53 protein-coding genes and 1 other RNA gene (2 of these 54 only partly in view) are annotated in these 55174 nt (G+C 72.0%); 31 read left to right on the forward strand and 23 right to left on the reverse strand.

Annotation, left to right across the window (positions count from 1 at the left end; genetic code table 11):
• Positions 1-82: the final stretch of a lamin tail domain-containing protein gene (locus tag ACIRR8_RS00485; RefSeq protein ID WP_404057395.1), read on the forward strand. It extends 398 nt beyond the left edge of the window; only the last 82 of its 480 coding nucleotides appear in the window; its start codon lies beyond the left edge, outside the window; it ends in the stop codon at positions 80-82.
• Positions 83-188: 106 nt separating this feature from the next.
• Positions 189-1043, forward strand: coding sequence for a PhzF family phenazine biosynthesis protein (locus ACIRR8_RS00490; protein WP_404057397.1), 855 nt, complete (start codon positions 189-191; stop codon positions 1041-1043).
• 65 nt (positions 1044-1108) lie between these two features.
• On the opposite strand, the gene ACIRR8_RS00495 is transcribed toward ACIRR8_RS00490, so the two are convergent.
• A complete protein-coding gene (locus tag ACIRR8_RS00495; protein ID WP_404057399.1) occupies positions 1109-2221 on the reverse strand; it encodes a hypothetical protein in 1113 nt (370 codons plus the stop codon).
• 271 nt (positions 2222-2492) lie between these two features.
• On the opposite strand from ACIRR8_RS00495, the gene ACIRR8_RS00500 reads away from it, so the two are divergent.
• The 3 genes from ACIRR8_RS00500 (at position 2493) to ACIRR8_RS00510 (ending at position 4550) form a co-directional block, all read left to right on the forward strand.
• Complete coding sequence (locus ACIRR8_RS00500) at positions 2493-3047, forward strand: GNAT family N-acetyltransferase (RefSeq protein ID WP_404057401.1); 555 nt, start codon at positions 2493-2495, stop codon at positions 3045-3047.
• A gap of 76 nt (positions 3048-3123) precedes the next feature.
• Positions 3124-4026: a glycosyltransferase family 2 protein gene (locus tag ACIRR8_RS00505; RefSeq protein ID WP_404057403.1), complete on the forward strand. Its 903-nt coding sequence runs from the start codon at positions 3124-3126 to the stop codon at positions 4024-4026.
• A 119-nt stretch (positions 4027-4145) separates the two neighbouring features.
• Positions 4146-4550, forward strand: a complete 405-nt coding sequence (locus tag ACIRR8_RS00510) for a hypothetical protein (protein ID WP_404057405.1) — start codon at positions 4146-4148, stop codon at positions 4548-4550.
• Positions 4551-4583: 33 nt separating this feature from the next.
• On the opposite strand, the gene rnpB is transcribed toward ACIRR8_RS00510, so the two are convergent.
• An RNA gene (rnpB, locus tag ACIRR8_RS00515) (RNase P RNA component class A) lies at positions 4584-4991 on the reverse strand.
• A gap of 39 nt (positions 4992-5030) precedes the next feature.
• Positions 5031-5600, reverse strand: a complete 570-nt coding sequence (locus ACIRR8_RS00520; RefSeq protein ID WP_404058661.1) for a Uma2 family endonuclease — start codon at positions 5598-5600, stop codon at positions 5031-5033.
• A 173-nt stretch (positions 5601-5773) separates the two neighbouring features.
• Between ACIRR8_RS00520 and ACIRR8_RS00525 the strand changes: the two genes are divergently transcribed.
• Together ACIRR8_RS00525 and ACIRR8_RS00530 are read left to right on the forward strand one after the other, a co-directional pair.
• On the forward strand, positions 5774-6529 hold the full coding sequence (locus tag ACIRR8_RS00525; RefSeq protein ID WP_404057407.1) for a MerR family transcriptional regulator: 756 nt from the start codon (positions 5774-5776) through the stop codon (positions 6527-6529).
• Entirely contained in the window at positions 6526-7437 is a 912-nt protein-coding gene (locus ACIRR8_RS00530; RefSeq protein ID WP_404057409.1) for a hypothetical protein, read from the forward strand. The genes ACIRR8_RS00525 and ACIRR8_RS00530 overlap by 4 nt, the downstream gene beginning before the upstream one ends.
• On the opposite strand, the gene ACIRR8_RS00535 is transcribed toward ACIRR8_RS00530, so the two are convergent.
• Positions 7388-8830 (reverse strand): RNB domain-containing ribonuclease, encoded by a 1443-nt coding sequence (locus tag ACIRR8_RS00535; RefSeq protein WP_404057411.1) that lies wholly within the window; start codon positions 8828-8830, stop codon positions 7388-7390. The genes ACIRR8_RS00530 and ACIRR8_RS00535 overlap by 50 nt on opposite strands.
• A gap of 195 nt (positions 8831-9025) precedes the next feature.
• Between ACIRR8_RS00535 and yaaA the strand changes: the two genes are divergently transcribed.
• Together yaaA and eda are read left to right on the forward strand one after the other, a co-directional pair.
• Positions 9026-9826 (forward strand): peroxide stress protein YaaA, encoded by an 801-nt coding sequence (gene yaaA / locus ACIRR8_RS00540; RefSeq protein WP_404057413.1) that lies wholly within the window; start codon positions 9026-9028, stop codon positions 9824-9826.
• 109 nt (positions 9827-9935) lie between these two features.
• Positions 9936-10595, forward strand: a complete 660-nt coding sequence (eda, locus tag ACIRR8_RS00545; RefSeq protein ID WP_404057415.1) for a bifunctional 4-hydroxy-2-oxoglutarate aldolase/2-dehydro-3-deoxy-phosphogluconate aldolase — start codon at positions 9936-9938, stop codon at positions 10593-10595.
• A gap of 27 nt (positions 10596-10622) precedes the next feature.
• On the opposite strand, the gene ACIRR8_RS00550 is transcribed toward eda, so the two are convergent.
• From ACIRR8_RS00550 to ACIRR8_RS00565, 4 genes are read right to left on the reverse strand one after another with little or no spacing between them, the layout of a single operon-like run.
• Positions 10623-11408 carry a sulfite exporter TauE/SafE family protein gene (locus ACIRR8_RS00550; RefSeq protein WP_404057417.1) on the reverse strand — a complete coding sequence of 262 codons (786 nt, stop codon included), beginning with the start codon at positions 11406-11408 and terminating at the stop codon, positions 10623-10625.
• Between the two features lie 30 nt (positions 11409-11438).
• On the reverse strand, positions 11439-12824 hold the full coding sequence (locus ACIRR8_RS00555) for a bifunctional RNase H/acid phosphatase (RefSeq protein WP_404057419.1): 1386 nt from the start codon (positions 12822-12824) through the stop codon (positions 11439-11441).
• Positions 12824-13567, reverse strand: coding sequence for a zinc ribbon domain-containing protein (locus ACIRR8_RS00560; RefSeq protein WP_404058663.1), 744 nt, complete (start codon positions 13565-13567; stop codon positions 12824-12826). The genes ACIRR8_RS00555 and ACIRR8_RS00560 overlap by 1 nt, the downstream gene beginning before the upstream one ends.
• Positions 13564-14400, reverse strand: a complete 837-nt coding sequence (locus ACIRR8_RS00565) for a Nif3-like dinuclear metal center hexameric protein (protein WP_404057421.1) — start codon at positions 14398-14400, stop codon at positions 13564-13566. Before ACIRR8_RS00565 ends, ACIRR8_RS00560 begins: the two co-directional genes overlap by 4 nt.
• Positions 14401-14680: 280 nt before the next feature.
• Here ACIRR8_RS00565 and ACIRR8_RS00570 point away from each other — a divergent pair, with 280 nt between their 5' ends.
• Positions 14681-15982 carry a hypothetical protein gene (locus tag ACIRR8_RS00570; RefSeq protein WP_404057423.1) on the forward strand — a complete coding sequence of 434 codons (1302 nt, stop codon included), beginning with the start codon at positions 14681-14683 and terminating at the stop codon, positions 15980-15982.
• A gap of 91 nt (positions 15983-16073) precedes the next feature.
• Positions 16074-16247 carry a hypothetical protein gene (locus tag ACIRR8_RS00575; RefSeq protein WP_404057424.1) on the forward strand — a complete coding sequence of 58 codons (174 nt, stop codon included), beginning with the start codon at positions 16074-16076 and terminating at the stop codon, positions 16245-16247.
• Between the two features lie 83 nt (positions 16248-16330).
• Here the strand turns inward: ACIRR8_RS00575 and ACIRR8_RS00580 are convergent, their stop codons facing one another.
• The 4 genes from ACIRR8_RS00580 to ACIRR8_RS00595 form a co-directional block, all read right to left on the reverse strand.
• Positions 16331-17278: a 3-oxoacyl-ACP reductase gene (locus ACIRR8_RS00580; RefSeq protein ID WP_404057425.1), complete on the reverse strand. Its 948-nt coding sequence runs from the start codon at positions 17276-17278 to the stop codon at positions 16331-16333.
• Between the two features lie 34 nt (positions 17279-17312).
• Positions 17313-18389: a Zn-dependent alcohol dehydrogenase gene (locus ACIRR8_RS00585; protein ID WP_404057427.1), complete on the reverse strand. Its 1077-nt coding sequence runs from the start codon at positions 18387-18389 to the stop codon at positions 17313-17315.
• Positions 18390-18460: 71 nt separating this feature from the next.
• Positions 18461-19318 (reverse strand): MaoC/PaaZ C-terminal domain-containing protein, encoded by an 858-nt coding sequence (locus ACIRR8_RS00590; protein ID WP_404057429.1) that lies wholly within the window; start codon positions 19316-19318, stop codon positions 18461-18463.
• A gap of 231 nt (positions 19319-19549) precedes the next feature.
• Positions 19550-21034: a DHA2 family efflux MFS transporter permease subunit gene (locus ACIRR8_RS00595; protein WP_404057431.1), complete on the reverse strand. Its 1485-nt coding sequence runs from the start codon at positions 21032-21034 to the stop codon at positions 19550-19552.
• A gap of 134 nt (positions 21035-21168) precedes the next feature.
• Between ACIRR8_RS00595 and ACIRR8_RS00600 the strand changes: the two genes are divergently transcribed.
• Positions 21169-22908, forward strand: a complete 1740-nt coding sequence (locus ACIRR8_RS00600; RefSeq protein ID WP_404057433.1) for a BCCT family transporter — start codon at positions 21169-21171, stop codon at positions 22906-22908.
• A 17-nt stretch (positions 22909-22925) separates the two neighbouring features.
• Here ACIRR8_RS00600 and ACIRR8_RS00605 read toward each other — a convergent pair whose 3' ends face one another.
• Entirely contained in the window at positions 22926-24128 is a 1203-nt protein-coding gene (locus ACIRR8_RS00605) for a lipid-transfer protein (RefSeq protein ID WP_404057435.1), read from the reverse strand.
• Positions 24129-24154: 26 nt separating this feature from the next.
• Positions 24155-26407, reverse strand: a complete 2253-nt coding sequence (locus ACIRR8_RS00610; RefSeq protein WP_404057437.1) for an acyl-CoA dehydrogenase — start codon at positions 26405-26407, stop codon at positions 24155-24157.
• Between the two features lie 205 nt (positions 26408-26612).
• Between ACIRR8_RS00610 and ACIRR8_RS00615 the strand changes: the two genes are divergently transcribed.
• The 5 genes from ACIRR8_RS00615 to ACIRR8_RS00635 all read left to right on the forward strand — a co-directional run bounded on the left by ACIRR8_RS00615 (position 26613) and on the right by ACIRR8_RS00635 (position 32000).
• Complete coding sequence (locus ACIRR8_RS00615; RefSeq protein ID WP_404057439.1) at positions 26613-28190, forward strand: MFS transporter; 1578 nt, start codon at positions 26613-26615, stop codon at positions 28188-28190.
• On the forward strand, positions 28174-28866 hold the full coding sequence (locus tag ACIRR8_RS00620; protein ID WP_404057441.1) for a class I SAM-dependent methyltransferase: 693 nt from the start codon (positions 28174-28176) through the stop codon (positions 28864-28866). Before ACIRR8_RS00615 ends, ACIRR8_RS00620 begins: the two co-directional genes overlap by 17 nt.
• Before the next feature lie 90 nt (positions 28867-28956).
• Positions 28957-29838 (forward strand): N-acetylmuramoyl-L-alanine amidase, encoded by an 882-nt coding sequence (locus ACIRR8_RS00625; protein ID WP_404057443.1) that lies wholly within the window; start codon positions 28957-28959, stop codon positions 29836-29838.
• A 176-nt stretch (positions 29839-30014) separates the two neighbouring features.
• Positions 30015-30872, forward strand: coding sequence for a hypothetical protein (locus ACIRR8_RS00630; protein WP_404057445.1), 858 nt, complete (start codon positions 30015-30017; stop codon positions 30870-30872).
• A gap of 117 nt (positions 30873-30989) precedes the next feature.
• The gene (locus tag ACIRR8_RS00635) at positions 30990-32000 is read left to right on the forward strand and encodes an LLM class F420-dependent oxidoreductase (protein ID WP_404057447.1); all 1011 of its coding nucleotides are present in this window, start codon (positions 30990-30992) and stop codon (positions 31998-32000) included.
• A gap of 26 nt (positions 32001-32026) precedes the next feature.
• Here the strand turns inward: ACIRR8_RS00635 and ACIRR8_RS00640 are convergent, their stop codons facing one another.
• Both ACIRR8_RS00640 and ACIRR8_RS00645 read right to left on the reverse strand, forming a co-directional pair.
• Positions 32027-32806 carry a maleylpyruvate isomerase family mycothiol-dependent enzyme gene (locus tag ACIRR8_RS00640; protein WP_404057449.1) on the reverse strand — a complete coding sequence of 260 codons (780 nt, stop codon included), beginning with the start codon at positions 32804-32806 and terminating at the stop codon, positions 32027-32029.
• A gap of 55 nt (positions 32807-32861) precedes the next feature.
• Positions 32862-33452, reverse strand: coding sequence for a hypothetical protein (locus tag ACIRR8_RS00645; protein ID WP_404057451.1), 591 nt, complete (start codon positions 33450-33452; stop codon positions 32862-32864).
• A gap of 137 nt (positions 33453-33589) precedes the next feature.
• On the opposite strand from ACIRR8_RS00645, the gene ACIRR8_RS00650 reads away from it, so the two are divergent.
• Positions 33590-33883, forward strand: a complete 294-nt coding sequence (locus ACIRR8_RS00650) for a hypothetical protein (protein WP_404057453.1) — start codon at positions 33590-33592, stop codon at positions 33881-33883.
• Positions 33884-33927: 44 nt separating this feature from the next.
• On the opposite strand, the gene ACIRR8_RS00655 is transcribed toward ACIRR8_RS00650, so the two are convergent.
• The 3 genes from ACIRR8_RS00655 to ACIRR8_RS00665 form a co-directional block, all read right to left on the reverse strand.
• The gene (locus ACIRR8_RS00655; protein ID WP_404057455.1) at positions 33928-35001 is read right to left on the reverse strand and encodes a prenyltransferase; all 1074 of its coding nucleotides are present in this window, start codon (positions 34999-35001) and stop codon (positions 33928-33930) included.
• Complete coding sequence (locus ACIRR8_RS00660) at positions 34998-35729, reverse strand: class I SAM-dependent methyltransferase (protein ID WP_015608235.1); 732 nt, start codon at positions 35727-35729, stop codon at positions 34998-35000. The genes ACIRR8_RS00655 and ACIRR8_RS00660 overlap by 4 nt, the downstream gene beginning before the upstream one ends.
• A gap of 73 nt (positions 35730-35802) precedes the next feature.
• Entirely contained in the window at positions 35803-37125 is a 1323-nt protein-coding gene (locus tag ACIRR8_RS00665; RefSeq protein WP_404057458.1) for a glycosyltransferase family 4 protein, read from the reverse strand.
• A gap of 262 nt (positions 37126-37387) precedes the next feature.
• Here ACIRR8_RS00665 and ACIRR8_RS00670 point away from each other — a divergent pair, with 262 nt between their 5' ends.
• Together ACIRR8_RS00670 and ACIRR8_RS00675 are read left to right on the forward strand one after the other, a co-directional pair.
• Positions 37388-38011 (forward strand): TetR family transcriptional regulator, encoded by a 624-nt coding sequence (locus ACIRR8_RS00670; protein ID WP_404057460.1) that lies wholly within the window; start codon positions 37388-37390, stop codon positions 38009-38011.
• A complete protein-coding gene (locus tag ACIRR8_RS00675; RefSeq protein ID WP_404057462.1) occupies positions 37999-38307 on the forward strand; it encodes a hypothetical protein in 309 nt (102 codons plus the stop codon). The genes ACIRR8_RS00670 and ACIRR8_RS00675 overlap by 13 nt, the downstream gene beginning before the upstream one ends.
• A gap of 4 nt (positions 38308-38311) precedes the next feature.
• Here the strand turns inward: ACIRR8_RS00675 and ACIRR8_RS00680 are convergent, their stop codons facing one another.
• Complete coding sequence (locus tag ACIRR8_RS00680; protein ID WP_404057464.1) at positions 38312-38686, reverse strand: type II toxin-antitoxin system VapC family toxin; 375 nt, start codon at positions 38684-38686, stop codon at positions 38312-38314.
• 271 nt (positions 38687-38957) lie between these two features.
• A complete protein-coding gene (locus ACIRR8_RS00685) occupies positions 38958-39638 on the reverse strand; it encodes an ATP-binding protein (protein WP_404057466.1) in 681 nt (226 codons plus the stop codon).
• Positions 39639-39825: 187 nt separating this feature from the next.
• Between ACIRR8_RS00685 and ACIRR8_RS00690 the strand changes: the two genes are divergently transcribed.
• The 6 genes from ACIRR8_RS00690 to ACIRR8_RS00715 all read left to right on the forward strand — a co-directional run bounded on the left by ACIRR8_RS00690 (position 39826) and on the right by ACIRR8_RS00715 (position 47400).
• The gene (locus ACIRR8_RS00690) at positions 39826-40698 is read left to right on the forward strand and encodes a helix-turn-helix domain-containing protein (protein ID WP_404057468.1); all 873 of its coding nucleotides are present in this window, start codon (positions 39826-39828) and stop codon (positions 40696-40698) included.
• A complete protein-coding gene (locus ACIRR8_RS00695) occupies positions 40695-40898 on the forward strand; it encodes a DUF397 domain-containing protein (RefSeq protein ID WP_404057470.1) in 204 nt (67 codons plus the stop codon). The genes ACIRR8_RS00690 and ACIRR8_RS00695 overlap by 4 nt, the downstream gene beginning before the upstream one ends.
• Before the next feature lie 187 nt (positions 40899-41085).
• Complete coding sequence (locus ACIRR8_RS00700; RefSeq protein ID WP_404057472.1) at positions 41086-41589, forward strand: SseB family protein; 504 nt, start codon at positions 41086-41088, stop codon at positions 41587-41589.
• On the forward strand, positions 41586-42221 hold the full coding sequence (locus tag ACIRR8_RS00705) for a hypothetical protein (protein ID WP_404057474.1): 636 nt from the start codon (positions 41586-41588) through the stop codon (positions 42219-42221). The genes ACIRR8_RS00700 and ACIRR8_RS00705 overlap by 4 nt, the downstream gene beginning before the upstream one ends.
• The gene (locus ACIRR8_RS00710; protein WP_404057476.1) at positions 42221-46966 is read left to right on the forward strand and encodes a putative T7SS-secreted protein; all 4746 of its coding nucleotides are present in this window, start codon (positions 42221-42223) and stop codon (positions 46964-46966) included. Before ACIRR8_RS00705 ends, ACIRR8_RS00710 begins: the two co-directional genes overlap by 1 nt.
• A gap of 5 nt (positions 46967-46971) precedes the next feature.
• A complete protein-coding gene (locus tag ACIRR8_RS00715) occupies positions 46972-47400 on the forward strand; it encodes a hypothetical protein (RefSeq protein WP_404057478.1) in 429 nt (142 codons plus the stop codon).
• A 97-nt stretch (positions 47401-47497) separates the two neighbouring features.
• On the opposite strand, the gene ACIRR8_RS00720 is transcribed toward ACIRR8_RS00715, so the two are convergent.
• Together ACIRR8_RS00720 and ACIRR8_RS00725 are read right to left on the reverse strand one after the other, a co-directional pair.
• On the reverse strand, positions 47498-47731 hold the full coding sequence (locus tag ACIRR8_RS00720; RefSeq protein ID WP_404057480.1) for a ferredoxin: 234 nt from the start codon (positions 47729-47731) through the stop codon (positions 47498-47500).
• Positions 47731-49200: an aldehyde dehydrogenase gene (locus ACIRR8_RS00725; protein ID WP_404057482.1), complete on the reverse strand. Its 1470-nt coding sequence runs from the start codon at positions 49198-49200 to the stop codon at positions 47731-47733. Before ACIRR8_RS00725 ends, ACIRR8_RS00720 begins: the two co-directional genes overlap by 1 nt.
• Positions 49201-49395: 195 nt before the next feature.
• Between ACIRR8_RS00725 and ACIRR8_RS00730 the strand changes: the two genes are divergently transcribed.
• The 5 genes from ACIRR8_RS00730 to ACIRR8_RS00750 all read left to right on the forward strand — a co-directional run.
• The gene (locus ACIRR8_RS00730; protein WP_404057484.1) at positions 49396-50442 is read left to right on the forward strand and encodes an MBL fold metallo-hydrolase; all 1047 of its coding nucleotides are present in this window, start codon (positions 49396-49398) and stop codon (positions 50440-50442) included.
• Between the two features lie 391 nt (positions 50443-50833).
• A complete protein-coding gene (locus tag ACIRR8_RS00735; protein ID WP_404057486.1) occupies positions 50834-52102 on the forward strand; it encodes a prenyltransferase/squalene oxidase repeat-containing protein in 1269 nt (422 codons plus the stop codon).
• Complete coding sequence (locus ACIRR8_RS00740; RefSeq protein ID WP_404057488.1) at positions 52099-52791, forward strand: SCO2322 family protein; 693 nt, start codon at positions 52099-52101, stop codon at positions 52789-52791. Before ACIRR8_RS00735 ends, ACIRR8_RS00740 begins: the two co-directional genes overlap by 4 nt.
• A complete protein-coding gene (locus ACIRR8_RS00745; protein WP_404057490.1) occupies positions 52788-53963 on the forward strand; it encodes an energy-coupling factor transporter transmembrane component T in 1176 nt (391 codons plus the stop codon). Before ACIRR8_RS00740 ends, ACIRR8_RS00745 begins: the two co-directional genes overlap by 4 nt.
• Positions 53960-55174, forward strand: the 5' portion of a protein-coding gene (locus ACIRR8_RS00750) for an ABC transporter ATP-binding protein (protein ID WP_404057492.1). The gene runs 489 nt beyond the window's last position; only the first 1215 of its 1704 coding nucleotides appear in the window; it begins with the start codon at positions 53960-53962; its stop codon lies off the right edge, out of view. Before ACIRR8_RS00745 ends, ACIRR8_RS00750 begins: the two co-directional genes overlap by 4 nt.

Raw genomic sequence — 55174 nt, forward strand, 5'->3', positions numbered from 1 at the left:
CAAGCCGAACGGCAAGCTCCAGGACTCCTGCTCCTGGCCGAAGTCGACGCCGAAGAACAAGGGCGTCAAGAACTGCCACTGACGGGCCACCGTGCTGGTGGGGCTGCCGCGGTTCGGGGGGACCGCGGCAGCCGTACGGCGAGGAGCCGGGCGGGAATGCCGGGAGCGGCCGCGGGGTTGGCCCCCTCATGACACCTGATCGCGGTCCCGAGGTCCTGCGCTACACGGCCTTCTCTCCCGACCCGGAGGGCGGAAACCCGGCCGGGGTCGTCCTGGACGCGTCGGGTCTGGACGAGGACCGGATGCTCGCCGTCGCGGCGGAGCTGGGCTACAGCGAGACGGCGTTCCTCACGGAGCGGACCGGCGAAGGCGCGTACAAGATCCGGTACTTCAGCCCGAAGGCCGAGGTGCCGTTCTGCGGCCACGCCACGGTCGCCACGGCCGTCGCGCTGGCCGAACGGGACGGTCCGGGCGCGCTGGAGTTCGCGACGGCCGCCGGCACGGTGCCGGTCACCGTGGTCCGGGAGGCCGGCGAGCTGCGCGCCACCCTGACCAGCGTGGCCCCGCACGTCGCGGAGGCCTCCCCGGCCGACCTGGCGGAGGCGCTGGCGGCCCTGGACTGGCCGGCCGCCGACCTCGACCCGGCCATGCCGCCCCGGATCGCCTACGCGGGCGCCCGCCACCTGGTACTGGCCGCCGCCACGCGTGAGCGGCTCGCGGACCTTCGTTACGACTTCGCCCGGCTGGAGGCGCTGATGCGCCGGCTGGACCTGACGACGCTGCAACTGGTGTGGCGCGAGGCGCCGGAGGTCTTCCACGTGAGGGACCCGTTCCCGGTGGGCGGGGTGGTGGAGGACCCGGCGACGGGAGCGGCGGCGGCCGCGTTCGGCGCGTACGTAAGGGAGTTGGACCTCGTCCCGGAGACGGCCACGCTCACCCTCCACCAGGGCGCGGACCTGGGCCGCCCCGGCACCCTCACGGTGGAGCTGCGCGCCGGGGACGACCGGGTGCGGGTCAGCGGAACGGGCACGAGGATCGGCTGAGGCGTACGGGAGGGGCCGGGGCGTGTCCGGCGGATCCGGCTCCGATTCGCCGGACACACCCCAGGTCAGCCGGTGAGCTCCCTGGCCGGGGAGACGCGGGCGAACCAGCGCTCCGTCTCCTCGGCTTCGAGGGCGCGCTCCAGGATGAGGTCGCCGCGCATGCCCGGGAAGAAACGGCCCGCGGGCCAGGACCGCCGGTAGGCCGGCTCGTCCAGCACCAGGAGGCGGACGCCGTCGACGAGCGGGATGTCGGCCGGGTTCCCCTCGTTCCAGAGCCGCGCACCGTCCGGGGCCACCAGCTCGAAGGAGCCGACGGTGTCCACCTGTCCCGGAGTCTCCCGGCAGACGGCGACCTCGTGAGGCGAGGGGGCGTAACCCCGCACATGGCCGCCGCCTATGAGGGCGTCGGCGAGGAGGGTGTGCAGCTGGAAGTTGTCGCCGATGCCGAAGAACCGCAGGGCGTAGCCGGTGCCGCTCGGCCGGTGGAGGGCGACGAGGGGTTCGTCGTCCAGCACCTGGAGGGCGTAGCCGAGGGACCGGAACTGCTGACCGGAGGCGTGCTCCACGGCGGCGAGGAGGCGCAGGAGCGCGTGGCGACCGGCGAGGGCTTCGGCACGTAGGGGGTGGCCGTCCGGGCCGCCGCGGGCTTCGGCGCGTACGGCCTGGTGGGAGGCCTCTTCGTCCGCGCCGCCGAGACCGGCGCGTACCGCCGGGTGGTTCAGCAGCGCGACGGCTGCCATCTCCCACTGGCGCAGCGTCCACCAGCCGGCCGCCGCCTCGAACCCCGCCCGCTCGACGGTCTCCGCGTCCGGCTCACCGGCGTCCGGCTCCGGGAACGCCCCGCCGCCGGTCGCCGCCCACGCCTTTGCGAACGCCGCGGCCCCTTCGACCGCCGTCCGCAGCCCGGCCAGTACGCCGGGGGCGCAGCGCTCGGCCTCCGCGCCGCGCTCGACGCAGGCCCCGACGAGGACCGCGACGACGGCACGCGGCCCGGGCGGAACCTGCTCCAGTACGGCGGCCAGGCGCGGTCCGCCGGCCAGCAGCTCCGCCTCCTTGGCCTGCCCGAAGGTCTCCTGCAACCGCACGAACGCCTTGCCGGACCGTTTCGCGTCCTGGGCCACCACCGCGGCCTCGAAGTCCGCGACCGCTCCCCCGAACCCGGCCTTGCTGAATATCATTCCAGCACTTTATCGACGTGCCGTCGGGCGCTGTGAGGCCGGTCGAGGTGAGGCCGGTCGAGCTCCGGCGGGCCGAGGGGCGGAACCGCGCCGATCGCGGGAGGATACGGGCATGGCTGACCGGAAGCCTGACGCCACGTCCGAGCCCGCCCCCGACACGACGTCCGGCACGACCGCCGGGTCCGACGCGAACGCGAGGGCGGACGCGAGGACGGATCCGGAGGCGGGCGCGGATCCCCGGCCTGGCCCCGGACCACTGACCGTCCCGAGCATGTCCGCGGGCCCGGACTTCGTGCTGCGCCCGTGGGAGATGAGCGATCTGCCGCTGGTCCGCGAGGCCGCGCAGGACCCGTACATCCCGCTCATCTCGACGATCCCGGCCCGCTACTCGGACCGGGCCGCCGAGGCCTTCGTCCGCAGGCAGTGGGAGCGGGCGGCGACGGGCGCCGGGTACCCGTTCGCCATCGTCCGCTCGCGGGACCGGCGGCCGGTGGGCGCCATCGGGCTCTGGCTGCGGGAGCTGCCGGAGGGCCGGGCGTCGATCGGGTACTGGATGGTCCCCTCCGGCCGCGGCCAGGGCGTGACCCGCGCCGCGCTCCGCACGGTGACGGGCTGGGCCCTGCGCGACCTCCGGGTCCCGCGCCTCCAGCTCTTCATCGAACCGTGGAACACCGCCTCCGCCAGGATCGCGGTGGACGTCGGTTACCGGCACGAGGGGCTGCTGCGCGGCTGGCAGCAGGTGGGCGACGAGCGCCGGGACATGGCGGTGTACGGGCTCCTGAACAGCGACGAGCCCGTGGATGGCCAGGCGGTAACCTCGAACTGAACACCGAGGCGTTACGATCGCGGGCACCGCCGCCGACCAGCAGCCGCACGGCAGCCGAGCTCCAGGAGTACCGAACTTGTCCGCACCACGCATCGGCGTATCCATCGTGACCATGGGCGACCGCCCGCAGGCGGTCGAGGCGCTGCTGGCGTCGGTCGCGATGCAGGACGTCCGGCCCACCCGGCTCGTGATCATCGGCAACGGCACGGAGCTCCCGGACTACGCCGCCACCCCCGGCCTGGCGGATCTCGACGGCGGGGTGACCACCATCGAGCTGCCGGAGAACCTGGGCTGCCCGGGCGGCCGGAACGAGGGGCTGCGCCGGCTTGCCGAGATCGGTGACGTGGACGTGGTGATCGAGCTGGACGACGACGGTCTCCTGGTCGGCAAGGACGTCTTCCGCCGGGTCCGTGACCACTTCGCCGCCGACGACCGGCTCGGCATCGTCGGCTTCCGGATCGCCGACGAGACCGGCGAGACGCAGCGGCGGCACGTGCCACGGCTGCGGGCGGGCGACCCGATGCGCGGCGGCGAGGTCACCGCCTTCCTCGGCGGCGGCCATGCCTTCTCCATGAAGATGCTGGAGCGGACGGGCCTGTGGCCGGCGGAGTTCTTCTTCACGCACGAGGAGACGGACCTCGCCTGGCGCGCGCTGGACGCCGGCTGGAAGGTGCTGTACGAGCCGGAGCTGCTGCTCCAGCACCCGAAGACGAGCCCGGCCCGGCACGCGGTCTACTACCGGATGACGGCCCGCAACCGCGTGTGGCTCGCCCGCCGCAACCTGCCCCTCCCTCTGGTCCCGGCCTACCTTGCCACCTGGACCCTCCTCACCCTGGCCCGCACCCGCGACCCGAAGGGCCTGCGCGCCTGGGCGGGCGGCTTCGCCGAGGGCGTCCGCACCTCGTGCGGCGAGCGGCACCCGATGCGGTGGTCGACGGTGTGGCGGATGACGAGGCTGGGCCGCCCGCCGGTCATCTGACCCGCTACGCCGACAGGCTCGTGGCAGCCTTGAGGCCCGTTCACGATTGCTGGTCCACTACGGCGGTGTGGGCCCCGGGCGCGACAGAGGGCCGGGGGTCCAGGGGGAGGAAGGTCGCGATGAGCTGGTTCTGGTGGATTCTCATCCTGTTCTGGACGGGCGGCTTCGCCTGGGCCGCCGACACCGTCCGTACCGCCCTGCGCAACCGCCACGAACGGAAACTGGAACTGCTGGAGGCCGCGAAGCAGGAGCGGCTCGCGCTGGAGGCCGCGCACAAGTCGCCGGAGCCGGTCTGCGGCTGCACCCACCACCTCGCCAAGCACGACAGGCGGGGCCGGTGCCATGAACAGGTCGAGGTCCCGACGGCCTGGGACGAGAACAAGAAGCCGCTGCGCTACGAGGCCGGGCAGTGCACCTGCCAGCAGTACGTGGGTCCGCAGCCGCTCTCCCAGGTGTACGCGGAAGAACTGACGGACCGCTGGCCGACCGACCCACCCACCGAAAAAGAGCCTCCGACCAGGTGAGACACCTGGCCGAAGGCCCTGAACGTGCACCGACAGCCGAGTCAGGCTGTACGCCGGGTTCTGTCTCCCGGTCGCCTCGCGGCGGCCGGGGAGACGGCCATCCATCTAGGACCGGCATTGCTGCCGGTCTCGTGCGGTCTACCCGTGAACTCGGGCGAGCAGCCCTCGAACGTTCACGCAGGGCCACTCCGTCTCCGGAACGGCCCCTCTTGACCTTGCTCCGGGTGGGGTTTACCTAGCCGCCTGAGTCACCTCAGGCGCTGGTGGTCTCTTACACCACCGTTTCACCCTTACCCGGGACCGAGGTCCCGGGCGGTCTGTTCTCTGTGGCACTGTCCCGCGGGTCACCCCGGGTGGCCGTTAGCCACCACCCTGCTCTGTGGAGCCCGGACGTTCCTCGGGAGGCCCCGAAGGACCTCACGCGGCCGCCCGCCTGGCTCGACTGTCGTACCGCACATCCTACCGGGCCGTACGGACAGCTCAGCCGAAGTCCCCGGTCTCCAGGTCGAAGGCGAAGGGCTCGGGGAGCGGAAGCGGCTTGCCGTACGGGATGGTGAGGTGCTGGCGGTAGTCGGCGTCCTCCGGGTCGCCGAAGAGCGTCACCGAGCTCTCGTCCCTGTCGATGAGGAGGTGGAGCGGGATGCCGCCGCGCGCGTAGCAGCGGCGCTTGGCCTCGCGGTCGGCCTGGGGCTTGGTGGAGGTCACCTCGACGACGAGGGCGACGCCTTCGCAGGGCATCCAGGGGTCGGCGCCGCGGAACAGTCTCAGGTCAAGAGGGGCGAAGGTGCCGTCGGGGATGGCGTGGTTCTTCGGGCAGCCGCCGCCGCTGCGAAGCTTCAGGCCCTTGTTCCCGGAGAACTGCATGCGCGTACGGGCGCGTCTGGCAACTTGGTCCACGATCAGCCCGATGCAGTCCTCGTGGTCACCGTCCGGCGGCGGCGTCACGACAATCTCCCCCTCGATCAGTTCCGCCCGGAAGCCTTCCGGTGTGTCCAGGGCCAGGAAGCCTTCCAGAAGGACTTCCGCCTGCGTGAGCGGCTCGTGCGCCATGGCAGTCATGTCACGCCCCTTCCTCGGTCGCTCGCTAGACTGGGACATCGGGGGACCAGCCGTCCGTGAGATGGGAGTTCTTCCCCCGATCGTGGCACAAGTCCACGGACAGAGGGCGGAGGCGGCGGAACCGCGCTTGACCTTGCCGCAGCGTCAGGGTTTCTACTGGCCGCATGCGTATCGGAGAGATCGCCGCGCTCGTCGGAGTCACCTCCCGGGCCGTTCGGCACTACCACCACATCGGGCTGCTGCCCGAGCCCGGTCGGCGGGCCAACGGGTACCGGGCCTACACCGTCCGGGATGCCGTGCTGCTCGCGCGGATCCGACGGCTGACCGAGGTCGGGCTCTCGCTGGACGAGGTGCGGGACGTGCTGGCGGATGACGAGGGGCGGGAGCTGGTCGAGGTGCTCGGGGAGCTGGACGCGGATCTGGCGCGGCAGGAGCGGGAGATCCGGGAGCGGCGGGAGGTGCTGGCGGCGCTGTTGGAGGCGCCGCTCACCTCGGACGGGCCGCTCTCGCCCGCTCTGGCCGCGCTCCTGGAGAGTGGGCCCGCCACCGGGTCGCCGGCCGCGGCGAAGGATCGGGAGCATCTGTTGCTGCTGGACGCGGCGGGCGGCGGGGCCGGGGCCGAGCTGTACGCGGCGTTGCGGCCGCTGGCCGAGGAGCCCGGTGTCGCCGGGCTGTACGCGCGGCTGGACGAGCTGGCCGGGGCCGGGGTGGACGACCCTCGGATCGCGCCCCTGGCGGCCGAGCTGGTGGCCGCCGTACCGGACGAGGTGCTGGCGGTGATCCCGGACGGGGAGCCGTCGCCGACGGGGTTCGGGCGGGTGCTGCTGGAGGACTATCCGCCCGCGCAGCGCGAGGTGGTGCGCCGGGTGATGGAAGCGCTGGCCGTCCGGGTCCGCGCGAGGCGGGGGAGGTCGGTGTGAGAGCGACAGCTCTGCGGGCGGCTCGGGCCGCCTTGTGGGTGGTGCTGCCCGCCGAACTGGCGCTGGTGGTCTGCCTGGTGGGAGGCGTACGGATCACCGGTGCGGTCCTGCTGGCGGCCGAGGTGCTCGTCCTGGGCGTGGTCGCGCTGGAGGCCGCCGTGATGTGGCCGCTGTACACGGCCCGGCGGCGGGCCGGCGACGGGCGGCGGGCGGCCGCGCTGGCGGCGGTGCGTGCCGTGGTGCCGGTGGCGGTGCGGCGGCTGATGGTGCACGAGCTGCGGGCGCTGCACAGTCTGGGGGTGTGGGCCGTACGCCGTCGGCACCGGATCCCCGAGGGCGCGCTGCCCTTCTCGTACACCGAACCGCAGACCGGGACCATGTGGGCGTTCTTCTTCGCCTCCGTCCTGGAGACCGTGGTGCTGGCCCTGGTGATCCCCTGGCCGCTGGTCCACCTGATCCTGCTCGTGGTCGGCGTGTACGGGACGGTGCTCGTCGTCGCCCTGCACGCGGCCTGCGTGACCCGGCCGCATGTGGTGGGGACCGACGGTTCGCTGCGGCTGCGCTACGGCGCCCTGTTCGACCTGCCGGTGCCCGCCTCGCTCATCACCGCCGCCCGGGTGGAGCGGCGCTACGACGGCGGCGGTCTCGTGCGGGTCGATGAGGACGGGGTCCTCGACCTGGCGGTGGGCAGCCGGACGACGGTGACCGTGGAGCTGGCGGAGCCGGTGGAGTTCGTCCGGCCGCTCGGGCGGCACGGGAGCGCGCGGACGCTCCGGTTCCATGCCGACGATCCACAGGCGGCCGTCGCCGCGCTCGGGCGGAGGCCGGTCACGCCGAAGCCGGTCACGCCCGGTCCGGTCACGCCGGAGCGAACAGCACCGTCTTCGACGCCGGGCCCGCCCGCGTGAGCCGGACCCGCAACCGCTCGCCGAGCGGAAGCGGAGCCGTACCGCCCTCGATCCGGCCCACGACCGCCGGGTCCCGGAGGTGGACCGTGCCGGTGGCCGGGTTCCGGTCCCCGACATCGACCACGTACGCGTCGAACAGCTCACCCACCCGTCCCTCCAGCAACGCCGCCTCCACCAGGTCGACGCAGGCCCGCTCCACGGTGTTCGCCCGGCGCGTCCCCTCGGCCATCTCCTTCGGGAGGGCGGGGAGGGCCTCCCGTACCCACTCCGGAGGTTCCCTCTCCGCGGTGGCCGCCAGGCAGAGCTCGGAGGCGTACCGGTCGACGAGGCGGCGCAGCGGCGCGGTGCAGTGCGTGTAGAGGTCGGCGACGGCCGCGTGCACGGCGGGGTCGGGGAGGCCGCCGTGGTCGAAGGCGGTGTATCCGGCGCCGCGCAGCAGGGTGGTGCACTCCTGGAGGAACGCCGCGTGGTGGGAGAGTTCCGGGTCCAGGGAGCGGACGACCTCCGCGTACGGGACGTGGTGCGGCCAGTCGATGCGCAGGGCGCGGGCGGAGCGCCGCAGCCGGGCGACGGCACCGTCCGGGGCGATCGGCAGGGTGCGGAGGATGCCGGTGCCGGTTTCGGCCATGAGGCGGGCGGCGGCGATGCCGGTGAGGAGCGAGATCTGGGCGTTCCAGGCCTCGGCGGGGAGCGGGGCGCGGTAGACCAGGCCGTAGGAGCCGTCGTGTTCGGTGATCTCCTGTTCGGGGACGTCGAGCGAGATGCCGCCGCGGGCCCGTTCCTGTTCCTCGCGCAGCCTCCCGATGTCGCGGAGCAGGGCGAGGGACTCCTCGGCGGTGCCCGCGTCGATCTGCCGCTGCACGCCCGCGTAGTCGAGCTTCGCGCGGCTGCGGACCAGGGCCCGGCGCACGCCGGTGGCGACCGTTCGCCCGTCGCTGTCCAGGTCGATCCGCCAGAGCGCGGCCGGGCGGGTTGCGCCGGGGAGGAGGCTGGCGGCGCCTTCGGAGAGGACGGTGGGGTGGAGGGGGACGCGGCCGTCGGGGAAGTAGAGCGTGGTGACTCGGCGGTGGGCCTCGGCGTCGAGCGCGCCGCCCGGCCGGACGAAGGCGGCGACGTCCGCGATGGCGTAGTGCACCCGGTAGCCGCGCCCCCGGCGCTCCAGGTGCATCGCCTGGTCCAGGTCGGTGGAGGCGGGTGGGTCGATGGTGAGGAGGGGCAGCTCCGTGGCGTCCTCGTGGGCCGACAGGTCCGGATCCCGGACGGCCGCCTCCGCCTCGGCCATCGCCGCGGCCGGGAAGCCGGCGGGCAGGCCGAGCTCGGTGCGCAGGGCGCGCAGCGCGGCCCCGAGCGAGCAGTCGGCCGCTCCGGTCATACGCAGCTGGCGGCGGGGCATGGACCGAGCGTAGGCGTGGACGGGGCGGGCGGCATCCGGGGATCGTCGCGGCGCGGGGCCCGATACCCCGTGGCGCATGCCGGGCCCCCGGCACCGTACGAGAAGCCCGCCCCCGCCCCCGTACCCTTGCCGAGGACCCCGGAGTGCCCGCACGCGCGCCGGGACCGCTCGTCGTGCGTATGAAGGAGAACCGCCGTGCTCGTGCTGTTGCCGCCCTCCGAAGGAAAGGCCGCTTCGGGGCGCGGAGCTCCGCTGAAGCCGGAGTCGCTGTCGCTGCCGGGGCTCTTCGAGGCGCGGGCGGCGGTGCTGGAGGAGCTGGTCGAGCTCTGTCAGGCGGACGAGGAGAAGGCCCGCGAAGTGCTCGGGCTCAGCGTGGGGCTGCGCGGCGAGGTCGGGAAGAACGCCGAGCTGCGGACCGCCGGGACCCGGCCGGCCGGAGAGCTGTACACCGGTGTCCTGTACGACGCCCTCGACCTGGCCACCCTGGACGCGGACGCCCGCCGGCGCGCGGCGAAGTCGCTGCTGGTCTTCTCCGGGCTCTGGGGCGCGGTCCGGATCGGGGACCGGATTCCGCCGTACCGCTGCTCGATGGGTGTGAAACTCCCCGGCCTCGGCGCGCTCGGCGCGTACTGGCGTACGCCCATGGAGGCGGTCATGCCCGAGGCCGCGGGGAACGGGCTCGTCCTGGATCTGCGCTCCTCGGCGTACGCGGCGGCGTGGAAGCCGAAGGGTGAGGTGGCCGCGCGGACGGCGAGCGTGCGCGTGCTCCAGTCGCAGATCGTGGACGGCGTGGAGAAGCGGTCCGTCGTCAGCCACTTCAACAAGGCGACCAAGGGGCGGATGGTCCGGGATCTGCTGTCGGCGGGGGCTCGGCCCAAGGATCCGGCCCAACTGGTGGATGCGTTGCGGGATCTCGGGTACGTGGTGGAGGCCGAGGCCCCCGCACGCGCCGGGCGGCCGTGGTCGCTCGATGTGGTGGTGACGGAGATCCACTGAGTCACTGAGTTGTGGTGGCGACGGAGATCCACCTGAGACTCACCTCATCCCATTGCATCCTCCGCAACGAGCGTTGCAGAGATCGCTCACGACGCGGCAGGATGGGCCCATGACCTCCTCCCCCGCCTCGCCGCCGCCCGCCGCTCCCTCCGACACCTCCGTCCTGGACCTCGCCCCCGTCGTCCCCGTCGTCGTCCTGCATGACGTGGCGGACGCCGTACCGCTGGCGCGGGCGCTGGTGGCGGGCGGGCTCCCGGCGATCGAGGTGACCCTGCGGACGCCCGCCGCGCTCGACGCCATCCGCACCGTCGCCGCAGAGGTGCCGGGCGCGGTCGTCGGCGCGGGCACGGTCATCTCGCCGCAGCACGTACGGGACACCGTCGACGCGGGCGCCAGGTTCCTGGTGAGCCCTGGGTGGACGGACGCGGTGCTGGAGGCGATGCGGGAGTCCGGTGTGCCGTTCCTGCCGGGCGTCTCGACCACCTCCGAGGTGGTGGCCCTGCTGGAGCGCGGGGTGAGCGACATGAAGTTCTTCCCGGCCGAGGCGGCGGGCGGCACCGCCTATCTCCAGGCCCTCTCCGGCCCTCTCCCCCAGGCCCGCTTCTGCCCCACCGGCGGCATCTCGCTCGCCTCCGCGCCGTCGTACCTCGCACTGCCGAACGTGGCATGCGTGGGCGGCAGTTGGATGGTTCCGGGGGACGCGATCGCGGCGAAGGACTGGGACCGGGTGGCCCGGCTGGCGGCGGAGGCGGCGGCGCTGGGGGCATAGAACCCGCGGCGTCGGAGCGTGCAGCCCTCAGCGCACGATCTGGATCGCGTACAGGCCGCCGATGCCCAGCGCCAGCACCCCCAGCAGCAGCCGCAACGCCGTTTCCGGCAGGCGGGGTTGGAGGCGCGCGCCCAGGTAGCCGCCGCAGAGGCCGCCGAGGCCGCAGGCCAGGCCGAGCGACCAGTACGGGGCGATGTCGCCGGTCGTGGTGAGGGAGAGCAGGGCGTACGTCCCCGCGCCGACGACCGAGGTCACGAAGGTGGCGGCCAGCGCGGCCGGGGCCACCTTCGCGACCGGCATCCCGCGCCCGACCAGGATCGGGCCGAGGAGCGAGCCGCCGCCGATCCCGTAGATCCCGCCCGCCACACCGACGGCCATGGCGAGGCGGGTGATGGCGCGGGACGAAGGTTCTCGTACCGCAGCGGGGCGCGCGGCACGGTGCAGCGTACGGAGGCAGAGCCAGCCGCCCAGCGGGAGCAGCAGCACCGCGATCAGCAGCCGGAACACCGACGGGCCCGGCACCGCGAAGACCCGGATCACCGCGCCGACGACGACCCCGGGGACGGTGCCGAGGACCAGCAGCCGGGTCAGGGGGCCGCGCAGCCCGCCGCTCCGGTGGTGGCGCAGCAGGGCGCCGGGGCCGGCGACCACGTTGTAGAGCAGGTTCGTCGGGGTGACCGCGGGGCTCGGCACCCCGAGCACACTGACCTGGACCGGCAGCAGGAACACCGCCCCCGACACCCCGACCGGGGCAGTCACCACCGAGATCAGCAGCCCGGCGGCGAACCCGAGCAGCCCGGTCGGCCAGTCCACGCCGGCCCCCGCTTCCAGTCCCCGCTCCTGTCAGCGCAGGTGCGAGGTGTCGTTGAGCAGGCGTACGGAGGCGTTGCCGTCCTCGTAGTACGCGACGGTGGAGATCGAGGCCGCCGACAGCTCCATCCGGAACATCGACCGCGCCGGAGCCTCCAGCGCCAGCCGGACCAGCGTCTTGATCGGGGTCACGTGGGTGACGAGCAGGACCGTGCGGCCCGCGTACCGCGCGGTCAGCCGGTCCCGGGCGGCCGCGACCCGGTCGGCGACCTCCGTGAAGCTCTCGCCGCCGCCCGTCGGCGGGATCTCCGGGTCCGCGAGCCAGGCCGTCAGGTCGTCCCCGTACCGCTCGCGCACCTCGCCGAAGGTCAGCCCCTCCCACGCGCCGAAGTCGCTCTCGCGCAGGCCGTCCTCGATGCGGACGTCCAGGCCGAGGCGCTCGGCGACGGCGGCCGCAGTCTCGCGGCAGCGGCGCAGCGGTGAGCTGACGATCTCCTGGACGGTGCCGAGCGCGGCGAAGTGGACGGCGGCCCGGGCGGCCTGGTCGCGGCCGACCGCGGAGAGTTCGGGGTCGGTGCCGCCGCTTCCGGAGAACCGTTTCTCGGGGGTGAGCAGCGTCTCGCCGTGCCGGAGCAGGACGAAGGTGGCGGGTGCGCCGAGGTCGGGGGCGGCGCCCCAGCCGACCTGGGGTGCCGGGGCCGCGGCCACAGCGGTGCCGTCGATGGGCTCGGGGACCGCTGTGACGTCGATGGGCTCGGGGGCCGCTGTGACGTCAGTGGGCTCCGGTTCTTCCGCGGCGGCGGCAGCGGCGTCGACCTCGAACAGCGTCCCGGTGTCCGCCCCGCTCCGCGCCGCCGCCAGTGCCGCCCGCGCCTTCGCCGCTCCCGCCGCCGCATCGCCGGGCGGGCCCCGGTCGGGCAGCGGGGTGCGGGCGGGGGCGTCCAGTTCGGCGGTGGAGGTGGAGGCCTCCCACCGGCGGCCGTCGCGGCCCGCGTCCATCGCCTCGTTGGCGAGCCGGTCCGCGTGCTTGTTCTGCGCGCGCGGGATCCACTCGTACGTGACCGAGGACGGCGGCAGGATCGCGGCGGCGCGGGCCGCCAGCGGCTTCATGTCGGGGTGCTTGATCTTCCAGCGCCCCGACATCTGCTCGACCACCAGCTTGGAGTCCATCCGGACGTGGACCTCCAGGTCCGGCCCGGAGACTCCCGCGTCCGGGAACAGCGCCTTCGCGGCCGTCAGGCCGGCGATCAGGCCCCGGTACTCGGCGACGTTGTTCGTCGCGACGCCGATGTACTCGGCGGCCTCGGCGAGCGTCTCGCCGGTGGCCGCGTCGAGCACGACCGCGCCGTAACCGGCGGGCCCCGGGTTGCCCCGGGAGCCGCCGTCGGCCTCGACCACCAGCCGGCGGGCAGCGCTCATTACAGGCCCGACTCCGAGGTGCGGACCAGGATGCGGTGGCAGTTCTCGCAGCGCAGGACGGTCTCCGGGGACGCGGCCCTCACGTCGCCCACCTCGGCCATGTTCAGCTCCAGGCGGCAGCCTTCGCAGCGGCGCTGGTAGAGGCGGGCGGCGCCGACCCCGCCCTGCTGGGCGCGGAGCTTGTCGTACAGCTTCATCAGGTCGGCGGGGATGACCTCGGCGACGACCTGGCGGTCCTTGGTCACCGTGGCGGCCTCGGCGTCCAGTTCGGCGGTGGCGGCGTCCCGGCGGGCGGTGGCGTCGTCGACCTTGGCCTGGACGGCGGCGACCCGCTGGGTCAGCTCGGCGACCCTCTCCTGGGCGGCCTCGCGGCGCTCCATGATCTCCAGGACGACGTCCTCCAGGTCTCCCTGGCGCTTGGCGAGCGAGGTGATCTCGCGCTGGAGGCTCTCCAGGTCCTTGGGCGAGGAGACCGCGCCGGAGTCCAGGCGCTGCTGGTCGCGGACGGCGCGCTGGCGCACCTGGTCGACGTCCTGCTCGGCCTTGGTCTGCTCGCGGGTGGTGTCGCTCTCCTCGGTGGAGGAGGCGACCAGCAGGTCACGCAGCTGCGCGAGGTCGTTGCTGAGCTGCTCGATCTCGGCGTGCTCCGGCAGCGACCGGCTCTTGTGGGAGAGCTGCGCGAGACGGGTGTCGAGGGCCTGGACGTCGAGAAGTCGGATCTGGTCGGCGGGCGCGGCGTTCAGTTGGGGGCTCCAGAGGAATGGTGGGTGGTCCAGGGGTCGGTGACCTGCTTCGAGACGTGGACCCGAAGGTCCCATCCGTGGCGGTCGGAAAGCGCGTCGAGCTGCGCGGCGGCCTGCTCGCACCAGGGCCACTCGGTGGCCCAGTGCGCGGCGTCGACCAGGCCGAGCGGCGCCTGCTGCACGGCCTCGGAGGCCGGGTGGTGGCGCAGGTCTGCGGTGAGGAAGGCGTCGGCCCCGCAGGCTCGTACGGCGTCGAAGAGGCTGTCGCCGGAGCCGCCGCTGACGGCGACGGTACGGACGAGGGCCTCCGGGTCGCCGGCCAGCCGGACGCCCTGCGCGGTGGCGGGGAGCCGGGCGGCGGCGCGGGCGGCAAAGTCGGCCAGGGTCTCGGGGTGGTCCAGCTCGCAGATCCGGCCGAGTCCGCGCCGCCCGTGGGGGTCGGTGGGGTCCGGTACGAGGGGTCCGGTGACGCGCAGGTCCAGGGCGCCGGCCAGCGCGTCGGAGACGCCGGGGTCGGCGGTGTCGGCGTTGGTGTGCGCGACGTGGAGCGCGATGCCGTGCTTGATGAGCGTGTGGACGACCTTGCCCTTGAAGGTGTCGGCGGCGACCGTCGTCGTCCCGCGCAGATAGAGCGGGTGGTGGGTGACGATCAGCTGGGCGCCGAGCCTCAGGGCCTCATCGGCGATCGCGTGGACCGGATCGACGGCGAACAGCACCCGGTCGACCTCGGCGTCCGGGTCGCCGCAGACCGTGCCGACCGCGTCCCATCCTTCGGCCCGCTCGGGGGGCCAGAGGGCGTCGAGGGCGGCGATGACTTCAGACAGACGGGGCACGGGGGAAAGGCTACCTGTCCGGGCAGGCCCGCCGCCCCTGGCCGCCGGACCGGTACGCCGGGACCGGCGGCCGGACACGCACCGTCACGTCAGCAGGTGGGGCCGGGAGCCCGGGCGGTCGCTTGAGCAGGCCGGCGCGACTGCCGCCGTCAGCAGCACACCCACCCCCCTCACCTCAGGAGAATCCGGGCATCACCACCCTTATGTGTGAAGTGAGGTGGCACGTGTTGTCCAGCAGGAAGTGCGAAAACTAGCTTGCGTAGCCGGAGGTGACGAGCCCATGACTGCCTGTGCCATCGAGGGCGGAACCGCCGGGGCCGCCACGACGGCGGATCCCGGCCCTGAAGAGCCCGGAGAACCGGAGGAACCCGTCGGGGCGGCGGAGGCTGTCCCGACGGGGCGGGCCGCGGAGGCCGGAGCACCGGAGCGGCCTGCCGCACCCTGGGCCGAACCGCTTCCCGCCCCCGGCACGTTCACGCTCACCGCGGACGGCGCGTACGGGGCCCGGCTGACGGCCGCGCCCGCCCCGCCCGGCGGACAGCGGGCCTGGTATCCGGAGCGCTGGACGCTGGACGGACCCGAGCCCTACGCCGTACCGCTGCCGCTCCACCAGCCCGAGGAGCCGGACACACAGGTGGCGCCGCTCGCAGACGGGCGGGTGCTGATCCGGCGGCGGGTGGCGGACCGGCAGATGTTCTCGCTGCTCTACCCGACCGGGCCCGCCACCGGCGAACTGGCCCTCGGCGCGGTCGAGTGCGACGGGATGACGCTGCTGCCGCCCTCGCCGGACGGCTCCAGCGTGTACGGCCTCTCCGCCGGCGACCACTCCTCGCTGCTGTGGCTGGTGGCCGGCGGCGCCTTCGGGCCGGAGCTGGTCGCGGAGATCCCGGGCCACTGCTCGGGCGGCGTCTGGCTGGACCGGGCGGGCCGGATACTGGCCCTGGACCGGCGGCTGCCGGGCGGCGGTCCGGTGAAGGCGGTCGCCGTCGACCTGGAGCGGAACGGCGAGGTGACCCCGCTGCTCCAGATCACCCCGGAGAGCGATGACCGGCTGCTGCTGGCCGACCCGGACAGCGGGCTGCTGCTGATCCGCTCGAACGCGCCGGGCCACGACCGGCTCGGCTGGGGCGTCCTCGGCAGCTGTCTGCCCGTCCGCTTCCCGGAGTGCCTGCGGCAGGCGGATCTGGCGGTGACGCCGTTCGCGGTGCAGCCGGGACAGATGCTGATGCCGGAGAGCTGCGCCGTCGCGCTGCGCATCGACGGGCCGGCGGGGAGCTGGGTGGGGATCTGGCGTCCGCAGGGGCGGCGACTGCACCAGCTCGCGGCGCCGGAGGGCTGGTCGGCGGGGGCCGGGTACTGGAGCCGGGACGGCGTGCTGCACCTCCCGTACGCCAACGCCTCGACGCCCTGCGGTGTGGCGCTGCTCCACGCGCCGGGCGACGAGGAACCGCCGCCGGGGACGGCCGGAACGGACGGCGATACGAGCGGAACGGACCGTTCCGCCGCCATCACCCCTCCTGTCGTGTGTAAGCCGGTTCCGTTGGGGCAGGCGCCTCTGCACCGCGCGGCGTCATCTGACTAGACTCGGCGCCCGGCAACGCAGCCGCGGAACACGAAAAACGTACGTGCGACACAGGTACCAGGTAAGCGATCACAACGGGGTGACTTCCCACATGTCTGAAACCCGCACCGACACGACCACGCCGCGTACGCCGGGGGGCGACGCGGAGGTGGCCGGGACCGGCGGTTCCGGCAAGCACCGAGGGGGTGCGTCGATGGAGAACACGTCGGTGCAGCCGCACGGACGCCACCGCAGGCCCGCCCAGGAGGAATCCCGGGCGGCCTGAGCCGAGGCGCAGCAGGACGAGGAGGGCCCGGGGGCGTACGGCGAACAGCCGTACGCCCCCGGGCCCTCCTTCTCTTCTCCCCTTCACTCCCGCTTGAGGCCCAGCACTTCGGCCGCCGCGAAGGTCTCGCCGCGTGGCCGGTCCGCGTAGTACGGGGTGATCAGCTCGTCCAGCTCGGTGAAGGTGAACGCCTCCTTCGCCGCGTCGAACTTGGCCGCCACCTTGGGCCGTTCGACGATCGCGACCATGCCTCCGTGAACGACGAGCAGCTGCCCGTTGACTCCGGCGGCGGCCGGTGAGGCCAAGTAGCCGACGAGCGGCGAGACATGCTCGGGGGCCAGTGTGTCGAGGGTGCCGTCGGCCGGTTCCTCGAAGCCCGCGAAGACGTCCTCGGTCATCCGGGTCCGGGCGCGCGGGCAGATGGCGTTGGCGGTGACGCCGTACTTGGCGAGGGCGAGCGCGGTGGAGGTGGTCAGGCCGACGATCCCGCCTTTGGCCGCCGCGTAGTTGGGCTGTCCGGCGGAGCCCGCGAGGTACGCCTCGGAGGAGGTGTTGACGATCCGCCCGTACACCGGGCCGCCCGACTCCTTGGAACGGGAGCGCCAGTGGGCCGCGGCGAAGTGCGTCGTGTTGAAGTGGCCCTTGAGGTGGACGCGGATGACCGCGTCCCACTCGCCCTCGCTCATCGAGAAGATCATCCGGTCGCGGAGGATCCCCGCGTTGTTGACGAGGATGTCGAGCTTTCCGTATGTGGAGACCGCCAGCTCCACCAGCTCTCGGGCCCGTTCGTGGTCGGAGACGTCTCCGAGGTGGGCGGCGGCCCGGCCGCCTGCCGCGCGGATCTCGGCGGCGACCTCCTCTGCGGGCGCGGCCGACGCCTCGCCCGATCCGTCGCGGCCGGGCTGCCCGTAGTCGTTGACGACGACGGCCGCGCCGAGCCGGGCCAGCTCCAGCGCCTCGGCGCGGCCGAGACCGCGGCCGGCGCCGGTGACGATCGCGGACAGCCCGTCCAGCGGGAGGGGAAGTGACATGGCATTCCTCAACGTCGTTGTTCAGGGCCCGGGTTCAGAGTTCGATGCAGGTACGCAGCGCCTCCCCGGTCCGCATCTGGTCCAGCGCGTCGTTGACCTCCTCCAGCCGGACCCGGTGGGTGATCATCGACTCCAGGTCGATCCGGCCCGCCCGCCAGAGCGCGATGGCCCGTTCGTACGAGCGCAGCACGTCCCCGCCGCCGTACATCGACGGCAGGATGCGCTTCTCGTCGAAGAACAGCTCGAACATGTTGACCTGGAAGTGGTCGTCCATCGCTCCGGCGCCGACGACGCAGAGGGTGCCGCCGCGGCGGGTGTGCTCGTAGGCGGTGCGGGCGGTGGCGGACTTGCCGACGACCTCGAAGACGTAGTCGAACCCCTCGCCGCCGGTGATGCGCTGCTTGGCGTCGGCCAGTTCGCCGGGGGCGACGGCCTCGGTGGCGCCGAAGCGGAGGGCGGCCTCGCGGCGGGAGGCGACCGGGTCGACGGCGATGATCTGGGCGGCGCCCTGGACGCGGGCGCCCTGGATGGTGGAGATGCCGACACCGCCGCAGCCGATCACTGCGACCGACGAACCCGCTTCCACCTTCGCCGTGTTGATGGCCGCGCCGAGGCCGGTGGTGACCCCGCAGCCGATCAGGGCCGCGATCTCGAACGGGACGTCGTCGGGGATCGGCACCGCGCAGCCCGCGCCGACGACGACCTCCTCGGTGAAGGTGCCGGTGCCCGCGAAGCCGAAGACATCGCCGCCGGGGCGCTTGAAGTTGGGGGTGCCCGCGTTCATGAAGCCCGCGAGGCAGAGCTGGGTCTGGCCGCGCTTGCAGGACGGACAGGCCCCGCAGGCGGGCAGCCAGCAGACGAGGACCCGGTCGCCGGCGCTGAGTCCGCTCACCCCGTCACCGACGTCGACGACCTCGCCCGCGCCCTCGTGGCCGGGGATGAACGGGGCGGGCTGCGGGAGGATGCCGCTCATCGCGGAGACGTCGGAGTGGCAGAGGCCGGTGGCCCGGATGCGGAGCTTGACCTTTCCGGGGCCGAACCCCACCGCCTCGACGTCGTCGAGCACTTCCAGCTTCTCCTGGCCTATCTCGTGCAGTACGGCTGCGCGCATGGGTACGGCTCCCCTCGGATCGGCTGCCAAGAACGGGTGCTGCGGGGTTCAGGAGTGTCGGATCGGAGATGTCACGAGTGTTCGACGAGCGTGTCCGCGAGGACCGGTGCGTCGTCCCGCTCGGCGGCGGTGACCGTCACCTGGACCCGGCCCTCCCCGGCCGACCACATCCGGATACGGAGGGTCTCGCCGGGAAAGACGATTCCGGCGAAGCGGGTGCGGTAGGCGGCGATTCGGGACACGTCACCGTCCAGCAGGGTGTCGGTGACGGCCTTGAGCACCATCCCGTACGTGCACAGCCCGTGCAGGATCGGCCGGTCGAAGCCGGCCAGTTCGGCGAAGGCGGGGTCCGCGTGGAGCGGGTTCCAGTCCCCGGAGAGCCGGTAGAGCAGCGCCTGGTCCTCGCGGATCGGGCGTTCGACGGTCCGGTCGGGCTCACGGTCCGGCACGGCGAGGCGGTCGGAAGGCCCGCGCTCTCCGCCGAAGCCGCCTTCTCCCCGTACGAAGATCTGCGCGTCGTTGGTCCAGAGCGGACCGTCCTCGTCGCCCGCCTCGGTCCGCAGCACGATGACGGCGGCCTTGCCCTTGTCGTACACCGCCGCGACCTTCGAGGTCTGGACGGCCCGGCCGGTGACGGGGATCGGCCGGTGGACCCGTACGGTCTGGCCGCCGTGCAGGACGGCGGCGAGGTCCACGTCGATGCCGGGCGCGCCCATCCCGCCGAACGCGGCCGTTCCCGCGCCCGCGACGGTGGCGAAGCTCGGCAGCACCTGGAGCCGGGACTCCAGCGTGTAGCGCAGCTCGTCCGGGTCGGTGGCGGGCGTGCCGGCGCCGAGGCCCAGGTGGTAGAGCTGGACGTCCTTGTGGTTCCAGGCGATCTCGGCCCTGCGGGGGTCGGCGGCGAGGGCCGCTGAGGTGTCGATGGGCATGGCGAAGCCGCTCCTTGACGGTGAGGGACCGACGGTGGGAGACCTCGGTGCGGCCTGTCCGCACCGCCGACCGCACCGAGGCCGTGCGGGGACCGGCAGAGCGCGTCGTTCTAGAACGCGTTCTAGCCGATGGCCCATGTATAGCTCAGCGCAAGGAAGTTAGGAAGACTGCTGACGTCATGTCAGATCTGGTCATGTCGGATCGAGTCACGTCACATCAGATCGACTGGTTCAGACCCGTTCCTGCGCCTGCACCTTCGCCGCCGCCTCCTCCTCCCGCACGCGAGGCGTCCGGTGGTTCGGCAGCCAGGCCAGCATCACGACCACGCCGACCAGCAGCACCGCGCACGCCGTACGGAACGCCGTCGCGTATCCGGCGGTGACCTCGGCCGGGTCGGCGGAACCCGCCGTACGGGCGGCCGCGACTGTGGAGAGCACCGCGAGGCCGAGCGCGCCGCCCATGGTGCGCGAGGTGTTGACCAGGCCGGAGACGAGTCCGGCGTCACCGGGAGCCGCGCCGGAGGTGGCGAGGGTGGCCAGCGGCGTGGAGGCGAGTCCGGCACCGGCCATCATCAGGACGCCGGGGAACATGATCGCGGTGAGGTAGGAGCCGTCGACGCCCATGGTGGACTGCCAGCCGAAGCCCGCGGCGGTGATCAACACTCCGGCGACGGCGAGGCTCTTGGCTCCCGTACGGACCATGATCCGGGGCGCGATCTTGGAGCCGAGGATGACGGCGGCCGAGGTCGGCATCAGGGCCAGCCCGGCCTGCAACGGCGTGTAGCCCAGCACGTTCTGCGCGTAGACGGTCATGAAATACCACATGGAGAAGGTCGCCGACCCCATGAGGAACATCGACACATTGGCCGAGGAGACGGCCCGTACGCCGAACACCCGCAGCGGGACCAGCGGAACCGCCGTCCGCGCCTCGACCAGGACGAACGCGGCGAGCAGCGCGACTCCGGACAGCAGCGGTACGAGCGTGGCGGCGGCCGTCCAGCCGACGGCCTCGGTCTGGACGATGCCGTACGCGACGGTGGCCAGGCCCGCGGTGACGAGAACGGCGCCGAGCAGGTCGATGCGGCGGCGGTCGCCCGCGCGGCCCTCGGTGATCCACAGGGCGGCGGCGACCAGGACGAGGGCGCCGATGGGCACGTTGATGAGGAGGACCCAGCGCCAGGAGAGGGCGTCGGTGAGGACCCCGCCGATGAGCCCGCCGGCCGCGCCGCCGCCCGCGCCGACCGCCATCCAGGTCGCTATCGCCTTGGTCCGGGCCGGGCCCTCGGGGACGGCGGCGGTGAGGATGGTGAGCGTGGCGGGGGCCAGGACGGCGGCTCCGAGGCCCTGCGCTCCCCGGGCCGCGAGGAGCTGCCAGCCCTCCTGGGCGAGGCCGCCCGCGAGGGAGGCGGCGGTGAAGACGCCGAGGCCGACGAGGAACATCCGCTTCCGGCCGTAGATGTCGGCGGCCCGCCCGCCCAGCAGCATGAACCCGGCGAACGCGATCGAGTAGGCGTTGACGACCCACTGGAGGGCGCTGTGGCTCAGCCCCAGGTCGGCACGCATGGAGGGCAGTGCCACGTTGACCACGGACACGTCGAGGACGACGAGGAACTGGCCGGTGCAGGCGGCGAGCACGACCGCCCACGCGCCGGTGGGTATGCGGGAGCGTGAGGTACGGGTGGGCGCGGGGGCGGTGACGTCGGACATGCGGGTCATGGTCGCAGGTGGCGGGCGGCCCGTACATCGGGCATGAGACCTGGGACCTGGGACCTGGCACCTAGGACGTCGATCGCGGGCGGCGGCGCGGCAGATCACCCATATCGCCTCATAAACGACCATAGTGGTGCGCTATGAGCACGGAGAACGCCCCACCGCCCCCCGGCCATCCCTCCCACGATCCGGCGGAATCCGACGCCGGCGGCCCCGGCCCGGGAATGGACTCCTCACCTGACCGTGTGGTGGTGGCGATCGGGGCGTTGGGCATCATCGGGATCGTGCTCTGGGCGGCCTTCGGGAAGAACTCCTTCGAGAGCGCGTCGGACACGGCCCTGCCCTGGGTGCTCTCCAACTTCGCGTGGCTCTTCGTCATCGCCGCCGACGTCTTCCTGGTGCTGTGCCTCATGATCGCTTTCAGCCGCTTCGGCACCATCCGGCTGAGCAGGGACGACTCCCCTCCGGAGTTCTCGAACTTCTCCTGGATCGCGATGATGTTCAGCGCCGGCATGGGGATCGGGCTGATCTTCTACGGCGTCGGGGAGCCGGTCGCGCACTACTTGAGCCCGCCGCCCTCCAGCGGTGCGGAACCGCAGACGGCCGGGGCGGCGAGCGCCGCCATGGAGTACTCCTTCTTCCACTGGACCCTGACGCCCTGGGCGATCTACGGGATCGTGGGCCTGGCGCTGGGATACGCGAGCTTCCGTCAGGGCCGGGGCAACCGGTTGAGCGCCGTGTTCGTCCCCCTCATCGGCGCGCGCCGCGCCAACGGTGTCTTCGGCAAGGTCCTGGACCTGCTCGCCGTCTTCGCCACCGTCTTCGGCACCGCGACGAGCCTGGGGCTCGGCGCTCTCCAGATCGCCATCGGGCTCGATCTGACAGCCGGCCTCGACCAGAGCACCGGCGTCCAGCTGGTGATCATCGCCGTGCTCAGCGCGGCCTTCGTGATCTCCGCCTTCACCGGCCTGCACGGTGGCGTGAAATGGCTCAGCTCGATCAATCTCGTCATCGCCGCGGCCCTCATGGTCTTCGTCTTCGTCGCGGGTCCGACCGTCTACCTCATGGATGTGCTGCCGTCGTCGGTCGGCGGTTACCTGGACCAGCTCCTTCCCATGGCCTCGCGCACCGGCGCCTTCGGCGGCGAGAGCTGGCTGGGGATGTGGACGATCTTCTACTGGGCCTGGTGGCTGTCCTGGGCCCCCTTCGTCGGCACCTTCATCGCCCGCATCTCCAAGGGCCGCACGATCCGCGAGTTCCTCCTCGCCGTGCTGCTGGTGCCGAGCGGTGCGACCGCCCTGTGGTTCGTGGTGCTCGGCGGGACCGGCATCCGCCTCGCCGAGACCGGGGTGGTCGACATGGCGGAGAAGGCGAAGGAAGGGACGGAGGCGACCCTGTTCGCGATGCTCGACGCCCTGCCGCTCAGCACGGTGACGGCCTGGGTCGCGATGATCCTGATCATGATGTACTTCGTCACGAGCGCGGACTCCGCGTCCCTGGTCATGGGGTCGCTGACCAGCAGGGGCGCCCTGCACCCCAGGCGCTGGCTCGTCGTCACCTGGGGACTGCTCATGGCGGCGGTCGCGGCGGCCCTGCTGGTGGCCGGCGGGCTGGAGTCGCTCCAGAGCGCGACGATCCTGGTGGCGCTGCCCTTCGTCGTGGTGATGCTCTTCCTGTGCTGGTCCCTGCTGCGGGAGCTGCGCGTCGACCCCGGCGGCGGGCCCAAGCGCAGCGAGGGGCTGCACGGCATGCGCGACGCCGTACGCGTCATGGTCGGCGAGGAGATGGGCAACGCCCCGGCCTCCCGCCACCACCGCCTGCGCCGCGCCGCCGCGGCCCGTGCGAGCGACGGCGAGGAGGACCGGGACACCCGCAGCTGACGCTGCCGTGGCACGGTTCAGCCGCGCCGCAGCAGCGTCACCACCGCCGCGCCGCCCAGCCCGATGTTGTGGGCCAGCCCGTTACGCGCCCCCGGGACCTGGCGCGCGCCCGCCTCGCCGCGCAGTTGCCAGGTCAGCTCGGCGGCCTGCGCGATCCCGGTCGCGCCCAGCGGATGCCCCTTGGAGATCAGCCCGCCTGACGGGTTCACCACCCACCGTCCGCCGTACGTCGTCGCCCCGGACTCCACGAGCTTGCCGGACTCGCCCTCGCCGCAGAGCCCGAGCGCCTCGTAGGTGAGCAGCTCGTTGATGGAGAAGCAGTCGTGCAGCTCGATCACGTCGAGGTCTCCGGGGCCGAGGCCGGAGGCCGCGTACACCTGCTCGGCGGCGGCCCGGGACATCGGGGCGCCGACCGCGTCGATGCAGGTGCCGGAGGCGAAGGAGGCCTCGGTGTCCGTGGTCATGGCTTGCGCGGCGATCTCCACGGCCCGCTCCCCCAGGCCGTGGCGCTCGGCGAACCGCTCGGAGACCACGACGGCGGCCGCCGCGCCGTCGGAGGTCGGTGAGCACTGGAGCTTGGTGAGGGGGTCGTGGACGGTACGGGCGGCGAGGATCTCCTCCACCGTGTACGGGTCCTGGAACTGGGCGTACGGGTTGTGCACCGAGTGCCGGTGGTTCTTGGCGCCGACGGCCGCGAGCTGCGCGGGCGTGGTGCCGTACCGGCGCATGTGCTCGCGGGCCGCGTTGCCGAAGATCTGCGCGGTGGGCGGGGACGCCTCGAAGCCGTGGGCGGCGGCCATGACCCCGTAGTGCCGGGCGACGGGCGAGGCGGCGAAGTCACCAGCGCTGGAGCCGCCTCCCGTGCCACCGCCCAGCGACCCGCGGGCCATCTTCTCGAAGCCGACCGCGAGGACGCAGTCGCTGGAGCCGCCTTCCACGAACTGCCGGGCCAGCATCAGGGCGGTGGAGCCGGTGGCGCAGTTGTTGTCGACGTTGTAGACGGGGATGCCGGTCAGTCCCAGCTCGTAGACGGCCCGCTGTCCGGCGGTGGAGGGCTGGAAGCAGTAGCCGACGGGGACCTGTTCGACCTGCTCGTACCGGACACCCGCGTCCTCCAGCGCGGCGGTGCCCGCCTCGCGGACCATGTCCCAGTACTGCCAGTCGCGGGTCTCCGGCTTCTCGAACTTCGTCATACCGACGCCGGCGATGTAGGCCTTCATGTTCCGCTCCTCAGTGGTGGCCGTGCTCAGTCCCGGGGCAGGCCGAGCATCCGTTCCGCGACGACGTTGAGCTGGATCTGCGTGGTGCCGCCCGCGATGGTCAGGCAGCGGGACATCAGGAAGCCGTGCAGGGCCCGTTCACCGGCCTCCGGTTCGTCCACCGCGCCTGCGGGGCCGAGGAGTTCGAGGGTCAGCTCGGCGACCTTCTGCTGGTGGACGGTCTGGACGAGCTTGCGCACCGAGGCTCCGGCGCCCGGTTCGCGGCCGGAGACCTGCTGGAGCGTGGTGCGCAGCCCGATGCAGGCGAGCGCGTGGGCCTCGGCGGCGAGCGCGCCGATCCGGGTACGGGTCACGTCATCGGCCTCCGCGGACCGGGCGATCAGCGCTTCGAGACCGCTGTCGAAGGTCATCTGGTCGGCCATGTGGACACGTTCGTTGCCGAGCGTGTTGCGCGCGACGCGCCAGCCGCCGCCGACCTCGCCGACCACGGCGTCGGCGGGGAGGAGCACGTCGTCGAAGTGGACCTCGTTGAAGAGGGACTCGCCGGTGATCTCCTTGAGCGGGCAGATGCCGATACCCCGGGCCTTCTTCATGTCGACCAGGAAGTAGGTGAGTCCCCGGTGCTTGGGCGCGTCCGGGTCGGTGCGGGCGAGCAGGATGCCGTGGTCGGCGGTGCGGGCGGCGCTCGTCCAGACCTTCTGCCCGGTGATCCGCCACCCTTCGGCGGTCCGTACGGCACGGGTGCGCAGAGCGGCCAGGTCGGACCCGGCGTCGGGCTCGGAGAAGAGCTGGCACCACTGGAGGTCGCCGCGCAAGGTGGCGGGCAGATAGCGGTCGCGCTGCGCCTCGGTCCCGTACGCGATGAGCGACGGGACGACCCAGGTGGCGATGGAGAGGTCGCTGAGCCGGATGGACTGTTCGCTCAACTCCTGCTGGATCGCGAGCTGTCGTACGGGGTCTGCGCCCAGCCCGTACGGGGCCGGCAGGTGCGGGGCCGCGTAGCCGGTGGCGGCGAGGGCCCGGCGGGCCTCGCGCGGGGCCAGGCCTCGGGCGGCGGCGAGGTGGGGGCGGGCCTCGGCGCGGTGGCGGGCGGCCTCGGGCGGGAGTTCCAGGGCGAGTTCGCGGCGGGCGCCGGCCTCGGCGAGGCGGGTGGCGCGCAGGTGGTGGGTGGCGGGAGCGCCGAGGAACTGGCGGGCGAGGACCGCCCGGCGCAAGGAGAGGTGGGCGTCGTGCTCCCAGGTGAAGCCGATGCCGCCGAGGATCTGGATGGTGTCCTTGGCGCAGCTGTACGCGGCCTCCGGCGCGGTGGCGGCGGCGAGCGCGGCGGTGAGCGCACGCTCCCCGGCCCCGGTCTCCTCGTCGGCGGCGCGGGCCGCGTCCCAGGTGAGGGCGCGGGCCTGTTCGAGGCGGACGAGCATGTCGGCGCAGAGGTGCTTGACCGCCTGGAACGCACCGATGGGGCGCCCGAACTGCTCGCGTACGGTGGCGTGCCGAACAGCCATGTCGAGGCTCCGGGCGGCGGTCCCACAGGCGTCGGCGGCGAGGAGGAGGGCGGCCAGGTCGCGGACGAGCGCCGAGTCGAGGTTCAGGACCCGGTGCTCCGGTACGAGAACGGCGTCGGCCCGCACCTCCGCCGTCGGCCGGGTGGGGTCGACGCTGCGGTGCGGGCGCACGGTGAGCCCGCCGGCCCCGGCGTCCACGAGGAACCAGCGCTCACCGGTGGGCGTGGCGGCGGGCAGGAGCAGCAGATCGGCCGCCTCGCCGGAGAGGACGGGCGGCGCGGTGCCGTCGAGGCGGTGGCCGGTGGGGGCGGGGATCGCGGTGAGGGTGCCGGGGGTGAGGGCGAGGGCGGCGGTACGGTCTCCGGCGGCGAGGTCCCGGAGCGAGCCCCGCAGCAGGTCCCGGAGCGGGCCCCGGGCCAGGCCCCCGGTCCCGGCCGTCCGGTCGAGCACCGCCCCCGTCAGCACGGTCGCGAGGTACGGCCCCGGCAGCGCCCCGTAGGCCGCCTCCTCCAGGACCACGGCGAGGTCCAGGAGACCGCCGCCCCCTCCTCCGTACTCCTCGGGCAGATGGATCCCGGCCAGCCCCTGCCCGGCGAGCGCCTTCCAGTGCGCGGGGCGCGCCCCGGAGGCTGCCGGGCCTCCCGCGTCGAGGAGCTTGCGCACCTCACCGGCCGGTGCGGCCCGCGCCAGCCATCCGCGTACGGAGTGCGCCAGCGCGCGGTGCTCTTCGGTGATGCCGATACCCGTGCCGATCCCGATACCCGTGCCGATGCGCATACGGATCCTCGCCGGTCGCAGCCACTGGAACGGGCGCAAGAGTAGAACACGTTTCACTTCGACGGAAGGCCTGGCGACGGAAGACCTGACGGCCAGTCAGAAGGTGAGGGGGCCCGGACCGGAATAGAGCCCACCGGGGAAGCGTTCACCATGCACACACTTGGGGGGAGCCCGGGTGGTCGAGGCTGCCCGGGAGGCCCCACGGATGCGACGGACGAAACAGACACGGCGGAAACGGCACACAGAAGGCCTCCCCCGGCCGCCGAAAGCGCGCTCCGGCCCCATCGTTCCCGTCCTCGCCTTCGCCGGGATCACCGTCGCGGTCATGCAGACCCTGCTCGTCCCGGTCATCAAGGACCTGCCGGTCCTGCTGGACACCGACCCGGCCGATGCCACCTGGGTGATGACCGCGACCCTGCTGGCGGGCGCCGTCTCGACCCCGATCATGGGCCGGCTCGGCGACCTGTACGGCAAGCGCCGGATGCTGCTCGCCTCGCTCGCCGTGATGGTGATCGGCTCGCTGATCTGCGCGTCCACCGACGACCTGGTCGTGATGATCACCGGGCGCGCGCTCCAGGGTTTCGCCATGGGCGCGATCCCGCTCGGCATCGGCATCATGCGCGACGAGCTGCCGCGCGAGAAGCTCGGCTCGGCGATGGCGCTGATGAGCTCGTCGATCGGGGTGGGCGGCGGCCTCGCGCTGCCCGCCGCCGCGCTCGTGGCCCAGCACGCCGACTGGCACGTCCTCTTCCTCGGCTCGGCCGGGCTCGGCGTTCTCGCGATGGCGCTCACGTACGCGCTCGTCCCCGAACCTCCGCTCCGCGCGCCCGGCACCTTCGACTTCATCGGCGCCTTCGGCCTCTCGCTCGGCCTGGTCCTCCTGCTTCTGCCGATCACCAAGGGCGGCGACTGGGGCTGGACCTCGGCCCCCACGCTCGGGCTGCTCGCCGCGTCCGTCACGGTTCTGGTGCTGTGGGGCCTGTTCGAACTGCGTACGAAGGCACCCCTGGTCGACCTGCGCACCACCGCCCGCCGCGAGGTGCTGCTCACCAACCTCGCCTCGATCATGGTCGGCGTCGCCTTCTACGCGGTCTCCCTGGTCCTGCCGCAGCTGCTCCAACTGCCCACGTCCACCGGTTACGGCCTCGGGCAGTCGATGGTGGTCGCCGGGCTCTGCGTGGCCCCGCTGGGCGTGACGATGATGTTCGTCGCCCCGCTCTACGCCCGGATCTCGGCCCGCCGGGGCCCCAAGGCCACGCTGATGCTCGGGATGCTGATCATCGCGATCGGTTACGGGGCCGGCCTCGGCCTGCTCTCCGCCGCCTGGCAGACCGTGCTGATCGCGGTGGTGCTCGGCGCCGGGATCGGCCTCGCCTACTCCTCGCTGCCCGCCCTGATCATCGGCGCCGTCGACCCGTCGGAGACCGGCGCGGCCAACGGCCTCAACACCCTGATGCGGTCCATCGGCACGTCGGTGTCGAGCGCGGTCATCGGCATGGTGCTGGCCGACACCTCGGTGCGGATGGGCTCGGTGCAGGTGCCGTCCATGGAGGGGTTCCGGATCTCGTTCCTGATCGCGACGGGAGCGGTGCTGGTGGGCCTGGTGCTGGCGGCGTTCCTGCCGTCGCAGCGGCCGTCGGGACACCCGGTGCTGCTGGCGAGCAGCACGGACGCCGGGCCCGCTCCGGTCGCGGCTCCGGCCTCCGCCGCCATCGCCCCGGCCGGTCCCGCCCCCGCCGTGAGCACCGGCCGCACCGTGCGGCACGATGGAGCGCCGTCGTAAGCAGACCCGCCCCACCTGGAGGAACCCCGTGACCGCGCCCGCCCCCACTCCGGACGTGCTCGCCGCGTTCGAGGCCGCCAAGGGCTTCATGCCGGTCCACGAGGGGCTCGCCCTGTACGCGGCCGCCACCGAGGCCGGGGCGCTGGGGCTGCCCCTGCTGGAGGTGGGCACGTACTGCGGGCGCTCCACCCTCCTGCTGGCCGACGCGGCCCGGAGCGCCGGGGTCGGCGCGCTCACCGTGGACCACCACCGGGGCAGCGAGGAGCAGCAGCCGGGCTGGGAGTACCACGACCCGGGCGTGGTGGACCCGGAGATCGGGCTGATGGACACCCTCCCGACCTTCCGCCGCACCCTGCACCGGGCGGGGCTGGAGGAGCACGTGGTGGCGCTCGTCGGCCGGTCCCCGCAGGTCGCAGCGGTCTGGGCCGGGCCGCTCGGCCTGGTCTTCATCGACGGCGGGCACACCGACGAGCACGCGAACGCCGACTACGAGGGCTGGGCCCCGCACCTCGCCGAGGGCGGGCTCCTGGTGATCCACGACGTGTTCCCGGACCCGGCCGACGGCGGCCAGGCACCGTACCGGGTGTACCTGCGGGCGCTGGCCTCGGGAGCGTTCACCGAGGTCTCCGTGACGGACTCGCTGCGGGTGCTGCGGCGCACGGGCGCGGGGATCTGAGCGCACCCGGGCGCGTGACTCCCGTACCCGTGGCGGCGCGGGGATCCGGGGTTCCGCTGCCCTCGTGCCCGTACGGATAGCATCGCCCGCGTGCCGTACGACGACAGCGTTCCCCCCACCCGCCGCGCCCGCCCGCTCCTCGTGACCGCCGCGCTGGCCGCGCTCGGCCTGACGACGATCACCGGATGCGGCGGCTCCCCGGACACGGCGGACGGAGCGGGTGCGAAGGCCTCCGCTTCGGCTTCCGCTTCCGCCCCGGCCGCTCCGGAGGCCTCCCCCACCGCCTCGCTCCCCCGAGGCCCGCTGACCGGCAGGACCGTGGTGATCGACCCGGGCCACAACCCGCGTAACCGCGAGCACACCGAGGAGATCGCCGAGCAGGTCGACATCGGCACCGGCCGCAAGGAGTGCGACACGACCGGTACGTCCACGGACGCCGGTTACGCGGAGGCCCGCTTCACCCTCGATGTGTCGTACCGGCTGCGGGAGTTGCTCCAGGCGCGGGGGGCGCGGGTCCTGCTGACGCACGACGACGACCGGCCGTTCGGGCCCTGCATCGACGAGCGGGCCAGGATCGGCAACGAGGCGAAGGCCGACGCGGTGGTCTCGGTGCACGCGGACGGCTCCGCGGTGGGCAACCGGGGCTTCCACGTGATCCTGCCCGCGGCGGTGAAGGGCGGCGGGGCGGACACCTCGGCGATCGTGAAGAGTTCGGCCGATCTCGGGGCCCGGATCGCCGGCCATTTCGTCCGCACGACCGGAAGCGCGCCTTCCAATTACATCGGCGGCGGTACCGGACTGGACACCCGGGACGATCTCGGCGGACTGAATCTGTCGACCGTGCCCAAAGTCTTCGTGGAATGCGGCAATATGCGTGACCCGAAGGACGCGGCTCTGCTCACCGACGCGAGTTGGCGGCAGAAGGCGGCCCAGGGCATGGCGGACGGCATCGCCGCCCACCTGAAGGGGTAGGTCTGCGGGGATATTGGGGGGATAACTGTTCAAGAACCGGGCACGGGCGCGACCCGCCCGGTCAGACGATAGATTCATCCGTACGATGGGGAGCCACCCCCGAGCTTCGTGCCGTGCCCGCCGCACAGGCGGCAGCGACGACCGCCCCGACGAGACGACCGACTAAGGACCTTCACGTGAATATCCGCTCCCTCACTCGAGGCGACGGCGTGGTGATCGGAGCAGCGGTCGTGCTGTTCATCGCCTCTTTCCTCGACCTCGCCGGCTACGACTGCCCCTCCGGCGTGGACTGCTCCCGCTTCAGCAGCCCGAACGCCTGGGACTCCCTCGGGCTCCTGATGAGCGTCTTCCTCGCCGGCATCATCGGCGCGGCGCTGGTGATCGTCGGCCGGCTGGCGCCCCGCAAGGTCGTGGGGCTCGACCTCGGCCAGTTCGGGACCGCGTTCACCGTCTTCGCGCTGTGGACCGCCTTCTGGACGATCATCGACGTCAGTGACGCCGGTGCCGGCCTGATCCTGGGCCTGCTGGGGACGCTCGTGCTCGCCGCGGCGACGGTCGCCGGCCCGCTGGTCCCCGCGCTCAAGGCCCCGCTCGTCGGCGCCCCGAAGCCCGCGCAGGCCGTACAGCCTCCGTACGGCGGCCAGCCCGGCCAGGGCTACGGCTACCCGGGCGCCCAGCAGCAGCAGCCCTACGGCGGCCAGCCGAGCCAGGGCTACGGCTACCCGGGTGCGCAGTCCGGTGGCCAGCCGGGTCAGCACGGCCAGACCGACCCGGCGCAGGCGCAGGCCTCGCAGGCCCAGCAGTCCGCCCCGCAGGGCGGCGCGGCTCCGGCGGGCGACTTCACCCCGTTCTGGTTCGCCGTCCCGGTGGCCCGTCCGCTGTACGGCGAGGACGGCGCACCGAACCCGATCGCCGAGCTGGCGCCGGGCACCTGGTACCTCGCGGTCGAGCAGCGCGGTCAGGGCCTCATCGCCCAGACGCAGGACGGCCGTCGCGGTGTGCTCCAGGACACGACGGGCATCCAGCGCGGCTGATCCCGTACGCGTGACGGCAGCGGCCCCCCGCCCTTCCGGGCGGGGGGCCGCTGCCGTACAGTCCGTCCCGCACCCTCCCCACCTGACGGATCGTCACTTACGGCCGGAGGCAACGGAATGCGGCTCGGACTGGCACTCGGATACTGGGGCCGCGGCCCGGACCCCGGCCATCTCGCCCTCGCCCAGGAGGCGGAGCGGCTCGGGTACGACTCGGTGTGGACGGCGGAGGCGTGGGGCTCGGACGCCTTCACTCCGCTGACCTGGATCGCGGCGCACACCTCGCGGATCCGGCTCGGTACGGGGATCGCGCAGATGGCGGCCCGTACGCCGACGGCGACGGCCATGCACGCGCTGACCCTGGACCATCTCTCCGGCGGCCGGCTGCTGCTCGGCCTCGGCCTGTCCGGGCCGCAGGTGGTGGAGGGCTGGTACGGCCGCCCGTTCCCGAGGAGCCCGCTCACCGCGACCCGCGAGTACGTCGAGGTGATCCGCCAGGTGCTGTCCCGCGAGGCCCCGGTGGAGGTGACGGGCCGCTTCCACTCCCACCCGTACACCGGCCCGGACGCCACCGGCCTCGGCAGACCGCTCAAGCCCATCACGCATCCGCTGCGCTCCTCGCTGCCGGTCCTGCTGGGCGCGGAGGGCCCGAAGAACATCGCACAGACGGTGCGGATCGCGGACGGCTGGCTCCCGCTGTACTGGTCCCCGTACCGCACGGACGTGTACGAGGCCTCGCTCACCGGTCTCCGCGCGGGCTTCATGATCGCGCCGATGGCCCGCGCGCACGTCTGCGACGACGTGGCGGAGGGACTGCTGCCGGTGAAGGCGATGCTCGGCTTCTACATCGGCGGGATGGGCCACGCGGCCCGCAACTTCCACGCGGACCTGATGGCCCGCATGGGGTTCGAGGAGGAGGCCCGCCGCATCCAGCACCTCTTCCTCCAGGGCCGGAAGGAGGAGGCCGTCCAGGCGGTCCCGGACACTTTCGCCGACGAGATCTCCCTCGTCGGCCCGCGCGCCCGGATCGCGGAGAAGCTCGCGGAGTGGCGCAAGGGCCCGGTGACGGACCTGCTGGTCACCGCACCGGACCCGCACACGCTACGGGTCCTGGCGGAGCTGAACAGCTAGGGGATCTCTTGTCGGTCAGGCTGGGCTCACCCGAACGACGACCGGTCCAGCCAGAAGTCCAGCAGCTCCGCGTCGCCGAGCACCTCGACCCGCTCGCTCGTCGGCTCCAGGCGGCGGTTGAAGACGAGCATCAGGTCGGTGAGCGAGCCGCGCAGGGCAACCGTCGCCTTCGCGTGGTCGTGCCGCCAGGTGAAGCGGTCCTCGCCGAACTCGATCAGCCACTCCGCCCCGGGTACGTCGGTGGCGTGCAGGTGCAACGAGCGTCCGCCGCCGCGCAGGTCCGCCGCCTCCGGGTCGCCCTCCTCCTGCGAGAAGGAGACGATCCGCAGCCACTCGTCGACGGTGTCGGCGGCCACCTCGGCGTCGACCGTGTACGGAGCCCGCGCGGCGAGCGCCGCGTCCGCCCGGTGCACCACCGTCTCGTGCGTCATGCGCCGCGCCCAGAACGCCGTGCGCCGCTCCCACGCCCAGGTCCACACCTCGGCGTCCGGCCCCGCCTCCCGCAACGCCTCGACGGTGGCGGCCGCCCCCTCGGCGAGCCAGGCGTCCAGCGCGTCCGGGTCGTCGCCCGCCGGCCCCTCGAACCCCGGCACCTTCTCCTCCACCACCTCCTCTGCGGCCCGGCCGCGCACGATCTCCCCGACCCAGCGGTGGGCGCCGCCGACATGCACGGCGAGCTGCCGCAGGGTCCAGTCGGGGCAGGAGGGGACGATCGCGGTGAGATCCGCGCCCTTGAGGGTCGCGCGCAGGGCGTCGGTCTGCGCGAGGATCTCGTCGCAGTATCGGTCGTAGGAAAGAAGAGTCATGCCGGGACCCTAGCCACGCCGCAGACGTCGATCATCTGAATAACGGACGACCGCTCTACCCCGTCAGCTGCGAGGTGGAGGGGACCTTGTCCTTCACCTCTGCACCCGCGTCCTTCCCGGCGTTCTTGATGCTGTCGATGACGCTCTCGAACGCCCCGATGTCCCCCTCGCCCGCCTCCCCCTTACGGAGCTTGGTGGCCAGCCCCTGGAGGGACTCGATCCCGGCCGTGAGCGGGGCGACGGCCTTCGACAGCAGCGGGTCGCCCTTGGCGTTCTCCGCGGCCGCCTTGAGCCGGTTGTACGCGAACCCGCCCGCGAGCCCCGCCTTGACGAGGGCGAAGGTGCGCCCATCGGCCCCCTTCTTGAAGGTCCCCGCGCGGTACGGCTTCACGATCCACTGGTACGTCGCCCCGGCCGCGAGCCCGGCGTTGGCCACGAAACGGGTCTTGGCAAGCCGCTGCTTCTCGGTGGAGGCGGAAGGGGACGGGCCGGTGGCGGCGGCGGAGACGCTCGCCCCGGCGCTCACCCCCGTACCGGTCGCACTGCCGGAATCACCGGAATCCCCGCACGCGGTGGCGGAAACCAGCACGGCGCAGGCGAGCAGGAACGCCACCAGCGGCCGACGGATCGGCACGGAACGGGTCACAGCGGCCTCCCGGGCAGGAACGTCACAGGGAGTGACGAACCTCGGCACTCCCGGCCAGACTCACCCGCCCCCGCACGGCCCGCCACCCGGTACCGCCATTCGGGTTTCACTGAGGGTAAAGCGGTAACCAGGACCCCATGTCCTACAGAACCCGTTCTTCTGGCAGCAGTTCAGCGGCGAGGATCATCGCCGTCGTGGCCGACATACTGGCCTTCATCATCATTCTCTGGATCCTGATGTACCTGCTGGACGCCAACCGGACCAACGACTTCGTGCAGTGGGTGCACGACGCCGCCACCTGGCTGGCCGGCTGGTCGTACGACCTGTTCACGTTCGACGCGGCATGGGCGCGGGTCGTGGCGGGTTACGGTCTCGCGGCCGTGGTCTACCTGTTCATCGGGCACGCCATCGCCGGCCGGATCCGCCGCTGACGGCGGCCCGGCCGCACCGACGCCCAGCACCTGCCGGCGATCGGCTACCGGCAGCAGTCCGGCTCCAGGCCGACCGGCAGCCGCTCCCCGGAGAAGACCGCGGTGGTCGCCTCGTCCCCCCCGAGTGCGGCCACCGCCAGTAGGAGTGAACCCGCCGTCCAGGTGGTCAACTCCTCAGGCCAGAAGGCCTTGTTGCCCTCGAAGACGTACCCGGTCCAGTACAACCCGCCCTCGGCGCGCAGGTGCTGGATCGACTGGAGGATCTCCAGGGCACGGTCCGACTCGCCGGTCACCCAGAGCGCGAGGGCCAGTTCGCAGCTCTCGCCGCCGGTGACCCAGGGGTTGGGCAGCACGCACCGCACGCCGAGCCCGGGGACGACGAAGCGGTCCCAGCCTTCCTGGATACGGGCGGTGGCCTCGGCCCCGGTGACGGCGCCGCCGAGGACCGGGTAGTACCAGTCCATCGAGTAGCGGTTCTTGTCGAGGAAGCGCTCCGGGTGGTGGCGGATCGCGTGGGCCAGCGCACCGGCCGCCAACTCCCAGTCGGGCTGAGGCTCTTCGCGCATCTCGGCGATGGCGAGCGCGCAGCGCAGCGCTTGGTGGATCGACGAGGAGCCGGTCAGCAGCGCGTCGTCGACCGCCGTACCGTCGTCCTCCCGCTTCCACCCGATCTGCCCGCCGGGCTGCTGGAGCCCGAGCACGAACTCGATCGCCGCGAAGACGGTGGGCCACATCCGGTCGACGAACGCGTCGTCACCGGTGGCGAGGTAGTGGTGCCAGACGCCGACGGCCACGTACGCGCAGAAGTTGGTCTCGCGGCTGCGGTCGGTCGGGCGCTGCGGGTCGCCGTCGTGGTAGGCGGCGTACCAGGAACCGTCGCCGTTCTGGTGGCGGGCCAGCCAGTCGTAGGCGCGCTCCGCCGCCTCGTGCTCACCGGCCGCGTCCAGCGCCATCGCGGCCTCGGTGTGGTCCCACGGGTCCAGATGGTGGCCCCGGAACCACGGCAGCGCGCCGTCCTCACACTGCACGGCGAGGAGCGCGGCGACCGTCTCGGCTGCCTGACTCGCCGTCAGGACGCCCGGCAGGACCAGGTGTTCGGTCTGTTCGGGAGTGCTCACGCCTCGGCCTTCGGAAGGTGCGGCTTGGTGGCGTACGCGACGAAGCTCTTGCCGACGACCGGGTTGAGCAGCTGTTCGGCGACCCGGGTGGCGAGCGGCTTCTTCATGATGTCCCACACCAGCAGCTTGTGGTACGCCCGCACCGGCAGCGCACGGTCGTTGTCCACGCCGAAGGCGCACTTCAGCCACCAGTACGGCGAGTGCAGGGCGTGGGCGTGGTGGGTGCCGTACGGCTTGAGTCCGGCCTCACGGATGCGTGCGAGGAGCTGGTCGGCCTTGTAGATGCGGATGTGGCCGCCCTCGACCTCGTGGTACGCGTCGGAGAGGGTCCAGCAGATCTTCTCGGGGCCGTAGCGCGGGACGGTGATGGCGATCCGGCCGCCCGGCTTGAGAACGCGGACCATCTCGGCGAGGACGCCCTTGTCGTCCGGGATGTGCTCCATGACCTCGGAGATGATCACGACGTCGAAGGAGTCGTCGGGGAACGGCAGGTTGAGCGCGTCGCCCTCCATCGCGGTGGCGGTGGCACCTTCGGGCGCCTCGCCGGCCTCCTTCATCGCGGCGAACCACTTGGCGACCTCGCGGATCTCCTCGCCGTTCTGGTCGAGGGCCACGACCTGCGCACCGCGCCGGTAACACTCGAAGGCATGCCGGCCGGCACCGCAGCCCAGGTCGAGCACTCGGTCGCCGGCGGCGAGCGGGAAGCGGGTGAAGTCGACGGTCAGCACGGGGGCCTGCCTTCGAGGTCGGAGGTACGGGTTCGGAGAAGCGGGTTACGGCAGCCGGTACACGGGATCGCCGTCACCTGGTGGCCGTTGCCTTACGGACGGCGATCGCCTGACGGTACAGCTCGGCCGTTCCGGCGGCGGCCCGGGCCCAGGTGAAGCGGGCGAGCACCCGCTCCCGGCCCGCCGCGCCGAGCCGGGCGCGCAGCTCCGGATCGCCCAGCAGCCGGGCCAGCGCCCCGGCCAGCGCGTCCGCGTCACCGGGCGCCACCGCGAGGCAGGTCTCGCCGTCGCGGCCGGAGACCTCGGGGATCGCGCCGCCGGTGGTGGCGACGAGCGGGGTGCCGGTGGCCATCGCCTCGGCGGCGGGCAGCGAGAAACCCTCGTACAGCGACGGCACACAGGAGACCTGGGCGCTGCGCACGAGGTCGACCAGCTCCAAGTCGCTGATGCCCTTGACGAATTCGACCGCGTCCGCCAGCCCGTGCCGCTCGATGGCCCGGGCGACCGGCCCGTCCTCGGCTCGCTTGCCGACGACGACGAGGTGGGCTGCGGGGTTCTCGGTACGGAGCTTGGCGAGCGCGTCGACGAGGTGGACCAGGCCCTTGAGCGGGACGTCGGCGCTGGAGGTGGTGACGATGCGGCCGGGCACCTCGGGGACGGAGGGGTCGGGCGACCAGAGGTCGGTGTCGGCGCCGATGTGGACGACGCTGATCCGGTCGGGGCGTACGCCGAGGTCCTCGACGATCTCGTCGCGGGAGGAGCCGGAGACGGTGAGCACGGTGTCCAGCTTGCGGGCGACCCGCTTCTGCATCCGGGTGAAGGCGTACCAGCGGCGTACGGAGGCGCGTCGGCGGCGGCTGGCGGCGGCGGCCAGGTCGAGCCGGCGGTCCACGGTGATCGGGTGGTGGATCGTCGTCACGAGCGGGGCCCCGAGGTCGCCGAGGAGCCCGTAACCGAGGGTCTGGTTGTCGTGGACGACGTCGAACTCGCCGCGCCGGGACAGGAGATGGCGGCGGGCGCGGAGGCTGAAGGTGAGCGGTTCCGGAAAGCCGCCGGTCCACATGGTGGCGACCTCGGCGAGGTCGACCCAGTCCCGGTACTCGCGCCACTTCGGCGTACGGAACGGGTCCGGCTGCCGGTACAGGTCCAGGCTGGGCAGCTCGGTGAGCGGAACGCCCTCGTCGAGCACGGGGTACGGCTGCGCGCCGATGACCTCGACGCTGTGTCCGAGCCGCGCGAGCTCACGCCCGAGGTGGCGGACGTACACGCCTTGGCCGCCGCAGAACGGGTTGCCCTTGTACGTGAGGAGCGCGATGCGCAACGGCCGGTCGCCGTCCCCGGCGGAGGAGCTGCCGTCGCTCGTGCGGGAGCCCGTCTCTATGGCCTCAGCGGTCACACTCGGCCCCCTTCTGACTGCGTGTTCGCCGGAGCGTAACCGGTAGCGCTAATCTAGAACAAGTTTCAGACTTGTTCGTTCGACGTGCATCGAATCTACCGGCAGGTAGCGTCGGCGTGAGGTCCGGATCAGGTGATTCGCGCCACGGCGGACGCCCTGGCATGCTGTGCGCGCCCGGTGCGCAACTCAGGGAACGGACCGGGGGATCACGGATCGTGAACGGGGACGGCATGAGCACGTACGGATCGCGGATGGGGGCAGTATGACCGCGGACGCCAGACCGGCAGCGCCTCCGCTCACCGAGCGGCAGGAGGCCCGCCGCCGCCGCATCCTGCACGCCAGCGCCCAGCTCGCCAGCCGCGGCGGGTTCGAGGCGGTGCAGATGCGCGAGGTGGCCGAGGCGGCCGGGGTCGCGCTCGGCACGCTCTACCGCTACTTCCCCTCCAAGATCCACCTGCTGGTCGCCACCATGCAGGACCAGCTCCAGCACCTGCACACCACACTCCGCAAGCGCCCGCCGGCCGGTGACGACGCGGCCCGGCGGGTGGCCGAGACCCTGATGCGCGCCTTCCGCGCCCTCCAGCGCGAACCGCACCTGGCGGACGCCATGGTCCGCGCCCTCACCTTCGCGGACCGCAGCGTGAGCCCGGAGGTGGACACGGTCTCCCGCCTCACAACGGCGATCATCCTGGACGCGATGGGCCTGGAGCACCCGACGCCGGAGCAGCTCTCGGCGGTCCGGGTGATCGAGCACACCTGGCACTCGGCGCTGATCACCTGGCTGTCGGGCCGGGCGTCGATCGCCCAGGTCAAGATCGACATCGAGACGGTCTGCCGCCTGATCGACCTCACCGAGAAGAGCGAAGCGACGCCATGGCGTGGGTAGTCGGGACAAACCTGCTCCTGGGGATGCTGCTCATCGCCATGGGGACGGTCACGCTCCGGACGGGCTGGATCGTGCCCATGGCGCGCCGCCACGTCACCAGGCCGCAACTCCACGGAATCGGCGCCCTGCTCATGGGTGCCTCCCTCGTGCTGCAGAGCCTCTTGTACTTCGGAGCCCTGCCGAGTGTTCCCTGGGCGACCCGCTTCTACGGCGGGAACGTCCTGCTGCTCGGCGGGATGCTCCTGCTGCTCGCCAGCCAGCTGCCGCCGCTTCGCCGAAGCCGCGATCACGCCTGAGGGCTCAGACCGGCATGACCTCGACGTCGTACGACGCAATCCACGGGTTACGGGTCACGAGGATCAGCCCGTGGGCCTGCGCCTGGGCGACGAGAATCCGGTCGAAGGGGTCGTCGTGCACCATCGGCAGCCGACCGGCCCGTACGCCGTGCGCGGCGGTGACGGGCAGACTCGGAAACGCTAGGTCGCGCACCCGCTCGGCCAGGTCACCCGGACCTTCGATCAGGCCGAGGTGCTGCTTGAGGGTGATCTCCCACGGCGACACGGCACTGATGTGCACGGCGTTCGCGGTGTCGAGCAGGTACTTGACGGGTTCGGACAGCTCCGGCGCATCGTCGAGCCACCACACGATCACGCGGGTATCGAGGAGGAGGCGCATCACGCCACCCCGAAGACAGCGGCGACCCTGGAATGCGGATCATCGAAACGGGCAGGCACACGCACCTGCCCCCGCAGCGAACCGCGCCCGGCCCGCCGGACGGTGGGCCGCACGGATGCGGCAACGGGCAGCGGAACAGGCACCACCGGCACACCGCCACAGCTGACCACGGTCGGCCACCCGCCGACGAGCTGGACCAAGGTGCCGCGGAACCGGGGCCCGGGCGCCGCACGGCGCGTTGAACGCCACCGAACCCTGCGCCACAGAAGCCTCACGACGCCACCACGGGGTCTCCGGCCGCGGTCGGCCGCACACCGTCCCGCACCAGGAGCGCTTCCGCGGCATCCATCCGCAGGCCAGGCCCGTCGTCAAGGCCGATCACGACCGCGAGCCCGCCCGAGGCGTACCGCTCACTGCGCACGCTTCGGACGGTGCACCAGGCGCCCCAGACCCGTACGGACTGACCGGGCCGGACGGTGGCCGCAGCGATCTCGGCCGCGTCGCCCACGAGTTCGGCGGCCACGGACGCGGGCGTGGCGCCGGGCGCCAGCACCTCCGCCCAGACCGTCTTGCCGATCCCCGCCGACCGCTCGTCCACGCCCCAGCGGTACGCGAGCGCCTCCACCAGCAGCAGCCCGCGCCCGCCCGCATCCAGCTCACCGGGCCGCCGCACGACGGGGCGGCCTCCCCCGGCGTCGCTCACCTCCAGCCGGAGCGAGGCGCCGCGCTCCCGGCACACGATGCGTACGCCGATCATCCGGTCACCGGGGACGGCGACCCGCAGGGCGTTGGTGACGAGCTCCGAGAGCACCAACTCCCCGACATCTGCGGGTGCCTCCCCCGCCCGCCACTCACCGAGCTTGGCGCGCAGGAGGGCGCGGGCCTCGGGGACGCTGCTGCGGCAACGGACCAGCCGAAGGCTGGCCTCATGAGTTTCGGACTGCTCGACCATGACGCTCCCCAGTGGACGGACGACGGGACAGCAAGTGCCGCTCTATGGAGCGGCGTTGAGATGTCTCGCCACAGAGCGTGCCCGCACAACTCTCAACCGCGCAACGTTGAATGGATTTCTGGTGCCTAATTCACTCGTTCGGGCATACCGTGGCCGCCGTCGCCGCCGGACTGATAAGCAGTGGGGCATGCCACCCGTAAAGCCATCCACCGTTCTCGGACGCCAACTCGGCGACGAACTGCGCCGCTTCCGTGAAGCCGCAGGCTTCTCCACAGCGGACGCGGCCGAGGTTCTCGACTGCACCAAGGGCAAGATCAGCCGCATCGAGAACGGTCACGTGCCGGTGCGTTCGCCCGACCTGGCTGCGCTCATACACGCCTACGGCGTGACGGACCCGGAAGCCCGTGACCGGCTGACGTCGCTCGCCCGTAGCGCCAACAGGCGCCGCCGTGAGGGTTGGTGGCACCAGTTCGGAGACGTACTGGGTGACACATACCGCGATCACATCGAGATGGAGGCCATCTGCGACAGCATCAAGACGTTCCAGGTGCAACTGGTTCCGGGGCTGCTCCAGACGCCCGCCTACGGAAGGGCTGTGACCGTCGCCTCCCGTGCGTGGCAGACCGCTGAGGAGGTCGACCAGTTCGTGCAGGTACGCATGGCACGGCAGGAACGCCTGACCGGGGACGACCCGCTGGAATTCTGGGCTGTCCTCATGGAAGGGGTACTTCGCCAACAGGTGGGCGGGCCGGCTCTGATGCACGACCAGTTGCAGCACTTGGCGGACCTTGCCGAACGCCCCAACATCACGGTCCAGGTGCTGCCGTTCTCACGCGGGGCACACCCGGGTATGTTCGGCCCGTACTTGATGCTCAGCTTTCCCCGGGTCTCCGCGCTCGACCTCGTCCTGACGGAAACTCCGACCGGCAACATCTGGATCGAGCGGGAATCCGACGTGGCTCGGTACCGTGGGCTCTTCGACGACGCCCGCACCTCCGCGTTGCCGCCGACGGAATCGCTCAGCATGATCCGACGTATCGCCAAGGAGCACAGACCATGACACAGGACCGCCTCACCCCGTCCGATCTCGCTGAGGCCACCTGGCGCACCAGCAGCTACAGCGGCGGGCAGGGCGATTGCGTGGAGGTCGCCCCGAGCCTCCCCCACCTGATCCCGGTCCGCGACAGCACCCGCCCCACCGGCCCCGTCCTCACCTTCGGCCACACCGCCTGGCAGACCTTCGTCAACGACCTGGCGTAGGCCTCGCGCCGGCCCAAGGCTCTCAGGGGCATCCGCCCCTCCCTCCGGCCGAACCGCCTTCCGACCACCCTGCTCCCCTCCGGCGGACCGACCACTCGGCCGGAGGGGAGCGGCCGTCACGCACCGGTGGCGACCTGGCCGCTTTCCACATTGCTGCCGTGAAGAACGCCATGACACCATCCCGTACGTGACTGACCACGGGGACGACACCTCTGAGCCCGGCCGCCGGTCCAGGCTCGCCGAGCTGGCCGACTGGACCGTAGCCGGAGCGGGGGAAGAAAAGACGCCACCGGCATCCGAACCGACGCCTGCCGAGAACCCAGCGGACCAGCTGCCGGTCGCGCGGCGCGAGTTCGCGAGACTGCTGGGCGAGTTCCGGCGTACGGCGGTGCTGGTGCCGTTCGACGCGTACGGGAGTCTGTGGACGGCGGACCAGAACGGCGTCCGGTGGATCTGCGCGTTCTCGGACGAGGAGGCGCTGGCCCGGTTCGCGCTCGCACAGGCGGGCGGCGGGCGGGAGTGGACCTACCGCACGATCCGTGGTGCGCGGCTTCTGGATGTGATGGTGCCGATGCTGCCCGGCCCGGCGGGAGTCGCACTGGACGCGGGAAGTACGGACGGCGTGCTGTTTCCGCCGGTCGCGGGCATCGTGCCCGACCATGTGGCGGTCGATCTGGGGGAGACGGGATGAGCGGGGACAACGCGAATCTGAACGTGTCGGCGGCGGCTCTGGCGCAGATCGCGCAGGGCATCGATCTGGCACACAGCGAGTTGAAGGATCTCGGTTCGATCGGCAGGGCATCGGCGGGCCGAGGGTTCTCGGATCTCGCCCTGTCGGGACTGGAGTTGGGGCACGGCGGGCTGACGTCGGAATTCGAGACGTTCTGCAAGCGGTGGGAGTGGGGCGTACGGACGCTGTCCCAGCGGGGCAACGACCTCGCTGCCGGACTCGGTCTGTCGGCGGGCTCGTTCGCCGAGCAGGAGCGGTACGTCAAGGACTCGTTCAAGATCGTGGTGAACTCCGCCAACGGCAACCCCTACCTGTCCGAGGACGAGGTCAAGGAGATGAGCTGGGACACGATCAGCACCCAGCGCGCCTTCGACGATCCGGACTGGAGCGTGGACTCCTTCAAGGAGGCGCACGGCGAGGTGAAGCAGCAGTGGAAGGACACCGGGTACGACGTGGGGGACGCGCTGCTGGATGCCTCGGGGGTCGACCCGGCGCAGCGTGAAGAGATCGACGCGTGGGCCAAGGAGAACCTCGATCCCTCCGCGGAGACCGTGGCGCAGGCCGAGGAGCCTCGCTGGGGGGAGAGCCGCTGATGGTGGACTTGGGTGGGGCGTTCGACAAGGTCGTCGACGGGACCGTACGGGGCCTGGACAAGGGCAAGGAGCTCCTGGGCAGGGGCGTCGACGCGGCGACGGACAAGGTGGGGGCGGAACTCGACAAGGTCGGGGCGCACGGCTGGGCCGACAAGGTCGAGGACTGGGGTGACGCGACCGCGTCGTCGCTCGGGGCGGAGGTCGGGGAGAAGCAGCTCGGGCAGAGCGAGGAGGCCGACGAGCTGATCCATGGGAAGCCGGAGAAGATCACCGCGGCGGTGAAGAACCTACGGGACTTCCAGAAAGCCTTCGGGCTCGTCGGCGGCGGGCTGAAGAAGCTGGACTCCGGCAACTGGCGCGGGGAGGCGGCCGACACCTTCCGGTCGAAGTTCCAGGCCCTGCCCACCGACTGGCTGCGCGCGGCGGACGCCTTCGAGGACGCGGCGAAGGCGCTGGAGACGTACGCGTCAGCCGTCACGAGCGCCCAGGGCAAGGCGCGTGCGGCGATCGCGCTCTACAAGGAGGGCAGCCAGGACTCCGAGAAGGCGGTCTCGGCGTTCAACAAGAAGGTCGAGGCGTACAACGCGGCCCGTACCGGTGACGATCCTCTCCCCCACCCTGGCACGTTCTCGGACCCGGGTGTGTCAAAGCGAAAGCGCGCCCAGGAGGATCTGGAGGACGCCCGACGGTCACGGAACGAGGCCGGCGAGCGGGCGAAGGGCGCGGTCACGGCGGCGATGGCGCACGCGCCGAAGGAGCGGACGGGCCGGGACCGGTTCAAGGACGAGCTCTACGACCACGGCCTGTCCCAGGGGGTCGAGATCGCCCATCTCGGCGGGGGCATCCTCAAGGGCACGGGCGGCCTGGTGGGCTTCCTCCGCCAGACGAACCCGATCGACCCGTACAACCTGACTCACCCGGCGGAGATGTACAAGGGCGTCAACATGACGCTCTCCGGTCTCGCCAGGACCGTCGCCAACCCCGACCGGGCCCTGGAGAACGCGTGGGACGCGGCGAAGAGCGACCCGGGGGAATTCATCGGGCGTCTGCTCCCGGAGGCCGCCGGGACGAAGGGCGCCGGAATGCTGAAGGGAGGCGTGCGGGCGGGACTGCGCAAGGGGGCGGGGCCTGGGGAGCCGCCGGGGCCTGCGCGGGAGGGGGCCACCGACCCGGCCAACCCTTCCCGCACGGAACGGGCACCTGAGAACGACCCGTCCGACCCAGTCGACATGGCAACCGGTGCGATGTATCTGCCACAGACGGACATCGTGCTGCCCGGCACACTCCCGCTCGTGTTCCGTCGCCGCGTGGCCTCCGACTACCGCGCAGGTCGCTGGTTCGGCCCGTCCTGGTCGTCCACGGCGGACCAGCGCCTGGAGATCGACTCCGAGGGGATCGTCTTCCTCTCCGAGGACGGCTTGCTGCTGTCCTATCCCCACCCGGCGCCCGGCGTTCCGGTCCTGCCCAGCCACGGCCCCCGCTGGCCACTCGACATGGACACCAGCGGCGATTACACGATCACCGATCCCGACTCGGGCCGCGTCCGGCACTTCACGACGCACGACGACGGCACCGAGGCATTGCTCGCCCAGCTGGACGACCGCAACGGCAACTGGATCAGCTTCGGATACGACGCTTCCGGGGCCCCGACGTCGATCGTGCACCACGGCGGTTACCACCTGAAGCTGACTGCGGTCGGCGGGAGGATCACCGCCCTGCACCTGGTGGGCGGAGCCGAGGACGGAACCGATCAGGAGGTCCTCCGCTACAGCTACACCGGCGGCCACCTGACCGGCGTCATCAACTCGTCCGGTCTGCCCCTGCGCTTCATCTACGACGAGCGCGGCCGGATAACTTCCTGGACCGACACCAACAACAGCAGTTACGAGTACGCGTACGACGACCGGGACCGGTGCGTTGCCGAAGGCGGCTCAGCAGGCCATATGGCGCTGAACCTGGAGTACGGCGAACCCGACCCTGTGACGGGCCACCGCGTCACGACCGCGACGACGCCCGCCGGAGCCGTCCACCGCTACCTGATCAACGAAGCTCATCAGATCATCGCGGAGACCGACCCGTGCGGAGCGACCACTCACTTCGAACGTGACCGCTACAACCGACTCCTGTCCCGCACCGACCCTCTCGGCCGAACCACCCGCTGGAACTACGACACGTCCGGTCAGCTGACCACCGCGGTACGCGCGGACGGCCGTGAGATGACAGCCGAGTACAACGATCTCTGCCTCCCGGTCCGCTTCACCAACCCTGACCGGACGGTGATCCGCCAGGAGTACGACGAGCGTGGGAACCGGATCTCGGCCATCGACCCGTCGGGCGCTGTCACCCGCACGGCATACAACGCGTCCGGCCACCCGACTTCCGTCACGGACGCGTTGGGCAACACGACCCACGTACGCAGCAACGCGGCCGGCCTGCCCATCGAGATCATCGATCCCCTCGGCGCGACCACGCGCATCGAGCGGGACGCCTTCGGTCGCCCTGTCACCCAGACCGACCCAGTCGGTGCGGTCACCCGGCTCGTGTGGACTCCCGAGGGCAAGCTCGCCCACCGCACGCACGCCGATGGTTCCACCCAGTCCTGGACGTACGACGGCGAGGGCAACTGCCTCGCACACACCGACGCCATGGGATCGGTATCCCGTTTCGAGTACACCCACTTCGACATCATGACGGCGCGTACCGGTCCTGACGGAGTGCGCTACGAGTTCGCCCACGACCATGAACTCCGCCTCACCCAGGTACTCAACCCCCAGGGGCTGACCTGGAACTACGCCTACGACTCCGCCGGTCGCCTCATAGCCGAGACGGACTTCGACGATCGGACGCTGACCTACGAGCGCGACCCGGCCGGCAGGCTCACCGCTCGCACGGACGCCCTGGGCCAGACCACCCGTTACGAACGGGACGACCTCGACCGCATCGTCCGCAAGGACGCAGACGGCTCCGTCACCACCTTCGCGTACGACCTGACCGACCAGCTGGCCGAAGCGGTCAACGCAGACGCGACCATCACCTGGCTCCGTGACCGGTACGGCCGCCTCAAGTCGGAGACCGTCAACGGCCGGACCGTGTCATACACCTATGACGCCCTCGGCCGCCGCACCGGCCGCACCACGCCCAGCGGGGCGACGAGCACATGGACCTACGACGCCGCAGGTCGCCGCTCCTCCCTCACGACGTCCGGCCGCACGCTCACCTTCGAGCGGGACGCGGCGGGGCGCGAAGTCGCCCGTCACCTGGGCGACCACCTCACCATCGCCTCACAGTTCGACACGGTGGGGCGCCTCACCACCCAACAGGTCACGGGCGCAGGTCGCAGTATCCAGCGCCGCGACTACGCCTATCGGGCAGACGGCCACCTCATCGGCCTCACCGACCTACTCTCCGGTACGAAGACGTTCGACGTCGACGCGGCTGGCCGGGTCACTGCTGTCCGTGCCGCGGACTGGTCCGAGCGCTATGCGTATGACGCGGCGGACAACCAGGCGGAAGCATTCTGGGCAGCCTCTCATCCAGGTCAAGAAGCCACTGGTACCCGTGACTACTGCGGGACGAGCATGACGCGCGCAGGCAGGGTCCGCTACGAGCATGACGCACTGGGACGCATAATTCTGCGTCAGAAGAGTCGGCTTTCACGCAAACCTGCCACCTGGCATTACACCTGGGGCACCGACAACCGACTCACCGCTGTCACGGCTCCGGACGGCACACAATGGCGATACCACTACGATCCGCTCGGCCGCCGCACCGCGAAGCAGCGCATGGCCGACGACGGTCATACCGTCCTGGAAGAGATCACGTTCTCCTGGGACGGCGCTACCCTCTCCGAGCAGACCACCCAAGACCGCACCGCCACCGACTGCATCGTCCTATCTTGGGACCACCAGGGGATCCGCCCTCTCACACAGGTTGAACGCCGGTTCACGGAGGAGACGCCTCAGCAAGCAATTGATCAACGTTTCTTCTCCATCGTCACCGACCATGTCGGCACTCCGAACGAGCTCGTCGACGAATCGGGTAATCTCGCCTGGCGCTCACGGAGCACCTTGTGGGGGACAACGACTTGGGCGAAAAATAGCACTGCTTACACTCCGATCCGCTTCCCAGGGCAATACTTCGACCCCGAGACGGAACTTCACTACAACCATTATCGCTACTACGACCCGGCATCAGGTCGCTACGCATCCCCTGACCCGCTGGGAATTGCTCCGGCACCGAATCCCGTCACGTACGTCAGCAATCCCCACAGGATGACTGACCCGAGAGGGCTATCGCCTTGCCCGGACCCCGTCGACTACATGGCAGACAATGCAATACCGGCTGGCCAGCCTGTAACCCATGGCCCGACCGGGACACTGATCGGATCCGACGGGTCGAGCCTGCGCAATTTTGAGAACGTGCTGAACGAAGGCGAGCATGATGTCGTGGCCCACGGCAGTCGGGACGGATTCCTGGAGATGCCGGGAGGTAATGTAAACGGGGGACAGATCGTTGATGCAGTAACAAACAATCCGAACTATGGCGGCGGCCCCCTGAGGCTCATGGTATGCCATTCGGGTTCGGATAGTTCTGGGATTGCTCAGCAGATCGCCAATGAACTGGGGACCACTGTGCGAGCGCCGACCGAGAGGGTTGGCACGAGCCCTATCCTAGGCACTGGGCAAGTACCACGGATCGACAATGATGGATATTGGAGGATATTCCTCCCTATCTCAAAAGGGTGAACCGAATGGAAATGATTGGATTTTTCCGCGAGATGGAGCCCGGAAGCAGCTTGGAGCTATTTCGTGAATCCATCCAGGATAAAGTGAGGGAACAGGCACCATACCCCAAGGCAGAGGTACAGAGGTACCTTGATTCCGGTCATCCCATTTTTGACATCATGGAAACAACACTGGATGTCGTGACAGGTTCATTTAGGGTGCCCGGCGGCTCTTCACTGGTATCTGATGGGCGGTTTGTATGGCGCACGGATCTGTCGGCGTACGTTAAAAAGTACAATATCGATCTGCCTCCGCGCTTCATTTCCTTTGTTGTCGAAAACGGATTCTCCGTGCCCCCGGCGAGTCTCCAGAACCTTCTGTCGGTTTCCGCCGCTGCAGAAAAGGCTTTGGGGTTCCGGGTGGATGGAGGTGCCGGGCCAAGCGTCAGTAAGTGACGGGCCGGTTCATGGAGTAAGCAAAAATGGCGTCGAGGCGAGGGGCCTCCCGCGCACGGCAGCCGAGTCGGAATACCTCGCGAAGTCCGTTTCCCCGTCACTCCTCCGGCGGAAAAACCACCTCCCCCGACCCAACCAGCGTCAGCGTGATCGCCTCCACCGGGCAGCCCTCCGCCGCCGCGAGGACCTGTTCCCCCGCGTCGCGGTCCTCCTCGCGGGGGTGGGACTGGCGGGCCGTGTCCAGGTGGAAGGCGTCCGGGGCGTGGTTGACGCACATGCCGGAGCCGATGCAGAGGGAGCGGTCGACCTCCACGTGCCAGCGGTCGCCCATCATGCCTCCCGGTAGCCGGCGGGGAGGTGGATCATCTTGTGCTCGAAGAACTCGCCGTAGCCCTCGGGGCCGAACTCGCGGCCCAGGCCGGAGTTCTTGTAGCCGCCGAACGGGCCGAGCATGTCCAGGCTGAAGGTGTTCACGCTGTACGTGCCGGTGCGGACGCGGCGCGCGATGTCGATGCCGCGCTCGGTGTCGGCCGTCCAGACGCTGCCGCTGAGGCCGTACGGGGAGTCGTCGGCGATGCGGACGGCCTCGGCCTCGTCGGCGTACGGGATCAGGCAGATCACCGGGCCGAAGATCTCCTCGCGGGCGATGCGCATGGAGTTGTCGACCGAGCCGAAGAGGGTGGGTTCGACGTACCAGCCGCGTTCCTGGGAGGCGGGGACGTTGCCCCCGGTAAGGATCTTGGCGCCTTCCTCCTGGCCCAGCTTGATGTAGTCGAGGGAGCGTTGCTGCTGGCGGTGCGCCACCAAGGGGCCCAGCTCCGTGGTCGGGTCCAGCGGGTCGCCCACCCGCAGCGCTCCCGCCGCTGCCGCGAACGCCTCCGCCATCTCGTCGTAGCGGGACCTCGGGACCAGGATGCGTGTCTGCGCCACGCACGCCTGGCCGTTGATCATCCAGGCGAACGGGACGATGCCCGCCACCGCCGCCTCCAGGTCCGCGTCCGGCAGGATCACCGCCGCCGACTTGCCGCCCAACTCCAAGGTGACGCGGGTCAGGTTGCGCGAGGCCACCTCCATCACGCGGCGGCCGGCCGCCACCGAGCCGGTGAAGGAGACCTTGTCGATGTCCCGGTGGCCCACCAGGTACTCGCTGACCTCCCGGTCCGCCGGGAGGATGGAGAGGACCCCGGGCGGCAGGCCCGCCTCCGCCGCTATCTCCGCCAGGAGATAGGCGTCCAGGGGGGTTTCCGGGGAGACCTTCAGGACCGCCGTGCAGCCTGCCAGGAGCGCGGGAGCCAGTTTGGCCGCGGCCGTGAACTGCGGGACGTTCCACGGGACGACCGCCGCCACCACGCCGACCGGTTCGCGGCGGACCAGGAGCGGTCCCAGCACTCCGTCGCGCCGCTCCTCGTACGGGAAGGTGCGCGCCACCGTGATCGCCGAGTCCCACACCATCATCGCGGCCAGCGCCTGCACCATCACGCTCGCGCTGTAGGGAGTGCCGTTCTGCGCGCTGATCAGGCGCGCGAACTCCTCGTACCGTACGGCGAAGGCGTCCTTGATCCGCGTGATCACCGCGATCCGCTCGTCCAGGCTCATCCTCGGCCACGGGCCCTCGTCGAAGGCGTGGCGGGCCGCGGCGACCGCCCGGTCCACATCGGCCTCGGAGGCGTGCGGGACGCGGCCGATGACCTGTTCGGTGTGCGGGGAGATCACCTCGATGACGTCGGTGGAGAGCGGATCGGTGAACTCGCCGCCGATGAACAGCTTTCCGTGTTCCACCAGCTCCGAATGTTCCGTCATGGCCGTTGCCTCCCGCGAAGCGAACCCGTGCACCGCAACTGACTGCTCGTCAGAACTGATACCAGTTCCCGTTCCAGGAGTCCACGGCGCGGACCGCACCGAGGAGACGTCGATGTGGTAGACCCGGGCTACCACTGGAACGAGTTCTCGTTACAGTGGGATCAGCGCACGCCGCCGAGCAGAGATGGGAAGCCCATGACGCAGGTGCCGCAGGTGACCGACCACGGCGGGGGCGTCCACAGCATCAAGGTCCCCATCCCGGACAATCCGCTCGGCCACACCCTCGTCCACGTCGTCGACACCGACCGCGGGCCCGTCCTCATCGACACCGGCTGGGACGACCCGGCGTCGTGGGACACCCTGACGGCCGGGCTCACCGCGCTCTCCACCTCCGTCGCCGACGTCCACGGCGTCGTCATCACCCACCACCACCCCGACCACCACGGCCTCTCCGGCCAGGTCCGCGAGGCCTCCGGGGCCTGGATCGCGATGCACGAGGCCGACACCGCCATCGTCCGGCGCACCCGGGAGGCCGGGCCCGGCACGTGGCTCGACTACCTCACCCGCAAGCTCGCCGACGTCGGCGCCCCCGACGACCACCTCGCCCCGCTCCTCGCCGCCCGCGAGTCAGGGCGGCTGCGGACGCTCCCCGGGCTGCGCGCCGCACTGCCTGACCGCGACATCGTCCCCGGCGAGCTGCTCGACCTCGCCGGCCGGCGGCTCCGCGCCGTCTGGACCCCCGGCCACACCCCGGGCCACGTCTGCCTCCATCTGGAGGAACGGCATCCGGCGCATCTGCCGGGGCACGGGCGGCTCTTCTCCGGCGACCATCTGCTGCCCGGGATCAGCCCGCACATCGGGCTGTACGAGGACCCGGACGACACCGCCGTCACCGACCCGCTCGGCGACTACCTCGCCTCGCTGGAGCGCATCGGGCGGCTCGGAGTGGCCGAGGTGCTGCCCGCCCACCAGCACGCCTTCACCGATGCGGGCGGGCGCGTACGGGAGCTGCTGGACCACCACGAGGAGCGGCTGGCCGGACTGCTCGACCTGCTCGCCACTCCGCTCACCCCGTGGCAGCTGGCCGAGCGGATGGTGTGGAACCGGCCCTGGGAGCAGATCCCGCACGGTTCGCGGTCCATCGCCGTGTCGGAGGCCGAGTCCCACCTGCGGCGGCTGGTCAAGCTCGGACGCGCGGAGGCGGTGCCCGGCAGCGCCCCGGTCACGTACGTCGCGGTGTGAGCCGGTGGCGTACGTACATCACGGTGTGACCCGGCGCCGTACCGACGCGAGCGGTCCGCCGCCCCGGGGAGGGGTGCTACGGCCCGGTAGAGTGGGCAGGTCGTCATCATGCCCTTCCAGGGGAAGCCGGTGCGCATCCGGTGGCCGCCCCTGGCCGTGAGCCTTCCGAGCCGTCCGTCCGACGGCAGCCGGACCGCTCCGGTCGCGGAGTGTGAGCGGCCAGGGGCAGTGTGACCACGGGCCCCGCGGACCATCGGGGTTTCCGGTGGTCCAGGGTCACCGGAGCCCCGGTGGCCGGCACCGTCGAGGTATACCGAGGTATACGGGACCGGAGCCCGGTGCCCTCGTGCGTCCGGGAGAGCCGGCCCCCGCAGGAGAGGCACAGCCCGCCATGACCGTACGCCGCAGCGCAGCCGCGCTCGCGACCACCGCCGTTCTGCTGGGCGCGGCCGCACCCGTCGCGGTCGCCCCCGTCGCGGTCGCCGCACCGAGCCCGTCCCCCTCGGTCCAGCTGCCGCTCGGGCTCTACGGGACCACGGACCCCACGTACGACGGGGTGTGGCGGCAGTCGCTGGCCTTCCTGGCACAGAAGATCGAGTTCGTCACGCCGGCGCAGCAGTCCGTGGACTGGCTGCTGGAGCAGCAGTGCGACAGCGGCGCCTTCGCCTCGTACCGGAGCGACGCCTCCGCACCGTGCGACGCCTCGACCGTGATGGACACCAACGCCACGGCCGCCGCCGTCCAGGCCATCGTGGAGCTGGGCCAGCACCGGGAGGCCGCGGACAACGGGGCCGACTGGCTGAAGTCCGTCCAGAACGAGGACGGCGGCTGGGGATACAACCCGGGCAGCCCGAGCGACGCCAACTCCACCGCCGTGGTGATCGGCGCCCTCGCCCGTACGAGCATCCCGATCAGCGAGGTCACCACCGCCGACGGCAGCACCCCGTACACCGCGCTCCAGGCCCTCGCCATCCCGTGCGGGAAGAAGGACGGCGGTGCCTTCGCCTACCAGCCCGGCAAGAAGGGCGAGCTGGTCGCCAACAACGACGCGTCGGCGGCCGCCGTGCTCGGGCTGCTGGGCAAGGGCATGGCCATCGGGGACGCCAACGCGGTGAAGGACCCCGTCTGCACGAAGGGCGGCGGCCTCACCGCCGAGCAGAGCGCGCAGAACGGCGCCCACTACCTCGCCGCGACCCTCGCCGCCTCCCCCTATCTGGAGCAGCCGCCGATGCCGGGCGCCGAGGAGAGCGAGCCGCAGCCCGACTTCGGCAACACGGCGGACGTGGTCGTCGCGCTCGCCGCCTCCGGCCACAAGGACAAGGCCGCCTCCTCGGTGGAGTGGCTGGAGAAGAACTCCAGGACCTGGGCGGAGCAGGGCGGGCCCGCCGCGACCGCACAGCTGATCTTCGCCGCGCACGCCACCGCCGCCGACGCCCGCGACTTCGGCGGTGTCGACCTGGTCGCGCAGCTCAACGCGACGGGCCCGGCTCCCGCCGCGACCGCGCTGCCGTCCCCGACGCCGAGCGGTCCGCAGCCCTCCAGCGGCACCGAGAGCGGGGACGGCGGGCTCGGCCTGTGGTGGCTGGTCGGCCTCGGCCTGTTCTTCGGCGCCGGCATCGGCTTCCTGCTCTCCATGCGCCGGAAGAAGCAGCAGCCGTGACGCGCATCTCGTCGTCACTCCTGCGGAGTCCGGCCGCCGGTCTTCTCGCCCTCCTCCTCGCCGCCTCCGCCGTTCTGCTCGGAGCGGGCGGGGCGCAGGCGGCCGGGTACCGCTACTGGTCCTTCTGGGAGGCCGACGGCACGAGCTGGACGTACGCCACCCAGGGCCCGTCCCTCGTGCGCCCCGACGACGGTACGGTCCAGGGCTTCCGGTTCGCCGTCAGCGAGGACTCCGCCGACGCCGACCGGCCGCGCCGCGCCCCCGACTTCGCGGCGGTCTGCGCGGACACCCCGGCGAAGGACGGCGCCAAGCGGGTCGCGCTGGTGATCGACCCCGGTACGGCGGAGGACGCCCCGGCCGGCGAGAAGCCGCCCGCGCTGCGCACCGCCTGCGCCCAGGTCGCACCGGACGCCAGCAGCGCGGAGGCGCTCGCCTCGGTGGCGAAGCCGCTGCGGTACGACAGCAGCGCGATGATCTGCGCGATCTCCGGCTATCCGAGGACGGGCTGCGGCGAGCAGGTGTCGGGCGACAGCGGCAAGAAGCCCTCTACGCCCGCCTCCTCGGCGGCAGCGGCCGATGACGACGGCGACGGCGGCAGCGGCGGTCCGTCCGCCGGGCTCCTCGTCGGCATCGGTGCCGTCCTGCTGCTGGGCGTCGCCGGCGTGTTCCAGGCCCGCCGGCGCCGATGACGTACGCCCCGGGGACGGCCCGGCTGCTCCGCCGTGCCCTGCACGCGCCCGAGGCGGGCCGCTCCAACACGCTGCCCGCCGGGGCGTGGTGGCTGTGGGCACTGGGGCTGGCCACCGCCGCCTCCCGGACCACCAACCCGCTGCTGCTCGGCCTGCTGGTCGGCGTGGCCGGTTACGTGGTCGCGGCCCGGCGCACCGACGCGCCGTGGGCCCGCTCCTACGGGGCGTTCATCAAGCTCGGGCTCTTCGTCATCGCGCTGCGGCTGCTCTTCTCCGTCTTCCTCGGCTCGCAGATCCCCGGCACGCACACCGTGTTCACGCTCCCCGAAGTGCCGCTGCCCGACTGGGCGCAGGGCGTGCGGATCGGTGGCCGGGTCACGGCGGAGCAGCTGGTCTTCTCGCTCTACGACGGGATGAAGCTGGCCGCTCTGCTGATCTGCGTCGGCGCGGCCAACTCGCTCGCCAACCCGGCACGGCTGCTGAAGTCCCTGCCCGGTGCGCTGTACGAGGTGGGGGTCGCCGTCGTCGTCGCGATGACGTTCGCCCCGAACATGGTCGCCGACGTGGTCCGGCTCCGCACCGCGCGGCGACTGCGGGGGCGGCCGACCGGTGGGGTGAAGGCGGTCGCGCAGATCGGACTGCCGGTGCTGGAGGGGGCGTTGGAGCGGTCGGTGGCGGTGGCCGCGTCGATGGACGCGCGCGGTTACGGGCGTACCGCCGAGGTTCCGCCCGCCGTCCGGCACACCACCGACGTCCTCACGCTCGGCGGGCTGCTCGGCGTGTGTGCGGGCACGTACGGGCTGTTGGCCGCGCAAGGGGCCGTGTACGGGCTGCCGGTGCTGCTGGCGGGGCTCGTCGCGGCGATGGCGGGGCTGCGGCTGGGCGGGCGGCGCTCGGTGCGGACCCGGTACCGGCCGGACCGATGGGGGGTGCGGGCCTGGCTGGTGGCGGGGTCGGGCGCGGTGGTGGCGGCCGCGATGATCTGGGCGGGCTCGGTCGATCCGGAGGCACTGCACCCCGGCGTCGTCCCGCTGACCGCGCCCGAGCTGCCGCTCTGGCCGGCTGCCGCTGTGCTGGTCGGGCTGCTGCCCGCGCTGGTGGCCCCCGTACCGCCGTCCTCGCGCGGCCGGGACTTCGAAGAACACGGCCCTCGCGGCAAGGAGCAGGCGTGATCAGGTTCGAGCAGGTCTCCGTGCGGTACGACGGAACGGACCGGCCCACCCTCTCCGGCGTCGATCTCGCGGTCCCGGAAGGGGAGTTGGTGCTGCTCGTCGGGCCGTCGGGGGTGGGAAAGTCGACGTTGCTCGGGACGGTCTCGGGGCTCGTGCCGCACTTCACGGGCGGGGTGCTGAGCGGCCGGGTCACGGTGGACGGGCGCGACACCCGCACGCACAAGCCGCGTGAACTGGCCGATCTGGTGGGCACGGTGGGCCAGGACCCCCTGGCCCATTTCGTCACGGACACGGTCGAGGACGAACTCGCTTACGGCATGGAGTCGTTGGGCCTGGCGCCGGACGTCATGCGCCGGCGCGTGGAGGAGACGCTCGATCTGCTGGGCCTGGCCGAGCTGCGGGACCGGCCGATCGCGACGCTGTCGGGCGGCCAGCAGCAGCGGGTGGCGATCGGTTCGGTGCTGACCCCGCACCCGAAGGTGCTGGTACTCGACGAGCCGACCTCCGCGCTGGACCCGGCGGCGGCCGAGGAGGTGCTCGCCGTACTCCAACGTCTTGTCCACGACCTCGGGACGACCGTGCTGATGGCCGAGCACCGGCTGGAGCGGGTGGTGCAGTACGCGGACCAGGTCGTCCTGCTGCCCGCGCCGGGCGCCGCCCCCGTGATGGGCGCGCCGGCCGAGATCATGGCCGTCTCGCCGGTCCGGCCGCCGGTCGCGGAGCTGGGGCTGCTGGCGGGCTGGGACCCGCCGCCGCTCTCGGTACGGGACGCCCGGCGCGGGGCCGGTGAGCTGCGGGAACGGCTGGCTTCGGCCGCACCGCCCGAGCCTGCCGCGAACGTGTCCGTCGCGGCCCCTCCCGCACCCCCCGGTCCCCGCCCCGGGCGGATCGCGCGGCTCCTGGGTCGTACGAAAGCCGAGGAAGCGCCCGGTCCCGCCGACCCCGTCACCCGGGTCGACTCCCTCGGCGTGCGGCGCGGGCGGATCGAGGCGCTGCGGCGGGTCACGCTCACCGTGGCGCCCGGGGAGACCGTGGCGCTGATGGGCCGTAACGGGGCCGGGAAGTCCACGCTGCTCGGCGCGCTCGTCGGCATGGTCGAGCCCACCTCCGGCTCCGTACGCGTCGGCGGCCTCGCCCCGGCCCGTACCGATCCGCGCGCCATGATCCGCCGCGTCGGCCTCGTCCCGCAGGAGCCGCGCGATCTGCTGTAC

It is taken from the genome of Streptomyces sp. NPDC101178 (assembly GCF_044767965.1).
GTDB lineage: Bacteria > Actinomycetota > Actinomycetes > Streptomycetales > Streptomycetaceae > Streptomyces.

Excerpts from the sequence above, each read along its gene's own strand:
- ACIRR8_RS00705 (WP_404057474.1), top strand. The coding sequence starts at position 41,586 with ATGAGCGGGGACAACGCGAATCTGAACGTGTCGGCGGCGGCTCTGGCG.
- ACIRR8_RS00635 (WP_404057447.1), top strand. The coding sequence starts at position 30,990 with ATGCGGCTCGGACTGGCACTCGGATACTGGGGCCGCGGCCCGGACCCC.
- ACIRR8_RS00725 (WP_404057482.1), bottom strand. The coding sequence starts at position 49,200 with ATGACGGAACATTCGGAGCTGGTGGAACACGGAAAGCTGTTCATCGGC.
- ACIRR8_RS00570 (WP_404057423.1), top strand. The coding sequence starts at position 14,681 with ATGACTGCCTGTGCCATCGAGGGCGGAACCGCCGGGGCCGCCACGACG.
- ACIRR8_RS00490 (WP_404057397.1), top strand. The coding sequence starts at position 189 with ATGACACCTGATCGCGGTCCCGAGGTCCTGCGCTACACGGCCTTCTCT.
- ACIRR8_RS00575 (WP_404057424.1), top strand. The coding sequence starts at position 16,074 with ATGTCTGAAACCCGCACCGACACGACCACGCCGCGTACGCCGGGGGGC.
- ACIRR8_RS00685 (WP_404057466.1), bottom strand. The coding sequence starts at position 39,638 with ATGGTCGAGCAGTCCGAAACTCATGAGGCCAGCCTTCGGCTGGTCCGT.
- ACIRR8_RS00615 (WP_404057439.1), top strand. The coding sequence starts at position 26,613 with ATGCGACGGACGAAACAGACACGGCGGAAACGGCACACAGAAGGCCTC.
- ACIRR8_RS00650 (WP_404057453.1), top strand. The coding sequence starts at position 33,590 with ATGTCCTACAGAACCCGTTCTTCTGGCAGCAGTTCAGCGGCGAGGATC.
- ACIRR8_RS00535 (WP_404057411.1), bottom strand. The coding sequence starts at position 8,830 with ATGCCCCGCCGCCAGCTGCGTATGACCGGAGCGGCCGACTGCTCGCTC.
- eda (WP_404057415.1), top strand. The coding sequence starts at position 9,936 with ATGACCTCCTCCCCCGCCTCGCCGCCGCCCGCCGCTCCCTCCGACACC.
- ACIRR8_RS00640 (WP_404057449.1), bottom strand. The coding sequence starts at position 32,806 with ATGACTCTTCTTTCCTACGACCGATACTGCGACGAGATCCTCGCGCAG.
- ACIRR8_RS00500 (WP_404057401.1), top strand. The coding sequence starts at position 2,493 with ATGTCCGCGGGCCCGGACTTCGTGCTGCGCCCGTGGGAGATGAGCGAT.
- ACIRR8_RS00735 (WP_404057486.1), top strand. The coding sequence starts at position 50,834 with ATGACCGTACGCCGCAGCGCAGCCGCGCTCGCGACCACCGCCGTTCTG.
- ACIRR8_RS00715 (WP_404057478.1), top strand. The coding sequence starts at position 46,972 with ATGGAAATGATTGGATTTTTCCGCGAGATGGAGCCCGGAAGCAGCTTG.
- ACIRR8_RS00720 (WP_404057480.1), bottom strand. The coding sequence starts at position 47,731 with ATGGGCGACCGCTGGCACGTGGAGGTCGACCGCTCCCTCTGCATCGGC.
- ACIRR8_RS00670 (WP_404057460.1), top strand. The coding sequence starts at position 37,388 with ATGACCGCGGACGCCAGACCGGCAGCGCCTCCGCTCACCGAGCGGCAG.
- ACIRR8_RS00675 (WP_404057462.1), top strand. The coding sequence starts at position 37,999 with ATGGCGTGGGTAGTCGGGACAAACCTGCTCCTGGGGATGCTGCTCATC.
- ACIRR8_RS00510 (WP_404057405.1), top strand. The coding sequence starts at position 4,146 with ATGAGCTGGTTCTGGTGGATTCTCATCCTGTTCTGGACGGGCGGCTTC.
- ACIRR8_RS00585 (WP_404057427.1), bottom strand. The coding sequence starts at position 18,389 with ATGCGCGCAGCCGTACTGCACGAGATAGGCCAGGAGAAGCTGGAAGTG.
- ACIRR8_RS00610 (WP_404057437.1), bottom strand. The coding sequence starts at position 26,407 with ATGCGCATCGGCACGGGTATCGGGATCGGCACGGGTATCGGCATCACC.
- ACIRR8_RS00580 (WP_404057425.1), bottom strand. The coding sequence starts at position 17,278 with ATGTCACTTCCCCTCCCGCTGGACGGGCTGTCCGCGATCGTCACCGGC.
- ACIRR8_RS00495 (WP_404057399.1), bottom strand. The coding sequence starts at position 2,221 with ATGATATTCAGCAAGGCCGGGTTCGGGGGAGCGGTCGCGGACTTCGAG.
- ACIRR8_RS00605 (WP_404057435.1), bottom strand. The coding sequence starts at position 24,128 with ATGAAGGCCTACATCGCCGGCGTCGGTATGACGAAGTTCGAGAAGCCG.
- ACIRR8_RS00695 (WP_404057470.1), top strand. The coding sequence starts at position 40,695 with ATGACACAGGACCGCCTCACCCCGTCCGATCTCGCTGAGGCCACCTGG.
- ACIRR8_RS00690 (WP_404057468.1), top strand. The coding sequence starts at position 39,826 with ATGCCACCCGTAAAGCCATCCACCGTTCTCGGACGCCAACTCGGCGAC.
- ACIRR8_RS00595 (WP_404057431.1), bottom strand. The coding sequence starts at position 21,034 with ATGACCCGCATGTCCGACGTCACCGCCCCCGCGCCCACCCGTACCTCA.
- ACIRR8_RS00590 (WP_404057429.1), bottom strand. The coding sequence starts at position 19,318 with ATGCCCATCGACACCTCAGCGGCCCTCGCCGCCGACCCCCGCAGGGCC.
- ACIRR8_RS00600 (WP_404057433.1), top strand. The coding sequence starts at position 21,169 with ATGAGCACGGAGAACGCCCCACCGCCCCCCGGCCATCCCTCCCACGAT.
- ACIRR8_RS00520 (WP_404058661.1), bottom strand. The coding sequence starts at position 5,600 with ATGGCGCACGAGCCGCTCACGCAGGCGGAAGTCCTTCTGGAAGGCTTC.
- ACIRR8_RS00730 (WP_404057484.1), top strand. The coding sequence starts at position 49,396 with ATGACGCAGGTGCCGCAGGTGACCGACCACGGCGGGGGCGTCCACAGC.
- ACIRR8_RS00555 (WP_404057419.1), bottom strand. The coding sequence starts at position 12,824 with ATGAGCGCTGCCCGCCGGCTGGTGGTCGAGGCCGACGGCGGCTCCCGG.
- ACIRR8_RS00680 (WP_404057464.1), bottom strand. The coding sequence starts at position 38,686 with ATGCGCCTCCTCCTCGATACCCGCGTGATCGTGTGGTGGCTCGACGAT.
- ACIRR8_RS00710 (WP_404057476.1), top strand. The coding sequence starts at position 42,221 with ATGGTGGACTTGGGTGGGGCGTTCGACAAGGTCGTCGACGGGACCGTA.
- ACIRR8_RS00525 (WP_404057407.1), top strand. The coding sequence starts at position 5,774 with ATGCGTATCGGAGAGATCGCCGCGCTCGTCGGAGTCACCTCCCGGGCC.
- ACIRR8_RS00620 (WP_404057441.1), top strand. The coding sequence starts at position 28,174 with ATGGAGCGCCGTCGTAAGCAGACCCGCCCCACCTGGAGGAACCCCGTG.
- ACIRR8_RS00745 (WP_404057490.1), top strand. The coding sequence starts at position 52,788 with ATGACGTACGCCCCGGGGACGGCCCGGCTGCTCCGCCGTGCCCTGCAC.